Raw genomic sequence first — 54,011 nt, forward strand, 5'->3', positions numbered from 1 at the left:
CATCCCGAACTCAGAAGTGAAACGATGCATCGCCGATGGTAGTGTGGGGTTTCCCCATGTGAGAGTAGGTCATCGTCAAGATTAAATTCCGAAACCCCAATTGCGAAAGCAGTTGGGGTTTTGTTTTGCCCGCGGGAAAGTGGTTTGCTTGATTTCTATGCAATCGCCCGGCTCATGGCTATTATTCGGGCCTCATTGTGAGGCGAGACCTGCATGCTGACGTTGTTGAATCTCTTGAAGGATGGTCGATTCCATTCTGGCCAGGCTCTGGGGCTTGCCCTGGGTATCAGTCGAAGTGCTGTATGGAAGCAGCTTCAGCATCTTGAGGCTGAGCTCGGGTTGTCCATTAATAAGGTCCGGGGCCGAGGCTATCAACTGGCTGCGCCCTTGACGCTGCTAGATCCTCTCAGTATCGGCGCTCTGGCCTCGGTTTGGCCGATGACGGTCTTTGATTCCATTGACTCCACTAATGCAGAGGCGTTGCGCGCGATCAATCAGGGTCGAGCGGCACCGTTCCTGATATTGGCAGAGCGACAAATTTCCGGTCGAGGGCGCAGGGGGCGCAAGTGGGTAAGCCCCTTTGCAGAAAATCTCTACTACAGCCTGGTTCTGCGTATTGATGGTGGCATGCGCCAGCTTGAGGGGCTGAGTCTTGTGGTTGGTCTGGCGGTCATGCATGCCCTGCGAAAGCTGGGAGTGTCAGGCGCTGGATTGAAGTGGCCCAACGACGTATTGGTCGGAAACAAGAAAATTGCCGGTATTCTTCTGGAGCTCGTGGGGGATCCTGCTGATGTTTGTCACGTGGTGCTGGGTATAGGCGTTAACGTGAACATGCAGGTTGCTGACGAGGTCGATCAGCAATGGACTTCCATTCGGCTCGAGACGGGTAAAGGCTGCGATCGCAACGTATTGGTAGCGGAACTAAGCGAGCAGTTGCGCAGCTACATCCAGCGCCATCAGGTCGATGGCTTTTCGGCGCTCCAGGAGGAGTGGGAAAAGGATCATATGTGGCAAGGTCGGCCGGTTTCGTTGATTGCCGGCGCTAATCATATAGAGGGCGTAGTGCTCGGTATCGATGGACAGGGTGCGCTGCGCTTGAAGGTGGATGGCGTGGAGAAAGTATTTAGTGGCGGTGAGCTGAGCCTGAGGTTGCGTGATGATTCTTGAGCTCGACTGCGGGAACAGCTTTATCAAATGGCGGGTTTTGAACACGGCAGCCGGAGGGCTTTTCGCGGAGGGGGTTGTTGACTCTGATCAGTCTCTGGTGGATAGCCTTCTTGCGTTTGATGGTCTTTCGCTACGAAATTGCCGCTTGGTCAGTGTCAGGACTGGTGAAGAAACTGCGGCATTGACGCAAATTCTCGAACAGACGTTCGGCGTATCGGTGGTGTGTGCCAGGCCAGCAAGTGAAATGTCTGGCGTGCGGAATGGCTATGACGACTATGAGCGTTTAGGTCTTGATCGTTGGCTGGCAATGTTGGGTGGTTTTAACTTGGCCGCGGGCGCATGCCTGATTCTGGATTTCGGCACTGCCGTAACGGCGGACTTTATCGATGCCAATGGGGAGCACCTGGGAGGGTTCATCTGTCCGGGGCTGCCATTGATGCGTAATCAATTGCGTACGCACACTCGCAATATCCGATACGGAGATTTGGCGGCCGAGCGGGCTCTGACGAGTTATGCCCCGGGGCGCAGTACTGTTGAGGCAGTGGAGCGTGGGTGTTCGTTGATGTTGAGAGGTTTTGTCCTGACCCAGATGGAATTGGCTCGTTCCTATTGGGGAGAGGGCTTTACCGTGTTCATTACAGGCGGCGATTCCGGGTTGGTTGCAGATGTCGTTCCTGATGCCCGTATCGTCCCTGATCTGGTTTTTGTGGGTTTGGCCATGGCGTGTCCTTTATCTTGAGGTTTGTATGCGTTGGTTGTTCCTGCTGCTTGTTGTTCTCAATGTGTTCTATTACGTCTGGCATCAGCAGGAAGCGCCCTTGCGTGCAAAAGATGTCACGCCTCTCAGCATGTACCGTGGATCTCAGCAAGACATTCGCCTGCTGAGTGAGGCCAGTGGCGATCCTCGAGAAGGGCGGGGAGCTCAACGCCCGGGGCAGGATTGTCTGTTCTTGGGTGGTCTTACTCGAGAGGAGAGTGTTTCTGTGTTGCAGCAGCGGCTGTTGGCCATGAATGTGAGGGCTCAAGCACAGCAAAAGGATCTTCCAGAGTCCGGTTACTGGTTGCGCATTTCGCCCGAAAGCCAGCGTTTATTGGGGGATGTGCAGTTGCAGAACCTTTCCAACGAATTCAATGAGTTAAAACATAAAATAATGCTGTGTGAAGGGGTTGCACCGTTGGAATAGTTTGCATAGAATGGCGCCCGCTCCACAGCGAACACCTAAACAGGTTGTCAAAGCGGAGCGGTGTCAACGCAGCTAACCTCAGGTTTTTAATGAGAAAATGCTTGACAGAAGGTCGGCATAGTATAGAATGCCGGCTCGCTTAGGAGGGGTTCCCGAGCGGCCAAAGGGATCAGACTGTAAATCTGACGTCTACGACTTCGAAGGTTCGAATCCTTCCCCCTCCACCATTTTAGCGTGAGCTGCAAGCTCCGCGGGTATAGTTTAGTGGTAGAACCTCAGCCTTCCAAGCTGATGATGCGGGTTCGATTCCCGCTACCCGCTCCAAGTTCGCAGGTTGTGCAAAGTTTTACGCTCTTGTAGCTCAGTTGGTAGAGCACACCCTTGGTAAGGGTGAGGTCAGCGGTTCAAATCCGCTCAAGAGCTCCATATAACAAGGCAGATATGAAAATATCTGCCTTTGTTTTAATGGTAGATATTGTTCGTCTAATTCTTCTGTTGAGGGTGTTATCGATGGCTAAGGAAAAATTTGATCGTTCCCTGCCCCACGTCAACGTAGGGACCATTGGTCACGTTGACCACGGTAAAACCACTCTGACCGCTGCTCTGACTCGCGTCTGCTCCGAAGTTTTCGGTTCGGCCGTAGTTGAATTCGACAAGATCGACAGCGCTCCAGAAGAAAAAGCTCGCGGTATCACCATCAACACCGCTCACGTTGAGTACAACTCGACTATTCGTCACTACGCTCACGTTGACTGCCCAGGTCACGCTGACTATGTGAAGAACATGATCACCGGTGCTGCCCAGATGGACGGCGCGATCCTGGTTTGCTCGGCCGCTGATGGTCCGATGCCACAAACCCGTGAGCACATCCTGCTGTCCCGTCAGGTTGGCGTTCCGTACATCGTGGTTTTCCTGAACAAGGCTGACCTGGTAGACGACGCAGAGCTGCTGGAACTGGTTGAGATGGAAGTTCGCGACCTGCTGTCCACCTATGACTTCCCAGGCGACGACACTCCGATCATCATCGGTTCGGCTCGTATGGCGCTGGAAGGCAAAGACGACAACGAAATGGGCACCACTGCCGTTCGTAAACTGGTTGAGACTCTGGATACCTACATCCCAGAACCAGTTCGTATGATCGACAAGCCGTTCCTGATGCCAATCGAAGACGTATTCTCGATCTCGGGTCGCGGTACTGTTGTGACTGGTCGTATCGAGCGCGGTATCGTTCGCGTTCAAGATGCACTGGAAATCGTTGGTCTGCGCGACACCACTACCACCACCTGCACCGGTGTTGAAATGTTCCGCAAACTGCTCGACGAAGGTCGTGCTGGCGAGAACTGCGGCGTTCTGCTGCGTGGTACCAAGCGTGACGACGTTGAGCGTGGTCAGGTTCTGGTTAAGCCGGGTTCGGTTAAGCCGCACACCAAGTTCACCGCAGAAGTTTACGTTCTGAGCAAGGAAGAAGGCGGTCGTCACACTCCGTTCTTCAAAGGCTACCGTCCACAGTTCTACTTCCGTACTACTGACGTGACTGGTAACTGCGAGCTGCCAGAAGGCGTTGAAATGGTAATGCCAGGTGACAACATTCAGATGACTGTTACCCTGATCAAAACCATCGCGATGGAAGACGGTCTGCGTTTCGCTATCCGTGAAGGCGGTCGTACCGTCGGCGCTGGCGTCGTAGCCAAAATCATCGAATAATCGGTTGTAATGTATTTTTCAGGCCGGCATAATGGTCGGCCTGATTTTGTTTTAGGTCAGTAGCTCAATTGGCAGAGCGACGGTCTCCAAAACCGTAGGTTGGGGGTTCGATTCCCTCCTGACCTGCCAGATTCACTCGGTGTGTCTGGCTTTCTTTTCACAGGATCTTCATAGATGACTCCTAAAGCTGAAGCTCAAGGCTCTCGCTTCGATCTGCTCAAGTGGCTTGTAGTAGTCGCTTTGGTGGTTGTTGGCGTTGTTGGCAATCAGTATTACGCTGCTTCGCCGATCCTGTACCGTGTACTTGCTTTGCTTGTCATTGCTGCTGTAGCTGCCTTTGTAGGCCTGCAAACAGCGAAGGGCAAGTCTTTCTTTGTACTGGTTAAGGAAGCTCGCACCGAGATTCGTAAAGTCGTATGGCCAACTCGCCAAGAAACCACGCAGACCACGTTGATTGTTGTGGCTGTTGTTCTGGTTATGGCGTTGCTGTTGTGGGGTCTTGATTCCCTGCTCGGCTGGCTTGTTTCCTTGATTGTCGGCTAAGGGTGTCCCGTGGCTAAGCGTTGGTACGTTGTGCATGCTTACTCGGGTTACGAGAAGCATGTCATGCGCTCGCTGATTGAGCGCGTAAAGCTGGCTGGCATGGAAGATGGCTTCGGCGAAATTCTGGTTCCCACTGAAGAAGTGGTTGAAATGCGTAATGGCCAGAAACGCAAAAGCGAGCGCAAGTTCTTCCCAGGTTATGTGCTGGTACAGATGGATATGAACGAGGGTACTTGGCACTTGGTCAAGGATACTCCTCGGGTGATGGGCTTTATTGGCGGTACCGCCGACAAGCCTGCGCCAATCACCGATAAAGAGGCGGAAGCTATTCTGCGTCGTGTTGCTGATGGCAGCGACAAGCCGAAGCCGAAGACTCTGTTTGAGCCGGGTGAGATGGTTCGTGTTAATGACGGCCCATTCGCTGACTTTACCGGTACTGTCGAAGAAGTTAATTACGAAAAGAGTCGTGTCCAGGTGGCAGTTCTCATTTTCGGTCGCTCTACTCCGGTGGAGCTGGAGTTCAGTCAGGTCGAGAAGGTCTAACTGAGCAAGCATCCCAACCCCGCAGCCCTAGGCTGTGGGGTTTTGTCGTCACTGGGATAAACGCGCAAGTAACCGGGGAGCCTTTCGAGGCGTTCGAACCCGTAATTGGAGTGCCTCATGGCCAAGAAGATTACCGCTTACATCAAGCTGCAAGTGAAGGCCGCTCAGGCTAACCCAAGCCCACCTGTTGGTCCTGCTCTGGGTCAGCACGGCGTGAACATCATGGAATTCTGCAAGGCCTTCAACGCCCGTACTCAGGGTCTTGAAGCAGGTCTGCCGACTCCAGTGATCATCACTGTCTACAGCGACCGTAGCTTCACTTTCGAAACCAAATCCACCCCTGCTTCGGTTCTGCTGAAGAAGGCGGCCGGTCTGACCAGCGGTTCCGCTCGTCCGAACACCGTTAAGGTTGGCACTGTTACCCGTGCTCAGCTGGAAGAAATCGCGAAAACCAAAAACGCGGATCTGACTGCAGCTGATATGGATGCAGCCGTGCGTACTATCGCCGGTTCTGCTCGTAGCATGGGCCTTAACGTGGAGGGTGTGTAATGGCTAAGCTGACCAAGCGTCAAAAGGCTATCGCCGGCAAAATCGAAGCAGGCAAGGCCTACAACATTGTAGACGCCGCTGCTTTGCTGGCCGAGCTGTCGACTGTCAAGTTCAGCGAGTCGTTTGACGTTGCTGTAAACCTGGGCGTAGACCCGCGTAAATCCGACCAGGTCGTTCGTAGCGCTACTGTGCTGCCACACGGCACTGGCAAGACCGTTCGCGTTGCTGTCTTCACCCAGGGTCCAGCTGCTGAAGCCGCTCTGGCTGCCGGCGCTGACCGTGTAGGTATGGACGACCTGGCTGCCGAAATGAAAGGCGGCGACCTGAACTATGACGTAGTCATCGCATCCCCGGATGCCATGCGCGTTGTAGGTCAGCTGGGTCAGATCCTCGGTCCACGTGGCCTGATGCCTAACCCGAAAGTCGGCACCGTTACTCCAGACGTAGCCACCGCGGTTAAAAACGCCAAGGCTGGTCAGGTTCGTTATCGCACCGACAAAAATGGCATCATCCACACTTCCGTTGGCAAGATCGGCTTCGATGCCGTCAAGCTGAAGGAAAACGTTGAAGCCCTGATCGCTGATCTGAAGCGTATCAAGCCAGCTTCCTCGAAAGGTATCTACGTCAAGCGCGTTACCCTGAGCACCACTATGGGCCCAGGTCTGGTTATCGACCAGAGCTCGCTGGACGCGTAAGACAAAGGTTGGCGCGATTATTCGCGCCAATTGAAAGATTGGGGTCCCTGCCTGGCGGGGGCTATCCAAGACCGTAGGCGGCGCGAGCCTTAAACCACAAGCCTACGCAGATGGTGCTCCCGGTTCCTTACCGAATCAGACACCAAAACGACATTCGGTTTCGACCGAGTGAAACGGTAACAAGCAGGAGTTAAACCCGTGGCAATTAATCTCGAAGACAAGAAGGCCATCGTCGCTGAAGTCAACGAGGCTGCCAAAGTCGCTCTGTCCGCTGTCGTGGTTGATGCCCGTGGCGTAACAGTAGGCGCAATGACCGGACTCCGTAAAGAGGCTCGTGAAGCTGGCGTTTACGTACGTGTTGTACGTAACACCCTGCTCAAGCGCGCTGTTGCTGACACTGAATACAGTGTTCTCAACGACGTGTTCACCGGCCCGACCCTGATTGCATTCTCGAACGAACATCCGGGCGCTGCTGCCCGTATCTTCAAAGAGTTTGCCAAGGGTCAGGACAAGTTCGAGATCAAGGCAGCTGCGTTCGAGGGCAAGTTCCTCGCAGCTAATCAGATCGACGTACTGGCAACTCTGCCGACCCGTGACGAAGCAATTTCTCAGCTGATGAGCGTGATTCAAGGCGCTACCAGCAAATTGGCTCGTACTCTGGCGGCAATTCGCGACCAGAAAGAAGCTGCTGCAGCCTAAGGCTCGTCAACTTCTCGCGTTTTTTGTTTATTTCGATGGTCGCGTAGGCCGTCCCCCAATTCAGGAATTGAGTCATGTCTCTGACTAACGAACAAATCATCGAAGCAATCGGCCAGAAATCCGTAGTGGAAATCGTTGAGCTGATCAAAGCGATGGAAGAAACCTTCGGTGTTACCGCTGCTGCCGCTTCGGCTGGCCCAGCTGTAGCTGCTGCTGCTGTTGAAGAGCAAACCGAGTTCAACGTTGTTCTGCTGGAAGCTGGCGAGAAGAAGGTTAACGTGATCAAGGCAGTTCGTGAACTGACCGGTCTGGGCCTGAAAGAAGCCAAAGAGAAAGTAGACGGCGCTCCTCAGGTTGTAGCTGAAGGCGTTTCGAAAGAAGCTGCTGAAGACGCTAAGAAGAAGCTGGAAGAAGCAGGCGCTAAAGTCGAACTGAAATAAGTATCGACTTTGCTCCTCCAGCCCGAGCGTCAAGCGACAGGCTGATGGCTGGTGGCTCTTGCCACCGGCCTTTTTCCGTTATTGGCAGCCGACTGGGTCGGTGCTGATAAAGGCGCTGTAACCACCCGATGCGGTGGCGCAAACCATGGGGTTTGCACGATTTTCTGGCTGCTCCCGTCGGGAGGGGCCAAACAAGCAGGTGACCAAGCTGGGGAACGCTGATGGCTTACTCATATACTGAGAAAAAACGTATCCGCAAGGACTTTAGCAAGTTGCCGGACGTCATGGATGTGCCGTACCTCCTGGCCATCCAGCTGGATTCGTATCGTGAATTCTTGCAAGCGGGAGCGACTAAAGATCAGTTCCGCGACGTGGGCCTGCATGCGGCCTTCAAATCCGTTTTCCCGATCATCAGCTACTCCGGCAATGCTGCGCTGGAGTACGTCGGTTATCGCCTGGGCGAACCGGCATTTGATGTCAAAGAATGCGTATTGCGCGGTGTAACTTTCGCCGTACCTTTGCGGGTAAAAGTGCGCCTGATCATTTTCGACAAAGAATCGTCGAACAAAGCGATCAAGGACATCAAAGAGCAAGAAGTCTACATGGGCGAAATCCCATTGATGACTGAGAACGGTACCTTCGTAATCAACGGTACCGAGCGTGTAATCGTTTCCCAGCTGCACCGTTCCCCGGGCGTGTTCTTCGACCACGACCGCGGCAAGACGCATAGCTCCGGCAAACTGCTGTACTCCGCGCGCATCATTCCTTACCGCGGTTCGTGGCTGGACTTCGAGTTCGACCCGAAAGACTGCGTATTCGTGCGTATCGACCGTCGTCGCAAGCTGCCGGCCTCGGTACTGCTGCGCGCGCTCGGTTACACTACTGAAGAAGTGCTTGACGCGTTCTACACCACCAACGTTTTCCACCTGAGCGGCGAAACCCTCAGCCTGGAACTGGTGCCTTCGCGCCTGCGTGGTGAAATTGCAGTTCTGGATATCCAGGACGACAAAGGCAAGGTCATCGTTGAAGCTGGTCGCCGTATTACCGCGCGCCACATCAACCAGATCGAAAAAGCCGGTATCAAGACCCTGGAAGTGCCGCTGGACTACGTCCTGGGTCGCACCACCGCCAAGGTCATCGTGCATCCGGCCACCGGCGAAATCCTGGCAGAGTGCAACACCGAGCTGTCGACCGAAGTCCTGGCGAAAATCGCCAAGGCTGGCGTTGTTCGTATCGAAACCCTGTACACCAACGATATCGACTGCGGTCCGTTCGTCTCCGATACGCTGAAGATCGACTCCACCAGCAACCAATTGGAAGCGCTGGTCGAGATCTATCGCATGATGCGTCCAGGCGAGCCGCCAACCAAAGACGCTGCCGAAACCCTGTTCAACAACCTGTTCTTCAGCCCTGAGCGCTATGACCTGTCTGCGGTCGGCCGGATGAAGTTCAACCGTCGTATCGGTCGTACCGAGATCGAAGGTTCAGGCGTGCTGTGCAAGGAAGACATCGTCGCGGTACTGAAGACTCTGGTCGACATCCGTAATGGTAAAGGCATCGTCGATGACATCGACCACCTGGGTAACCGTCGTGTTCGCTGCGTAGGCGAGATGGCCGAGAACCAGTTCCGCGTTGGCCTGGTACGTGTTGAGCGTGCGGTCAAAGAGCGTCTGTCGATGGCTGAAAGCGAAGGCCTGATGCCGCAAGACCTGATCAACGCCAAGCCAGTGGCTGCGGCGGTGAAAGAGTTCTTCGGTTCCAGCCAGCTCTCGCAGTTCATGGACCAGAACAACCCGCTGTCCGAGATTACCCACAAGCGTCGTGTGTCTGCACTCGGCCCTGGTGGTCTGACTCGTGAGCGCGCAGGCTTTGAAGTCCGTGACGTACACCCGACTCACTACGGTCGTGTATGCCCGATTGAAACGCCGGAAGGTCCGAACATCGGTCTGATCAACTCCCTGGCTGCTTACGCTCGCACCAACCAGTACGGCTTCCTGGAAAGTCCGTACCGCGTTGTGAAAGAGGGTGTGGTCACCGACGAGATCGTGTTCCTGTCCGCCATTGAAGAAGCCGATCACGTGATCGCGCAGGCTTCGGCGACCATGAACGACCAGAAAGTCCTGATCGACGAACTGGTAGCCGTACGTCACCTGAACGAATTCACCGTCAAGGCGCCTGAAGAAGTCACCTTGATGGACGTTTCGCCGAAGCAGGTAGTTTCGGTTGCAGCGTCGCTGATTCCGTTCCTCGAGCACGACGACGCCAACCGTGCGTTGATGGGTTCGAACATGCAGCGTCAAGCTGTACCAACCCTGCGCGCTGACAAGCCGCTGGTAGGTACCGGCATGGAGCGTAACGTGGCTCGCGACTCCGGCGTTTGCGTCGTGGCTCGTCGTGGCGGCGTGATCGACTCCGTTGATGCCAGCCGTATCGTGGTTCGTGTTGCTGATGACGAAGTTGAACCCGGCGAAGCGGGTGTCGACATCTACAACCTGACCAAGTACACCCGCTCGAACCAGAACACCTGCATCAACCAGCGTCCGCTGGTGAGCAAGGGTGATCGCGTTCAGCGTAGCGACATCATGGCCGACGGCCCGTCCACCGACATGGGTGAACTGGCGCTGGGTCAGAACATGCGCATCGCGTTCATGGCATGGAACGGCTTCAACTTCGAAGACTCCATCTGCCTGTCCGAGCGTGTGGTTCAGGAAGACCGTTTCACTACGATCCACATTCAGGAACTGACCTGTGTGGCCCGTGACACCAAGCTTGGCCCAGAGGAAATCACTGCGGACATCCCTAACGTGGGTGAAGCTGCACTGAACAAGCTGGACGAAGCCGGTATCGTTTACGTAGGTGCTGAAGTAGGCGCAGGCGACATCCTGGTGGGTAAGGTCACTCCGAAAGGCGAGACCCAACTGACTCCGGAAGAAAAACTGCTGCGTGCGATCTTCGGTGAAAAAGCCAGCGACGTTAAAGACACCTCCCTGCGCGTGCCAACCGGCACCAAAGGTACTGTCATCGACGTACAGGTCTTCACCCGCGACGGCGTTGAGCGTGACGCTCGTGCTCTGTCGATCGAGAAGTCCCAGCTGGACGAGATCCGCAAGGATCTGAACGAAGAGTTCCGTATCGTTGAAGGCGCGACCTTCGAACGTCTGCGCTCCGCTCTGGTAGGCCACAAGGCTGAAGGCGGCGCCGGTCTGAAGAAAGGTCAGGACATCACCGACGAAGTTCTCGACGGTCTTGAGCATGGTCAGTGGTTCAAACTGCGCATGGCTGAAGATGCTCTGAACGAGCAGCTCGAGAAGGCTCAGGCTTACATCGTTGATCGTCGCCGTCTGCTGGACGACAAGTTCGAAGACAAGAAGCGCAAACTGCAGCAGGGCGATGACCTGGCTCCAGGCGTGCTGAAAATCGTCAAGGTTTACCTGGCAATCCGTCGTCGCATCCAGCCGGGCGACAAGATGGCCGGTCGTCACGGTAACAAAGGTGTGGTCTCCGTGATCATGCCGGTTGAAGACATGCCGCACGATGCCAATGGCACCCCGGTCGATGTTGTCCTCAACCCGCTGGGCGTACCTTCGCGTATGAACGTTGGTCAGATCCTTGAAACCCACCTGGGCCTCGCGGCCAAGGGTCTGGGCGAGAAGATCAACCGGATGGTCGAAGAGCAGCGTAAAGTCGCTGAACTGCGCACCTTCCTGGACGAGATCTACAACCAGATCGGCGGTCGTAACGAAGATCTGGACAGCTTCTCCGATCAGGAAATCCTGGATCTGGCGAAGAACCTGCGTGGCGGTGTTCCAATGGCCACCCCAGTGTTCGACGGTGCCAAGGAAAGCGAAATCAAGGCCATGCTGAAACTGGCAGACCTGCCGGAAAGCGGCCAGATGCAGCTGACTGACGGCCGTACCGGCAACAAGTTCGAGCGTCCAGTTACCGTTGGCTACATGTACATGCTGAAGCTGAACCACTTGGTAGACGACAAGATGCACGCGCGTTCTACCGGTTCGTACAGCCTGGTTACCCAGCAGCCGCTGGGTGGTAAGGCGCAGTTCGGTGGTCAGCGTTTCGGGGAGATGGAGGTCTGGGCACTGGAAGCATACGGTGCTGCTTACACTCTGCAAGAAATGCTCACAGTGAAGTCGGACGATGTGAACGGCCGTACCAAGATGTACAAAAACATCGTGGATGGCGATCACCGTATGGAGCCGGGCATGCCCGAGTCTTTCAACGTGTTGATCAAGGAAATTCGTTCCCTCGGCATCGATATCGATCTGGAAACCGAATAACACGTGACGCGATCGAGAGCGGGGCAGGATTGCCCGCTCTCTGCTCCGCCAGGAGGAAAGGCCTTGAAAGACCTACTGAATTTGCTGAAAAACCAGGGTCAAGTCGAAGAGTTCGACGCCATCCGTATCGGATTGGCCTCGCCTGAGATGATCCGCTCGTGGTCGTTCGGTGAAGTTAAAAAGCCGGAAACCATCAACTACCGTACGTTCAAACCTGAGCGTGACGGTCTGTTCTGCGCCAAGATCTTTGGCCCGGTAAAGGATTACGAGTGCCTGTGCGGTAAGTACAAGCGCTTGAAGCACCGTGGTGTGATCTGCGAGAAGTGCGGCGTTGAAGTTGCACTGGCCAAGGTTCGTCGTGAGCGCATGGCGCACATCGAACTGGCTTCGCCGGTTGCCCACATCTGGTTCCTGAAATCGCTGCCGTCCCGTATCGGCCTGCTGATGGACATGACCCTGCGTGATATCGAACGCGTTCTCTATTTCGAGAGCTATGTCGTTATCGATCCAGGCATGACCACCCTTGAAAAAGGTCAGCTGCTGAACGACGAGCAGTACTTCGAAGCACTGGAAGAGTTCGGTGACGACTTCGACGCCCGCATGGGTGCTGAAGCTGTCCGTGAACTGCTGCACGCTATCGACCTGGAGCACGAGATTGGCCGTCTGCGCGAAGAAATTCCGCAAACCAACTCCGAAACCAAGATCAAGAAGCTGTCCAAGCGTCTGAAGTTGATGGAAGCCTTCCAGGGCTCCGGCAACCTGCCAGAGTGGATGGTGCTGACCGTTCTGCCGGTTCTGCCGCCAGATCTGCGTCCACTGGTCCCGCTGGACGGCGGTCGTTTCGCGACTTCCGACCTCAACGATCTGTATCGTCGGGTGATCAACCGTAACAACCGTTTGAAGCGCCTGCTGGATCTGTCCGCTCCGGACATCATCGTGCGCAACGAAAAGCGTATGTTGCAGGAAGCGGTCGATGCACTGCTCGACAACGGTCGTCGTGGCCGCGCTATCACTGGTTCGAACAAGCGTCCTCTGAAATCCCTGGCTGACATGATCAAGGGTAAGCAGGGTCGTTTCCGTCAGAACTTGCTCGGTAAGCGTGTTGACTACTCCGGTCGTTCGGTAATTACCGTAGGCCCGACCCTGCGTCTGCATCAGTGCGGTCTGCCGAAAAAGATGGCTCTCGAGCTGTTCAAACCGTTCATTTTCGGCAAGCTGGAAATGCGTGGTCTGGCGACCACCATCAAAGCGGCCAAGAAAATGGTCGAGCGCGAACTGCCAGAGGTTTGGGACGTTCTCGCTGAAGTGATTCGCGAACACCCGGTTCTTCTCAACCGTGCACCGACCCTTCACCGTCTGGGTATCCAGGCGTTTGAACCGGTACTGATCGAAGGTAAGGCTATTCAGCTGCACCCGCTGGTCTGCGCCGCGTACAACGCCGACTTCGACGGCGACCAAATGGCCGTGCACGTACCGCTGACGCTGGAAGCCCAGCTCGAAGCGCGTGCGTTGATGATGTCGACCAACAACATTCTGTCGCCAGCCAACGGTGAGCCAATCATCGTTCCGTCGCAGGACGTTGTATTGGGTCTGTACTACATGACCCGTGAAGCGATCAACGCCAAAGGCGAAGGTCGTGTATTCGCGGATCTGCAGGAAGTTGACCGTGTGTTCCGTGCCGGCGAAGCCGCACTGCACGCCAAGGTTAAAGTACGTATCAACGAAACCGTCAACGACCGTGACGGCAACAGCGTGAGCGGTACCCGTATCGTCGACACCACCGTCGGCCGTGCGCTGCTGTTCCAGGTTGTGCCAAAGGGTCTGTCGTACGACGTCGTCAACCTGCCGATGAAGAAAAAGGCGATCTCCAAGCTGATCAACCAGTGCTACCGCGTGGTTGGTCTGAAAGAGACCGTGATCTTCGCTGACCAGTTGATGTACACCGGTTTCGCTTACTCGACCATCTCCGGCGTTTCCATCGGTGTTAACGACTTCGTTATCCCGGACGAAAAAGCCCGCATCATCGGTGCAGCCACCGACGAAGTGAAAGAGATCGAGAGCCAGTACGCCTCCGGCCTGGTAACCCAGGGCGAGAAGTACAACAAAGTGATCGACCTTTGGTCGAAAGCGAACGACGAAGTTTCCAAGGCGATGATGGCCAACCTCTCGAAAGAGAAAGTCATCGACCGTCACGGCAACGAAGTCGACCAAGAGTCTTTCAACTCGATGTACATGATGGCCGACTCGGGTGCGCGGGGTTCCGCAGCACAGATTCGTCAGCTGGCCGGTATGCGTGGTCTGATGGCCAAGCCGGACGGTTCCATCATTGAAACGCCGATTACTGCGAACTTCCGTGAAGGTCTGAGCGTACTCCAGTACTTCATCTCGACTCACGGTGCTCGTAAAGGTCTGGCGGATACCGCGTTGAAAACTGCGAACTCCGGTTACCTGACTCGTCGTCTGGTAGACGTGGCGCAGGATCTGGTTGTAACCGAGATCGATTGCGGCACCGAACACGGTCTGTTGATGACTCCGCACATTGAAGGCGGTGACGTTGTAGAGCCGTTGGGTGAGCGCGTATTGGGTCGTGTTATTGCCCGTGACGTATTCAAGCCAGGCACCGAGGACGTCATCGTTCCTGCAGGTACTCTGGTAGACGAGAAGTGGGTCGAGTTCATCGAGCTGAACAGCATCGACGAAGTGATCGTGCGTTCGCCGATCAGCTGCGAAACCCGCTACGGCATTTGCGCCAAGTGCTACGGCCGTGACTTGGCTCGTGGTCACCAGGTGAACATCGGTGAAGCGGTCGGCGTTATCGCTGCCCAGTCCATCGGTGAGCCGGGTACCCAGCTGACGATGCGTACGTTCCACATCGGTGGTGCGGCAAGCCGTACTTCCGCAGCCGACAGCGTTCAGGTGAAGAATGGCGGTACCGTCCGTCTGCACAACCTGAAGCACGTTGAGCGTGTGGATGGCCACCTGGTTGCTGTGTCCCGTTCCGGTGAGCTGGCAATCGCTGATGACTTCGGTCGTGAGCGTGAGCGTTACAAGCTGCCGTACGGTGCCGTGATTTCGGTTAAAGAAGGTGACAAGGTCGACGCTGGCGCAATCGTGGCCAAGTGGGATCCGCACACTCACCCGATCGTTACCGAAATGAAAGGTACCGTGACCTACGTGGGCATGGAAGAAGGCATCACGATCAAGCGTCAGACTGACGAATTGACCGGTATGACCAACATTGAAGTACTCGACGCGAAAGATCGTCCAGCTGCCGGCAAGGAAATTCGTCCTGCAGTGAAGATGGTCGACGACAACGGCAAGGATCTGTTGCTGCCAGGCACTGACGTTATCGCTCAGTACTTCCTGCCAGCCAACGCCCTGGTCGGTGTTGCGGACGGTGCGAAGATTGCGATCGGTGATGTTATCGCTCGTATCCCGCAAGAAACTTCGAAGACTCGTGACATCACCGGTGGTCTGCCGCGTGTTGCTGACTTGTTCGAAGCTCGTCGTCCGAAAGAAGCGTCGATTCTGGCTGAAGTCAGCGGCACCATCGCGTTCGGTAAAGAGACCAAGGGCAAGCGCCGTCTGGTTATCACCCCGAACGACGGTAGCGATCCGTACGAAGAGCTGATTCCGAAGTGGCGTCACCTGAACGTGTTCGAAGGCGAGCAGGTAAACCGCGGCGAAGTTATCTCCGACGGTCCAAGCGATCCGCACGACATCCTGCGTCTGCTGGGTGTGAGCGCGCTGGCCAAGTACATCGTGAACGAGATCCAGGACGTTTATCGTCTGCAAGGCGTGAAGATCAACGACAAGCACATCGAGACCATCCTGCGTCAGATGCTGCGTAAAGTTGAGATCTCCGAGTCCGGCGATTCCAGCTTCATCAAGGGCGACCAGATGGAACTGACTCACGTACTGGTAGAGAACGAGCGTCTGGGCGCGGAAGACAAGTTTGTCTCCAAGTTCACTCGCGTTCTGCTGGGTATCACCAAGGCGTCGTTGTCCACCGAATCGTTCATCTCGGCGGCTTCCTTCCAGGAAACCACCCGCGTACTGACCGAAGCGGCAGTCACCGGCAAGCGCGATTACCTGCGCGGCCTGAAAGAAAACGTGGTCGTGGGTCGTCTGATCCCGGCCGGTACCGGTCTGGCTTATCACAGCGAGCGCAAGCGTCGCCGTGATGCTGACAAACCGTTGCGCGTAAGCGCCAGTGAAGTGGAAGCTGCACTGACCGAAGCGCTGAACTCGAGCGGTAACTGAGTTCTGCGGTAAATGAGCTGAGGCCCTGATCGCTCCGTTCGTCGAATCGAGACAAATTGTCAAGGTTCGACGGGCGGGGAGGTCGGGGCCTTGCCTTGACTGGGGGCAAGATCCTCTTTAGACTCTTGATCCCCTAAATTTGGCGGGAATCCGTTCCTGCCATTTTGCTTTTCTTGCAAGACAATAGCGTCGCAAGACAACAGTGGAGCTAGTAGATGGCAACTATCAACCAGCTGGTACGTCAGCCGCGTAAGCGTATCGTCGAGAAATCCGACGTGCCTGCGCTGCAGAACTGCCCGCAACGTCGTGGCGTGTGCACCCGTGTGTACACCACCACGCCGAAAAAACCTAACTCGGCACTGCGTAAAGTATGCCGTGTGCGTCTGACCAACGGTTTCGAGGTTTCCTCGTACATCGGTGGTGAAGGCCACAACCTGCAAGAGCACAGCGTGGTACTGATCCGCGGCGGTCGTGTAAAAGACTTGCCAGGTGTTCGTTACCACACCGTTCGCGGCTCCTTGGATACTTCCGGCGTTAAAGGCCGTAACCAGGGTCGTTCGAAGTACGGTACCAAGCGTCCGAAGTAATCGGCCGTTTTGCAGATTTTCATTTTATTGAGTCGATAAGAGTAAGGTCGGGCACGCATCCACTGGATCTGTCCCGAGCTAACCTGAAGACCGCTTGAGGGCTTATCATGCCAAGACGTCGCGTAGCAGCAAAGCGTGAGATTCTGGACGATCCGAAATACGGAAGTCAGATCCTCGCCAAATTCATGAACCACGTTATGGAAAGCGGCAAGAAAGCCGTTGCCGAGCGTATCGTTTATGGTGCCCTGGAAACCGTGAAGGCTCGTAAGGCCGGCACCGATCCCCTGGAACTCTTCGAAAAAGCACTCGACGCCATCGCTCCGCTGGTCGAAGTGAAGTCGCGCCGCGTTGGTGGTGCTACTTACCAGGTTCCGGTCGAGGTTCGTCCTTCCCGCCGTAACGCTCTGGCAATGCGCTGGTTGGTAGACTTCGCCCGTAAGCGTGGCGAGAAGTCTATGGCTCTGCGCTTGGCTGGCGAGCTGCTGGATGCTGCTGAAGGTAAAGGTGCTGCTGTTAAGAAGCGTGAAGACGTGCACCGTATGGCCGAAGCTAACAAAGCTTTCTCGCACTACCGCTTCTAATTTTAGCTTCACTAATTTTGCGAGGGCTTTATGGCTCGTACTACTCCGATTAGCCGCTACCGTAACATCGGTATCGTCGCTCACGTGGATGCTGGTAAAACCACCACCACCGAGCGCGTCCTTTTTTACACCGGCAAAAGTCACAAAATGGGCGAGGTGCATGACGGCGCCGCGACCACAGACTGGATGGTGCAGGAGCAGGAGCGTGGTATTACCATTACTTCTGCTGCTATCACTGCCTTCTGGAAAGGTTCCGAGAAGCAGTACCCGCACGAACACCGCTTCAACGTCATCGATACCCCGGGCCACGTAGACTTCACCATTGAAGTTGAACGTTCCCTGCGCGTACTCGACGGCGCTGTCGTTGTGTTCTGTGGTACTTCGGGCGTTGAGCCGCAGTCGGAAACCGTATGGCGTCAAGCCAACAAATACGGCGTTCCACGTCTTGTTTACGTAAACAAGATGGACCGTGCTGGTGCCAACTTCCTGCGCGTGATCGGTCAGATCAAACAGCGTCTGGGTCACACTCCGGTGCCGATCCAGCTGGCTATCGGTTCGGAAGATAACTTCCAAGGCCAGATCGACCTGATCAACATGCAGGCTGTTTACTGGAACGACTCTGACAAAGGTATGGTCCCTGTTCGCAAGGACATTCCTGCTGAGCTCCAAGAGCTGGCTGAAGAGTGGCGCAACAACATGGTTGAAGCTGCTGCTGAAGCCAACGAAGAGCTGATGAACAAGTACCTGGAAGGCGAAGAGCTGTCGATCGAAGAGATCAAAGCTGCTTTGCGTCAGCGTACTATCGCCGGCGAAATCGTTCTGGCTGTTTGCGGCTCTTCGTTCAAGAACAAGGGCGTTCCCCTGGTTCTCGACGCCGTTATCGACTTCCTGCCTGCTCCTACCGATATTCCTGCGATCAAGGGTTCCAACCCTGATAACGAGGAAGAGGAAATGGAGCGTCACGCAAGTGATGACGAGCCGTTTGCTGCTCTGGCGTTCAAAATCGCTACCGACCCATTCGTGGGTACCTTGACCTTCGTCCGTGTTTACTCGGGCGTGTTGAACTCCGGCGACGGCGTGATCAACTCGGTTAAAGGCAAGAAAGAGCGCGTGGGTCGTATGGTGCAAATGCACGCAAACGCCCGCGAAGAGATCAAGGAAGTGCGCGCTGGCGACATCGCGGCCCTGATCGGCATGAAGGACGTCACCACTGGTGAAACCCTCTGCAACGCTGACAAGCCAATCATCCTGGTTCGTATGGACTTCCCGGAGCCGGTTATTTCGGTTGCCGTTGAGCCTAAGACCAAGGATGACCAGGAAAAAATGGGTATCGCTCTGGGCAAACTGGCTCAGGAAGACCCGTCTTTCCGCGTTAAGACTGATGAAGAGACTGGTCAAACGATCATCTCCGGCATGGGCGAGCTGCACCTGGACATCCTGGTTGACCGGATGCGCCGTGAGTTCAACGTCGAAGCCAACATCGGTAAGCCTCAGGTTTCCTATCGTGAGCGCATCACGAAGAACTGCGAAATCGAAGGCAAGTTCGTTCGCCAGTCCGGCGGTCGTGGCCAGTTCGGTCACTGCTGGATCCGTTTTGCTCCTGCTGACGAAGGTCAGGAAGGTCTGCAATTCGTGAACGAAGTCGTAGGTGGTGTGGTTCCTAAGGAATACATCCCGGCTATCCAGAAGGGTATCGAAGAGCAGATGAAGAACGGCGTTGTTGCCGGCTATCCGCTGATCGGCCTGAAGGCTACCGTGTTCGATGGTTCTTACCACGACGTCGACTCCAACGAGATGGCGTTCAAGGTGGCTGCTTCCATGGCGACCAAGCAACTGGCCCAGAAGGGCGGTGGTGAGTTGCTCGAGCCGATCATGGCGGTAGAGGTTGTTACGCCTGAAGACTATATGGGTGATGTAATGGGCGACCTTAACCGTCGTCGCGGCATGATCCAGGGTATGGAAGACACAGTGTCCGGCAAGGTTATCCGTGCCGAAGTTCCACTGGGTGAGATGTTCGGTTATGCGACCGACGTTCGTTCCATGTCTCAGGGTCGCGCAAGCTACTCTATGGAATTCAAAAAATACGATACGGCTCCGTCGCACATCGTCGAATCCGTAACCAAAAAACAAGGCTGATTCAGCCCCTTTAGGCTAGGAGTTAATTGTCGTGGCTAAAGAAAAATTTGATCGTTCCCTACCGCACGTCAACGTTGGCACTATCGGTCACGTTGACCACGGTAAAACCACTCTGACCGCTGCTCTGACTCGCGTCTGCTCCGAAGTTTTCGGTTCGGCCGTAGTTGAATTCGACAAGATCGACAGCGCTCCAGAAGAAAAAGCTCGCGGTATCACCATCAACACTGCTCACGTTGAGTACAACTCGACTATTCGTCACTACGCTCACGTTGACTGCCCAGGTCACGCTGACTATGTGAAGAACATGATCACTGGTGCTGCCCAGATGGACGGCGCGATCCTGGTTTGCTCGGCCGCTGATGGTCCGATGCCACAAACCCGTGAGCACATCCTGCTGTCCCGTCAGGTTGGCGTTCCGTACATCGTGGTTTTCCTGAACAAGGCTGACCTGGTAGACGACGCAGAGCTGCTGGAACTGGTTGAGATGGAAGTTCGCGACCTGCTGTCCACCTATGACTTCCCAGGCGACGACACTCCGATCATCATCGGTTCGGCTCGTATGGCGCTGGAAGGCAAAGACGACAACGAAATGGGCACCACTGCCGTTCGTAAACTGGTTGAGACTCTGGATACCTACATCCCAGAACCAGTTCGTATGATCGACAAGCCATTCCTGATGCCAATCGAAGACGTATTCTCGATCTCGGGTCGCGGTACTGTTGTGACTGGTCGTATCGAGCGCGGTATCGTTCGCGTTCAAGATGCACTGGAAATCGTTGGTCTGCGCGACACCACTACCACCACCTGCACCGGTGTTGAAATGTTCCGCAAGCTGCTCGACGAAGGTCGTGCTGGCGAGAACTGCGGCGTTCTGCTGCGTGGTACCAAGCGTGACGACGTTGAGCGTGGTCAGGTTCTGGTTAAGCCGGGTTCGGTTAAGCCGCACACCAAGTTCACCGCAGAAGTTTACGTTCTGAGCAAGGAAGAAGGCGGTCGTCACACTCCGTTCTTCAAAGGCTACCGTCCACAGTTCTACTTCCGTACTACTGACGTGACTGGTAACTGCGAGCTGCCAGAAGGCGTTGAAATGGTAATGCCAGGTGACAACATTCAGATGACTGTTACCCTGATCAAAACCATCGCGATGGAAGACGGTCTGCGTTTCGCTATCCGTGAAGGCGGTCGTACCGTCGGCGCTGGCGTCGTAGCCAAAATCATCGAGTAAGTCTCTTTTATAGAGTCAGCTTGATGGATTGAAAAAGCCCCCGCTCAGCGGGGGCTTTTTTATTGGGTTGACACCTATCTGGGGCGTCTATAGAATTGCGCCTCCTTTTAACGGGCGTATTGCGCCCGGTGGGAATAGCAGCCGGAGTCTGAAATCCAATGCAAAATCAGCAAATCCGTATCAGGTTGAAGGCTTTTGACCATCGCCTGATCGACCAATCAACCCAGGAAATCGTGGAAACCGCGAAACGTACTGGTGCTCAAGTGCGTGGTCCAATTCCACTGCCTACCCGTAAAGAGCGGTTCACCGTTCTGGTTTCCCCGCACGTCAACAAAGACGCGCGTGACCAGTACGAAATCCGCACTCATAAGCGCGTTCTGGACATCGTCCAGCCAACGGATAAAACCGTTGATGCTCTTATGAAGCTTGATCTTGCGGCCGGTGTGGAAGTGCAGATCAGCCTCGGCTAAGACTCGGTCTTAGTCGTGTAACGCTCTGAAATGGGCGGCCATAGCGGGTGAAAGCCCCGTACACTCATGAGGTTTACAACATGACTATTGGTGTAGTCGGTCGTAAATGCGGTATGACCCGTATTTTCACCGAAGAAGGTGTCTCCATTCCGGTCACGGTCATTGAGATCGAGCCGAATCGCGTCACCCAGTTCAAAACTGAAGAGACCGATGGCTATCGTGCAGTGCAAGTCACTGTCGGCGAGCGTCGTGCTTCGCGTGTAACAGCAGCTCAAGCTGGCCACTTCGCTAAAGCGAACGTTGCCGCTGGTCGCACCACCATGGAATTCCGTCTTGAAGAAGGCGAGTACCAGGCTGGCGATCTGATCAACGCTGAAATCTTCGCCGCTGGTCAACTGGTTGATGTAACCGGTCAGTCCAAGGGTAAAGGCTTCCAGGGTACGATCAAGCGTTGGAATTTCCGCGGGCAAGATAACACCCACGGTAACTCCGTATCCCACCGCGTCCCAGGCTCTATCGGCCAGTGCCAGACTCCTGGTCGTGTATTCAAGGGCAAAAAAATGTCCGGTCATATGGGCGCTGAGCGCGTGACCGTGCAGTCCCTGGAAGTAGTGCGCGTGGACGCTGAACGCAATCTGTTGTTGGTCAAGGGTGCTGTTCCTGGCGCTACTGGCGGCAACCTGGTTGTACGTCCAGCAGCCAAGGCTCGCGGTTAAGGGGAAGCTGACATGCAATTAAATGTAAATGACGCTCAAGCGATCGAAGTTTCCGAACTGACATTTGGCGGCGAGTTCAACGAGACGCTGGTTCACCAAGCAGTCGTGGCCTACATGGCCGGCGGCCGTCAAGGTAGCAAGCAGCAAAAGACCCGTTCCGACGTTCGTGGTGGCGGTAAGCGCCCATGGCGTCAGAAAGGTACTGGCCGTGCTCGTGCCGGTACTATCCGTAGCCCAATCTGGCGTGGCGGCGGTACCACTTTCGCAGCTCGTCCACAGGATCACTCCCAAAAGCTGAACAAGAAGATGTATCGCGCAGCAATGCGTTCCATCCTTGCTGAGCTGGTGCGTACTGATCGTCTGGTCGTGGTTCAGGATTTCGCTGTTGAAACTCCGAAAACCAAAGATCTGCTGGGCAAACTGAACAACATGAGCCTGACCGACGTTTTGATCGTGTCGGACGCTGTTGATCAGAACCTGTACCTGGCTGCTCGTAACCTGCCACACGTAGATGTACGTGACGTGCAAGGTTCCGATCCAGTTAGTCTGATCGCATACGACAAGGTGTTGATCACCGTGTCGGCCGTGAAGAAATTCGAGGAGCTGCTGGGATGAACCAGGAACGCGTATTTAAAGTTCTGCTTGGCCCGCACGTTTCCGAGAAGGCTACGGTTCTGGCAGACAAGAAAGGCCAGTTCGTTTTCAAGGTTGCTACTGATGCAACCAAGCTGGAAATCAAGAAGGCCGTCGAAAGCCTGTTCAGCGTGAAAGTAGAGCGCGTCACTACCCTGAACGTTCTGGGTAAGAGCAAGCGCACTGCTCGCGGTCTGGGCAAGCGTAATGACTGGAAGAAGGCAGTTATCTCCCTTCAGCCAGGCCAAGATCTCGATTTCAGCAGCAGTGCTGAGTAAGGAAGGGGTGCATCATGGCAATCGTTAAATGCAAACCGACTTCCCCTGGCCGCCGTTTTGTGGTCAAGGTGGTCAACCAGGAGCTGCATAAAGGCGCTCCTCACGCACCGCTGCTCGAGAAAAAATCGAAGACTGGTGGTCGTAACAACAATGGCCGTATTACCACTCGTCACATCGGTGGTGGTCATAAGCAGCATTATCGTATGGTCGATTTCCGTCGCAACGACAAAGATGGCATCGTCGCCACTGTCGAGCGTATCGAATACGATCCAAACCGTACTGCTCACATCGCACTGCTCTGCTACGCAGACGGCGAGCGCCGCTACATCATCGCCCCTAAAGGCGTGAGTGCTGGCGACCAGCTGATCGCAGGCGCTCTGGCTCCAATCAAGCCAGGCAACGCTCTGCAACTGCGCAACATTCCAGTCGGTTCTACCGTACACGGCATCGAACTGAAGCCAGGTAAAGGCGCACAGATCGCTCGCTCCGCTGGTGCTTCGGCTCAGCTGATCGCTCGTGAAGGCGTGTACGTTACCCTGCGTCTGCGTTCCGGTGAAATGCGTAAAGTCCTGGCTGAATGCCGTGCGACCCTGGGCGAAGTCTCGAACTCCGAGCACAGCCTGCGTTCGCTGGGTAAAGCTGGTGCCAAGCGCTGGCGTGGCGTTCGCCCAACCGTTCGTGGTGTTGCCATGAACCCGGTTGACCACCCACATGGTGGTGGTGAAGGTCGTACCTCTGGTGGTCGTCATCCGGTATCGCCATGGGGCTTCCCGACTAAGGGCGCGAAGACTCGTGGTAATAAGCGTACCGACAAAATGATCGTCCGTCGTCGCAAGTAAATAGAGGGATACGACAGTGCCACGTTCTCTGAAAAAAGGTCCTTTTATTGATCTTCACCTACTGAAGAAGATCGAAGTGGCGGCGGAAAAGAACGATCGCAAACCAATTAAGACTTGGTCGCGTCGTTCGATGATCCTGCCACAAATGGTCGGTCTGACCATCGCAGTACACAACGGCCGTCAGCACGTCCCAGTTCTCGTGAACGAAGACATGGTTGGCCATAAACTGGGCGAGTTCGCCGGTACCCGCACTTATCGTGGGCACGTGGCTGACAAGAAAGCCAAGCGTTAAGGGGTAAGGAAATGGAAGTAGCCGCTAAGTTGTCGGGCGCTCGAATCTCCGCCCAGAAAGCCCGCTTGGTCGCCGACCAGATCCGCGGGAAGAAGGTGGGCGAAGCGCTCAACCTGTTGGCTTTCAGCAGTAAGAAAGCCGCCGAGATCATGAAGAAAGTGCTGGAGTCGGCCGTAGCCAACGCCGAGCATAACGAAGGCGCAGACGTTGATGACCTGAAGGTTAGCACCGTTTTCGTCAACGAAGGGCGTTCGCTGAAGCGCATCATGCCACGTGCCAAAGGCCGTGCTGATCGCATCGTCAAGCGGTCTTGCCATATCACTGTCAAGGTTGCTGACAAGTAACGGAGTCGAAGAGATGGGTCAGAAAGTACATCCCATTGGCATTCGCCTGGGAATCGTCAAGGAGCACACCTCCGTCTGGTACGCAGACGGTCGGACTTATGCGGACTACTTGTTCGCAGATCTGAAAGTGCGTGAGTATCTCCAAGACAAACTAAAAAGCGCGTCCGTAAGCCGTATCGATATCCATCGTCCGGCCCAAACTGCACGCATCACCATCCACACCGCTCGTCCAGGTATCGTTATCGGGAAGAAAGGTGAAGATGTTGAGAAACTGCGTCAGGACCTGACCAAGCAAATGGGTGTGCCTGTGCACATCAATATCGAAGAGATCCGCAAGCCGGAGCTCGACGGTATGCTGGTTGCGCAGAGCGTAGCTCAGCAGCTGGAGCGTCGCGTAATGTTCCGTCGCGCTATGAAGCGCGCAGTACAGAACGCCATGCGCATTGGTGCCAAAGGCATCAAAATCCAAGTGAGCGGTCGTCTCGGCGGTGCTGAAATCGCACGTACTGAATGGTATCGCGAAGGTCGTGTGCCACTGCACACCCTGCGTGCCGACATCGACTATGCCAACTACGAAGCTCACACCACCTACGGTGTGATCGGTGTAAAGGTTTGGATCTTCAAAGGCGAAGTAATTGGTGGTCGCCAAGAAGAGCTGAAACCACAAGCACCAGCGCCTCGTAAAAAAGCTGCTAAGTAAGGGGTACGCCAAATGTTGCAACCAAAGCGTACGAAGTTCCGCAAGCAGATGACCGGCCACAACCGTGGTCTGGCACTGCGCGGTAGCAAAGTCAGCTTCGGCGAGTTCGCGCTGAAGTCTGTTGCTCGTGGTCGTCTCACCGCTCGTCAGATCGAGTCAGCGCGTCGTGCTCTGACCCGTCACGTAAAACGTGGCGGCAAGATCTGGATCCGTGTATTCCCGGACAAGCCGATCTCCAAAAAACCTCTCGAGGTTCGTATGGGTAAAGGTAAGGGTAACGTGGAGTACTGGGTTGCCCAGATTCAGCCAGGCAAAGTCCTGTATGAAATCGAGGGTGTTTCTGAAGAGCTGGCGCGTGAGGCTTTCGCCCTGGCTGCTGCAAAGCTGCCGCTCGCCACCTCCTTTGTTAAACGGACGGTGATGTGATGAAAGCGAATGAACTTCGTGAAAAATCCGCACAGCAGCTGAACGAGCAACTGCTCGGCTTGCTGCGCGACCAGTTCAATCTGCGCATGCAGAAAGCAACTGGCCAGTTGGGGCAGTCTCATCTGCTCTCGCAAGTTAAGCGTGACATCGCTCGCGTGAAGACTGTGCTCAACCAGCAGGCAGGTAAGTGATCATGGCTGAAGCCGAAAAAACTGTCCGTACGCTGACTGGCCGTGTTGTCAGCGACAAGATGGACAAAACCATCACCGTTCTGATCGAGCGTCGCGTTAAGCACCCGATCTACGGTAAATACGTTAAGCGTTCGACTAAGCTGCACGCGCACGACGAAACCAATCAGTGCCACATCGGCGACAAAGTCACTATTCGTGAAACTCGTCCGATGGCCAAGACCAAGTCTTGGGCGCTGGTTGATGTTCTCGAACGCGCTGTGGAAGTCTAAGGGCTAGGGGTCGGAGAAATTATATGATTCAGACTCAATCCATGCTCGATGTGGCCGATAACAGCGGCGCTCGCCGCGTTATGTGCATCAAGGTGCTGGGTGGCTCCCATCGTCGTTACGCTGGTATCGGTGACATCATCAAAGTTACCGTGAAGGAAGCAATTCCTCGCGGTAAAGTGAAAAAAGGCCAAGTGATGACTGCTGTTGTAGTCCGCACTCGTCACGGCGTACGTCGTGCTGATGGCTCCATTATCCGCTTTGATGGCAACGCTGCTGTTCTTCTGAACAACAAGCAAGAGCCGATCGGCACCCGTATCTTTGGGCCAGTGACCCGTGAACTTCGTACTGAGAAGTTCATGAAGATCGTCTCGCTCGCCCCAGAAGTGCTGTAAGGAGATCCGACATGCAAAAGATTCGTCGTGACGACGAGATCATCGTGATCGCCGGCAAAGACAAAGGTAAGCGCGGTAAGGTGCTGAAGGTTCTTGCTGACAACCGTCTGGTTGTTGGTGGTCTGAACCTGGTCAAGCGTCATACCAAGCCTAACCCGATGTCGGGCGTACAGGGCGGTATCGTCGAGAAAGAAGCGCCACTGCACGCTTCCAACGTCGCCATCTTCAACGGCGAAACCAACAAGGCTGACCGCGTTGGTTTCAAAGTAGAAGACGGTAAGAAAATTCGTGTCTTCAAGTCGACCCAAAAAGCGGTTGATGCTTGAACACTGCTAGGTAGAAGACCATGGCACGACTAAAAGAGATTTACCGGAAGGAAATCGCTCCGAAACTTAAGGAAGAACTTAAGCTTTCGAACGTGATGGAAGTTCCGCGCGTTACCAAAATCACCCTGAACATGGGTCTGGGCGAAGCGATCGGCGACAAAAAAGTCATCGAGCACGCTGTTGCTGACCTGGAAAAGATCACCGGCCAAAAAGTCGTTGTGACCTACGCTCGTAAATCCATCGCTGGCTTTAAAGTCCGTGAAGGATGGCCGATCGGCGTCAAAGTGACTCTGCGCCGTGAGCGTATGTACGAGTTCCTGGATCGTCTGCTGTCGATCTCCCTGCCTCGGGTTCGCGACTTCCGCGGCCTGAATGCCAAGTCCTTCGATGGTCGTGGCAACTACAGCATGGGCGTGAAAGAGCAGATCATTTTCCCGGAAATCGACTACGACAAGATCGATGCTCTCCGCGGTCTGGACATTACCCTGACCACCACTGCCAAGAACGATGATGAAGGCCGCGCTCTGCTGCGTGCTTTCAAATTCCCGTTCCGCAACTGATTGGAGTAGGAAAATGGCCAAGAAGAGCATGAAAAACCGTGAGCTGAAGCGTCAGCTCACTGTTGCCAAGTACGCCACCAAGCGTGCAGCGCTGAAAGCTATCATCGTTGATCTGAACGCAAGTCCAGAAGCGCGTTGGGAAGCTACCGTAGCTCTGCAGAAGCAACCACGTGACGCAAGCGCTTCGCGCATGCGTAACCGTTGCCGCCTGACTGGTCGTCCGCATGGCGTTTACCGCAAGTTCGGCCTCGGCCGTAACAAACTGCGTGAAGCGGCAATGCGTGGTGACGTTCCAGGTCTGGTTAAAGCCAGCTGGTAATCGCTGTCAAAGCCTCGATGATCGGGTTTGCAAGAACCTGACCATCGGTGGCCTTGAATCTGAATCAAGCCCCTTTTGGGGCTTGATTCATTTCTGGGGTGTGTCTAGAATGACCGGCTCGCCTGAGCCCGTGTTTTTCACGCCCGGAATTTCTCGGCGACAAGTAGTAGCCGCAAGGCTAATTTTTCTGTATTAGGAGCGTCTAGCCCATGAGTATGCAGGACCCGTTAGCGGACATGCTAACTCGAATCCGTAATGCCCAGATGGCTGAAAAGTCTGTCGTAAGCATGCCGTCTTCCACGTTGAAGGTGGCTGTAGCAAAAGTCCTGAAGGACGAAGGTTACATCGCGGATTTTCAGATCACCACCGACGCTAAGCCGTCGTTGTCCATCTCGCTGAAGTACTTCGAAGGCCGTCCGGTCATCGAGGAAGTGAAGCGCGTTAGTCGTCCAGGCCTGCGTCAGTACAAGTCCGTTGAAGATCTGCCAAAAGTTCGTGGCGGTCTCGGCGTGTCTATCGTCTCCACCAACAAAGGTGTGATGACGGATCGTGCTGCGCGCGCTGCCGGTGTCGGCGGCGAAGTTCTTTGCACTGTGTTCTAAGGGGGGATAAGCATGTCTCGCGTCGCTAAGAACCCCGTTAAGCTGCCAGCCGGTGTCGAAGTCAAATTCGCAGGCCAACAGCTTTCGGTGAAGGGTGCCAAGGGTACTCTTGAACTGAACATCCATTCGTCCGTTGAGATCGTTGAAGAAGCTGGTGAGCTGCGTTTCGCTGCTCGCAATGGCGATCAACAAACTCGCGCAATGGCCGGTACCACGCGTGCGTTGGTAAACAACATGGTCCAAGGCGTAAGCCAAGGCTTCGAGCGCAAGCTCCAGCTGGTCGGTGTTGGTTACAAGGCGCAAGCAAAAGGTCAGGTGCTGAACCTGGCTCTTGGCTTCTCGCACCCAGTGGATTACGAACTGCCGCAAGGCATCACCGCTGAGACTCCTAGCCAGACCGATATCCTGATCAAGGGCATCGACAAGCAGCTGGTAGGTCAAGTGGCCGCTGAGATCCGCGACTTCCGTCCACCAGAGCCGTACAAAGGCAAAGGTGTGCGCTACGCGGACGAAGTCGTCCGTCGTAAAGAAGCCAAGAAGAAGTAGGGCATAGCAAATGACCGACAAAAAAGTTACTCGACTGCGTCGCGCTCGCAAAGCACGCCTGAAAATGCACGAACTCGAAGTCGTGCGTCTCTGCGTGTTCCGCTCGTCGCAGCACATCTACGCCCAGGTCATCTCGGCCGACGGCAACAAAGTCCTGGCAAGCGCCTCGACTTTGGATAAAGAACTGCGTGATGGCGCCACTGGCAACATCGACGCGGCCACAAAGGTTGGCCAGCTGGTCGCTACGCGTGCTAAGGCCGCTGGCGTCTCGCAAGTGGCTTTCGACCGCTCTGGCTTCAAGTACCATGGCCGCGTTAAAGCGCTGGCTGATGCTGCTCGTGAAGCTGGGCTGGAGTTCTAAGTTATGTCAAATAACGACCAAAAGCGCGACGAAGGCTACATTGAGAAGCTGGTTCAAGTTAACCGCGTAGCCAAAACCGTTAAAGGCGGCCGTATCTTCACTTTCACCGCGTTGACCGTGGTTGGTGATGGTAAAGGGCGTGTTGGCTTCGGCCGTGGCAAGTCGCGTGAAGTGCCTGCTGCGATCCAGAAGGCAATGGAAGCTGCTCGCCGCAACATGATTCAAGTTGACCTGAACGGCACTACCCTGCAGTACGCAATGAAGTCCGCTCACGGCGCTTCGAAGGTGTACATGCAGCCTGCTTCTGAAGGTACCGGTATCATTGCTGGCGGCGCTATGCGTGCTGTCCTCGAAGTTGCTGGCGTTCAGAACGTTCTGGCCAAGTGCTACGGCTCGACTAACCCGGTAAACGTGGTTCACGCCACTTTCAAGGGTCTGAAAGCCATGCAATCTCCTGAGTCCATTGCTGCCAAGCGTGGCTTGACTGTCAAGGAGATCTTCTGATCATGGCTACCGTTAAAGTTACGCTGATCAAAAGCATGACCGGCCGCATCCCTAACCACAAACTGTGCGTTAAGGGTCTGGGTCTGCGTCGCATCGGTCACACTGTAGAAGTCCAGGATACTCCCGAGAATCGCGGGATGATCAACAAGGCTTACTACATGCTGCGTGTCGAGGGTTAATCGATGAAACTCAATGATCTGAGTCCAGCGCCGGGTTCCCGTCGCGAAAAGCATCGTCCGGGCCGTGGTATCGGTAGCGGTTTGGGTAAGACTGGTGGCCGTGGCCACAAAGGTCAAACCTCCCGCTCCGGTGGCACCATTGCTCCAGGCTTTGAAGGCGGTCAACAGCCGCTGCATCGTCGCCTGCCGAAGTTCGGTTTCGTTTCCCTGAAAGCCATGGACCGCGCAGAAGTGCGTCTGTCCGAGCTGGCCAAAGTGGAAGGCGACATCGTCACCGTGCAGTCCCTGAAAGATGCCAACGTGATCAACGTCAACGTACAGCGTGTGAAAATCATGCTGTCCGGTGAAGTGGCTCGCGCTGTCACTATCGGCAAGGGAATCGGCGCCACCAAAGGTGCGCGTGCGGCTATCGAAGCAGCTGGCGGCAAGTTCGAGGAATAAATGGCTAAGCAAGGTGCTCTCTCTGCGCTCGGCAAAGGCGGTATGTCTGAACTCTGGGCTCGTCTGCGTTTTCTGTTCCTGGCGATTATCGTCTACCGAATAGGCGCACACATCCCGGTTCCAGGTATCAACCCGGACCGACTCGCAGACCTGTTTCGACAGAATGAGGGGACCATTCTTAGCTTGTTCAACATGTTCTCCGGCGGCGCGCTGGAACGGATGAGCATCTTTGCACTGGGGATCATGCCGTACATTTCGGCATCGATCATCATGCAACTGATGACCGCCGTCAGCCCGCAGCTGGAGCAGTTGAAGAAGGAAGGTGAAGCTGGCCGTCGCAAGATCAGCCAGTACACCCGCTACGGCACCGTCGTCCTCGCTCTCGTTCAGGCTATTGGCATGTCCATTGGTCTGGCGGGGCAGGGCGTTGCGTTCACTGGTGACTTTGGCTTCCATTTCGTCGCGGTATCCACTTTTGTGGCCGGTGCGATGTTTATGATGTGGCTGGGTGAGCAGATTACTGAGCGTGGTGTAGGCAACGGTATCTCGATGTTGATTTTTTCGGGTATCGTCGCCGGTCTTCCGAGAGCGATCGGGCAGTCTTTCGAGTCTGCGCGTCAGGGTGATATCAATATCTTCGCCTTGGTTGCCATCGGTTTGCTGGCAGTAGCGATTATCGGTTTCGTGGTGTTCATTGAGCGTGGTCAGCGTCGTATTGCTGTTCACTACGCCAAGCGTCAGCAGGGCCGCAAGGTTTTTGCTGCGCAGACAAGCCACTTGCCGCTGAAGGTGAACATGGCCGGTGTTATTCCGGCTATTTTCGCGAGCAGCATTTTGCTGTTCCCGGCTTCGTTGGGTGCCTGGTTTGGTCAGTCTGAAGGTATGGGCTGGTTGCAGGACATCTCGCAGTCGATCGCTCCTGGTCAGCCGTTGAATATTCTGCTGTTTAGTGCAGGGATTATTTTCTTCTGCTTCTTCTATACGGCGTTGATGTTCAATCCGAAAGACGTAGCGGAAAACCTGAAGAAGTCCGGTGCCTTTATTCCGGGCATCCGTCCAGGTGAGCAGTCTGCGCGCTATATTGATGGCGTTCTGACTCGCTTGACCATGTTCGGTGCTCTTTACATGACGGCCGTGTGCCTGTTGCCCCAGTTCCTGGTGGTTGCAGCAAACGTTCCGTTCTACCTTGGCGGGACCTCGTTGCTGATCGTGGTCGTGGTTGTGATGGACTTCATGTCCCAAGTACAATCGCACCTCGTTTCGCACCAGTACGAATCCCTGATGAAGAAAGCCAACCTGAAGGGTTACGGCAGCGGCATGTTGCGCTGAGTACCCATAAGGTTCGAGGAGTTGGTGATGAAAGTTCGTGCATCGGTGAAAAAGCTGTGCCGTAACTGCAAGATTATTCGCCGCGAAGGTGTTGTTCGAGTAATTTGCAGCGCGGAACCGCGTCACAAACAGCGCCAAGGCTGAGTGTGATTGTGCTTCAAGCCCGGCAGCTAGTGCGCTGCCGGGTTGATTATTTGTTATTACAGCGATATTATCTCGCGCCCTATTTCTTGGCTTCCGGGGCGTAGGTAGCTGTCAATTGGAGTCCCACTGAATGGCCCGTATTGCAGGCGTTAACATTCCAGATAACAAGCATACTGTTATCTCGCTGACCTACATCTATGGTGTCGGTCGCACTACTGCACAGAAAATCTGTGCAGATACTGGGGTAAACCCAGCAGCAAAGATCAAAGATCTGAGCGACGAGCAAATTGAACAGCTGCGTGGCGAAGTGGCGAAGTTCACCACTGAAGGTGACCTGCGTCGCGAAATCAACATGAAAATCAAGCGCTTGATGGACCTCGGTTGCTATCGCGGTCTGCGTCATCGTCGCGGTCTTCCAGTACGCGGTCAGCGTACCAAGACCAACGCGCGTACCCGTAAAGGTCCGCGTAAGCCGATCCGCAAGTAATCGCCCCAGCGAATCGACAGGAATTTAATCATGGCAAAACCTGCTGCTCGTCCTCGTAAAAAAGTTAAAAAGACAGTGGTTGATGGCATCGCCCACATCCATGCTTCTTTTAACAACACCATCGTGACCATTACCGACCGTCAAGGTAACGCTCTTTCCTGGGCTACCTCCGGTGGTTCGGGTTTCCGCGGTTCCCGCAAGTCCACCCCGTTCGCTGCTCAAGTAGCTGCTGAGCGTGCTGGTCAAGCTGCGCTGGAATACGGCCTGAAAAACCTCGACGTTAACGTCAAGGGTCCAGGCCCAGGTCGTGAATCCGCAGTCCGCGCTTTGAACGGCTGTGGCTACAAGATCGCCAGCATCACCGACGTGACGCCAATCCCGCACAACGGGTGCCGTCCGCCGAAGAAGCGCCGCGTGTAATCCAGGAGATTGTAAAGAATGGCTCGTTACATTGGTCCAAAATGCAAACTCGCTCGTCGCGAAGGCACCGATCTCTTCCTGAAGAGCGGCGTGCGCGCGATCGAATCGAAGTGCAACATTGAAGCAGCACCTGGTATCCACGGCCAACGCCGCGGTCGCCAGTCCGACTACGGCACCCAACTGCGTGAAAAGCAGAAGGTCCGTCGTATTTATGGCGTTCTCGAGCGTCAGTTCAGCGGCTACTACAAAGAAGCTGCTGGCAAGAAAGGTGCAACCGGTGAAAACCTGCTGCAACTGCTCGAATGCCGTCTGGACAACGTTGTATACCGTATGGGCTTTGGTTCGACTCGTGCCGAATCCCGTCAGCTGGTATCGCACAAGTCGATCAGCGTTAACGGTCAGACCGTAAACGTTCCGTCGTATCAGGTTCGTGCTGGTGACGTGGTCGCAGTTCGCGAGAAAGCAAAAAACCAACTTCGCATTGTCCAAGCTCTCGATCTGTGTGCCCAACGTGGCCGCGTAGAATGGGTAGAAGTAGACACTGAGAAGAAGTCGGGCGTTTTCAAGAACGTTCCTGCTCGCAGTGATCTGTCCGCCGACATCAACGAAAGCCTGATTGTCGAGCTCTACTCCAAGTAAGGGCTAGAAAATAGGTGCATCCATGCAGATTTCGGTAAATGAGTTCCTGACACCCCGCCATATTGATGTGCAGGTTGTCAGTCCAACCCGCGCCAAGATCACTCTCGAGCCTCTCGAGCGTGGTTTTGGCCACACCCTGGGCAACGCGCTGCGCCGCATCCTGTTGTCCTCAATGCCCGGCTGCGCAGTAGTCGAGGCCGAGATTGACGGTGTGCTCCACGAGTACAGCGCCATCGAAGGTGTACAGGAAGACGTAATTGAAATCCTGTTGAACCTTAAAGGTCTGGCCATCAAGCTGCACGGTCGTGACGAAGTTACGCTGACCTTGTCGAAGAAGGGTTCGGGGGTGGTTACCGCTGCCGATATTCAGCTGGATCATGATGTCGAGATCGTTAATCCCGATCACGTAATCGCTAACCTGGCGTCTAACGGCGCCCTGAACATGAAGCTCACCGTAGCTCGTGGTCGTGGTTATGAACCAGCCGACTCGCGTCAGAGCGATGAAGACGAAAGCCGCAGCATCGGTCGCTTGCAGCTAGACTCTTCGTTCAGCCCGGTTCGCCGTATCGCATACGTGGTGGAAAACGCCCGTGTCGAGCAGCGTACCAACCTGGACAAGCTGGTTATTGATCTGGAAACCAACGGTACTCTGGATCCTGAAGAGGCTATCCGCCGCGCTGCAACCATCCTGCAACAGCAGTTGGCTGCGTTCGTCGACCTCAAAGGTGACAGTGAGCCAGTGGTTGTCGAGCAGGAAGACGAGATCGATCCGATCCTGCTTCGCCCGGTTGACGATCTGGAACTGACTGTACGTTCGGCTAACTGCCTTAAGGCGGAAAACATCTACTACATCGGCGACCTGATTCAGCGCACCGAAGTAGAGCTGTTGAAGACTCCGAACCTGGGCAAGAAATCCTTGACTGAAATCAAGGACGTTCTGGCCTCCCGCGGTCTGTCCCTCGGCATGCGCCTCGACAACTGGCCGCCTGCAAGTCTTAAGAAGGACGACAAGGCGACTGCCTGATCGTCGTAATCACCGAACGTAGTGTTTGGTAAGGAATGAACCATGCGTCATCGTAAAAGTGGGCGTCACCTGAGCCGCACCAGCTCGCACCGCAAGGCCATGTTCCAGAACATGGCGGTGTCGCTGTTCGAGCACGAGCTGATCAAAACTACTCTGCCAAAAGCCAAAGAACTGCGCCGCGTTGCCGAGCCGCTGATCACTCTGGCCAAGACAGACAGCCTGGCTAACCGCCGTCTGGCTTTCGACCGTACTCGTTCGAAAGCTATCGTTGGTAAGCTCTTCAACGACCTGGGCAAGCGTTACGCTACCCGTGAGGGTGGCTACCTGCGCATCCTCAAGTGCGGTTTCCGCGCTGGCGACAACGCGCCTATGGCGTACGTCGAGTTGGTTGATCGTGCTACTGCTGGCGAAGCTGTATCCGCCGAGTAAGACGTCAGTCTGAAACGAAAAACCGGGCCTAGTGCCCGGTTTTTTGTGCGCGTAAGAAAATGCGCTGTTCGTACAAGCTTCTGACATTGTTCTGTTGTCACTATGTGCCGGGGAACATAATTAGTAATTATCTATCGATGACTACAAGTTAATGAATTTGTAGGTGTCACATCGATGATCAATACTTCCCAGCAAGCCGATTAGCCGGCAGTTTCAAAGACTGACAGAGGAAGAAGACCGTATGAGCCAGATCAAAACGCTTACGACCGCCAGTGGCGCACCTGTCGCTGATAACCAGAATTCTCGCTCCGCCGGCCCTCGTGGCCCGCTGCTGCTCGACGATTTTCATCTGATCGAGAAGCTCGCCCACTTCAACCGTGAAAACATTCCTGAGCGCCGCGTGCACGCCAAGGGCTCGGGTGCTTACGGTACGTTCACCGTGACTCGTGACATCACCGAGTACACCAGCGCCAAGTTGTTTGAGTCTGTCGGCAAGCAAACCCCGACGTTCCTGCGCTTCTCCACCGTAGGTGGTGAGCGTGGTTCGGCTGACACCGAGCGTGATCCGCGCGGTTTCGCCCTGAAGTTCTACACCGAGGAAGGCAACTGGGACATCGTTGGCAACAACACTCCTGTGTTCTTCATTCGTGATCCGCTGAAGTTTCCCGACTTTATCCACACCCAGAAGCGTCTGCCGCAGAGCAACTTGAAAAGTGCCCAGATGATGTGGGACTTCTGGTCGCATTCGCCTGAAGCGTTGCACCAGGTGACCATTCTGTTTTCGGATCGCGGCATTCCCGATGGCTACCGTCACATGCACGGCTTCGGCAGCCACACCTACAGCCTGATCAATGCCAAGGGTGAGCGTCACTGGGTGAAATGGCACTACAAGACCCAGCAAGGGATCAAGAACCTGGCGCCGGCCGAAGCCGCGCGCTTGGCGGGCACCGATCCTGATTACGCCCAGCGCGATCTGTTCGAGGCGATCGAGCGTGGCGACTTCCCGAAATGGCGCGTATGCATCCAGATCATGACCGAGGCGCAAGCCGCAGCGCATTACGAGAATCCTTTCGACGTGACCAAGACCTGGTCGCAGAAGGAGTTTCCGCTGATCGAGGTCGGTGAGCTGGAGCTGAACCGTAACCCGCTCAACTATTTCGCCGAAGTCGAGCAAGCGGCATTCGGCCCGAGCAACATGGTGCCGGGTGTTGGTCTGTCGCCGGATCGCATGTTGCAAGGCCGCGTCTTCGCCTATGCGGATGCGCACCGCTACCGTGTCGGTACCAACCACCAGCAATTGCCGGTGAACGCCCCACGCAGCCCGGTGAACACTTACCAGCGCGATGGCTCGATGGCCTTCGGCAGCAACGGTGGCGCTGCGCCGAACTACGAGCCAAACAGCTACATTGAGTCGCCGAAGCAGGCGCCGCACTACGCCGAGCCTGCATTGGCCTTGAGCGGTGCTGCTGACCGTTACGATCATCGCGAAGACACCGACTACTACAGCCACGCCGGTGCGCTGTTCCGCTTGATGAGCGACGAGCAGAAAGCGTTGCTGGTCAGCAATATTGCCGGCGCCATGGGCGGTGTTTCGCCGGATGTGGTTGACCGTCAGTTGCAGCATTTCTACAAAGCCGATCCGGCGTATGGAGAAGCAATCGCGAAGCTGCTTAACGTACAGCTTAACGAAGTCTAAACGAGAAGCAGAACCGCCCTCATTGAGGGCGGTTTTTGCGTTATTTAGCCTGCTTTTCTCAGAATTTCTTCGCTTTTATTGCGCGCAAAGAGTGACCTTCCGGTCGGCTTGGTTCAAACTACAGACTTTCAAGCAGGGAGATGTAGGGCGATGCAAGGCCACCCAGACGTTATCGATTACCTCAACACGTTGCTGACCGGCGAACTGGCCGCGCGTGACCAATATTTTGTTCACTCGCGGATGTATGAGGACTGGGGTTTCACCAAGCTCTACGAACGAATCAACCACGAGATGGAAGAAGAGGCCGGTCACGCCGATGCTTTGATGCGCCGGATTCTGATGCTTGAAGGCACGCCGCGCATGCGCCCGGATGATCTGGACGTAGGCACCACCGTGCCGGAGATGCTCGAAGCCGATCTGCGTCTGGAGTACAAAGTCCGCGCCGCACTGTGCAAAGGCATTGAGCTGTGCGAACAGCACAAGGACTACGTCAGCCGCGAGATCCTGCGTGTTCAGCTCAACGACACCGAAGAAGATCACACCTACTGGCTGGAAAAGCAGTTGGGCCTGATCAAGCTCATCGGTCTCGAGAATTACCTGCAATCCCATACCTGATTGCCAGATACAAAAAAGCCCCTGTCACTTCTCCAGTGACAGGGGCTTTTTCATGCCCGGCGATCAGGCCCGGTCGCGAATCAACAACGGCTTGAGGTAATGCCCGGTGTGAGATTGTTTCATCTCGGCCACTTCCTCCGGCGTGCCGGTGGCGATGATCTGGCCACCCTTGGAGCCGCCCTCCGGCCCCAGATCCACCAGCCAGTCGGCAGTCTTGATCACGTCCAGGTTGTGCTCGATCACCACTACCGTGTTGCCGTGGTCGCGCAAGCGATGCAACACGTCGAGCAATTGCTGGATATCCGCGAAGTGCAGGCCGGTGGTCGGCTCATCGAGGATGTACAGGGTCTTCCCAGTGTCACGCTTGGACAGCTCCCGCGACAGCTTGACCCGCTGCGCCTCGCCGCCAGACAGCGTGGTCGCCGACTGGCCGAGCTTGATGTACGACAGGCCCACATCCATCAGCGTCTGCAGCTTGCGCGCCAGCGCCGGCACCGCGTCGAAGAACTCCCGGGCTTCCTCGATGGTCATCTCGAGGGTTTCGTGGATGCTCTTGCCCTTGTATTTGATCTCAAGGGTTTCGCGGTTGTAGCGTTTGCTCTTGCACACGTCGCACGGCACGTAGATGTCCGGCAGGAAGTGCATTTCGACTTTAATCAGGCCGTCACCCTGACACGCCTCGCAGCGGCCGCCCTTGACGTTGAACGAGAAACGCCCTGGGCCGTAACCCCGGGAGCGCGACTCGGGCACGCCGGCAAACAGTTCGCGGATCGGCGTGAACAGCCCGGTGTAAGTCGCCGGGTTGGAACGCGGCGTACGGCCGATCGGGCTCTGGTCGATATCGACAACTTTGTCGAGATGCTCCAGGCCCTTGATGCTGTCGTGCGCGGCGGCTTCCAGCGTGGTCGCACCATTGAGGGCAGTAGCGCTCAGCGGGAACAGCGTGTTGTTGATCAGCGTCGATTTGCCCGAGCCGGAAACCCCGGTCACGCAAGTCAGCAGGCCGATCGGAATCTCCAGATCGACATTGCGCAGGTTGTTGCCACGCGCGCCCTTGAGCGACAGCGTCAGCTTTTTATTGCGCGGTGTACGTTTGGCCGGCACTTCGATCTTCACCCGGCCCGACAGGTATTTGCCGGTCAGGGAGTCCGGGTGCGCCATGACTTCGGCCGGTGTGCCTTCGGCAACGATCTGACCGCCATGCACGCCAGCCCCTGGACCGATATCCACCACGTAGTCAGCCAGACGAATGGCGTCTTCGTCGTGCTCGACCACGATCACGGTATTGCCGATATCGCGCAGGTGCTTGAGGGTGCCAAGCAGCCGGTCGTTATCGCGCTGGTGCAGGCCGATGGACGGTTCGTCGAGGATGTACAGCACCCCGACCAGGCCGGCGCCGATCTGGCTGGCCAGGCGAATCCGCTGTGCCTCGCCGCCGGACAGGGTGTCAGCGCTGCGATCGAGGGATAAATAGTCCAGACCGACGTTGACCAGAAATTGCAGGCGCTCGCGGATTTCCTTGAGGATCTTGTCGGCGATCTCGCCACGCCGGCCGGTCATCTTCAGTTCGCCGAAGTATTCGCAGGCATCGCCGATCGGCAGGTTGGTCACTGCCGGCAGGGTTTTCTCACCCACCCACACGTGCCGCGCTTCACGACGCAGGCGAGTGCCGCGGCAATCCGGGCAGGCCTGGGTACTGAGGAATTTGGCCAGTTCTTCACGCACGCTGGCGGATTCGGTCTCGCGGTAGCGGCGCTCAAGGTTCGGCACGATGCCTTCGAACGGGTGCGAGCGTTTGACGATATCGCCACGGTCGTTCAGGTACTTGAAGTCGACGTTGTGCGAGCCGCTGCCATGCAGAATGTATTTCTGCTGGTCGGCGGGCAGTTCGTTGAACGGCTTCTCGAGGCTGAAACCGTAATGCGCGGCCAGTGAGCCGAGCATCTGGAAGTAGTAGACGTTGCGCCTGTCCCAGCCGCGAATCGCGCCTTCGGCCAGGGTCAGTTCACCGTTGACCAGGCGCTTGATGTCGAAGAACTGCTTCACGCCCAGGCCATCGCAGGTCGGACAGGCGCCGGCCGGGTTGTTGAAGGAGAACAGCTTCGGTTCCAGTTCGCTGATCGCGTGGCCGCAGATCGGGCAGGCGAAGCGCGCGGAGAAAATCATCTCTTCGCCCGGCTCGTCGTCCATCGGTGCCACCAGAGCAATGCCGTCCGCCAGTTTCAGCGCGGTTTCGAACGACTCGGCCAGACGCTGCTGCAGATCGGCGCGGACCTTGAAGCGGTCGACGATCACATCGATCGAGTGCTTCTTCTGTTTATCCAGTTTCGGCAGTTCATCGAGCTCGCAGATGCGCCCGTTGACCCGCGCGCGGACGAAGCCCTGGGCGCGCAGTTCTTCGAACACCGACAAGTGTTCGCCCTTGCGCTCGCGGATCACCGGCGCCAGCAGCATCAGTTTGCTGCCCTCCGGCTGAGCCAGCACCAGGTCGACCATCTGGCTGACGGTCTGCGCTTCCAGCGGGATGTCGTGATCCGGGCAGCGCGGCGTACCCACGCGAGCATAAAGCAGACGCAGATAGTCGTAGATTTCAGTGATGGTGCCGACCGTGGAGCGCGGGTTGTGCGAGGTCGACTTTTGTTCGATGGAGATCGCCGGCGACAAGCCTTCGATGGTGTCGACGTCGGGTTTTTCCATCATCGACAGGAATTGTCGGGCGTAGGCCGACAGGGATTCGACATAGCGGCGCTGACCTTCGGCGTACAGCGTATCGAAGGCCAGGGACGACTTGCCGGATCCGGACAGGCCGGTGATGACGATCAGTTTGTCCCGTGGCAGGGTCAGGTCGATGTTCTTCAGGTTGTGGGTACGGGCCCCACGTATCAGGATCTTGTCCAAAGTGGCCTCGCTCGGCGGGCGTCGAAAACATAGGAGTATACGGGCAAATACTGGATGGATGCACACTATCAAGCGAAGGGTTTTGACCTTACATGAAGAGAGTTTCATCTATACGCGTCATAGCGTCGCGATATACCCCGTCTTTCGATGGGACTGGTAGAATCGCCGCCGGTTCACACGAGGTTTTTCCATGCACGATCCCCACAGCGAACGCATGAGTGGCAGCGAGACCCGCGCGGCGAGCGGTCTGGCCCTGGTGTTCGCCTTCCGTATGCTTGGCATGTTCATGGTGTTGCCGGTATTGGCGACCTACGGCATGGATCTGGCGGGAGCGACTCCGGCCCTGATCGGCCTGGCCATCGGTGCCTACGGCCTGACCCAGGCGATTTTCCAGATTCCGTTCGGGATCATTTCCGACCGCATCGGCCGGCGTCCGGTGATCTATCTCGGCCTGATCGTGTTCGCCCTCGGCAGTGTCCTGGCCGCACAGGCCGATTCGATCTGGGGCGTGATCGCCGGCCGCATCCTGCAGGGCGCCGGGGCAATTTCCGCCGCAGTCATGGCATTGCTTTCCGACCTGACCCGTGAACAGCATCGCACCAAGGCCATGGCCATGATCGGCATGACCATCGGTCTGTCGTTCGCCGTGGCGATGGTGGTCGGTCCGCTGTTGACCCGTGCCTTCGGTTTGTCCGGGCTGTTTCTCGCCACCGGCGGCATGGCGCTGATTGGCATCCTGATCATCCTGTTCATGGTGCCGAAGTCCACCGGGCCGTTGCAGCATCGCGAATCCGGCGTGGCGCGTCAGGCCTTGCTGCCGACGCTCAAACATCCGGACCTGTTGCGCCTGGATCTGGGCATCTTCGTCTTGCATGCCATGTTGATGTCGAGCTTCGTCGCCTTGCCGCTGGCGCTGGTGGAAAAGGCCGGGCTGCCCAAAGAACAACACTGGTGGGTCTACCTGACCGCGCTGCTGATCTCCTTCTTCGCCATGATCCCGTTCATCATCTACGGCGAGAAGAAACGCAAAATGAAACGAATTTTGCTCGGCGCCGTCCTGACGTTGATGCTCACTGAGCTATTCTTCTGGCAGTTCGGTGACAGCTTGCGGGCCTTGGTGATTGGCACGGTGGTGTTCTTCACCGCGTTCAATCTGCTGGAAGCTTCGTTGCCGTCGCTGATCAGCAAGGTGTCACCGGCAGGCGGGAAGGGCACGGCGATGGGCGTGTATTCCACCAGCCAGTTCCTCGGTTCGGCACTCGGCGGGATACTCGGCGGCTGGCTGTTTCAGCATGGCGGTCTGTCGGTTGTGTTCCTTGGATGTGCCGGTCTGGCTGCCATCTGGCTGGCCTTTGCTGTTACCATGCGCGAACCTCCCTACGTGACGAGCCTGCGCTTGCCGTTGTCGCCCGAGGCGATCCGCGAAGCGGGTCTGGTCGAGCGCCTCAAGGCCCTCGTAGGGGTAACAGATGCAGTGATAGTTGCTGATGAAGCGGCTGTTTACATCAAACTGGACAAAGAATTAGTGGATCGCGACACCCTCGAACGCCTGGTGAACAACCCGGCCGAGGCTGCTTGCGAAGCCTAGGAGAACGTTATGGCCCGTGGGGTTAACAAAGTCATATTGGTCGGCACTTGCGGCCAGGATCCCGAAGTTCGCTACCTGCCTAACGGTAACGCCGTGACCAACCTGAGTCTGGCAACCAGCGAACAGTGGACCGACAAGCAAACCGGTCAGAAGGTCGAGAAGACCGAATGGCACCGTGTTTCGATGTTCGGCAAGGTTGCGGAAATCGCCGGCGAATACCTGCGTAAAGGTTCGCAGGTGTACATCGAAGGCAAGCTGCAGACCCGCGAGTGGGAAAAAGACGGTATCAAGCGTTACACCACCGAAATCGTGGTCGACATGCAAGGCACCATGCAACTGCTCGGCGGCCGTCCACAACAGGGTGACCAGCAAGGCGGTGGCAACAACTACCAGCAGCAGGCACCACGCCAGCAGGCTCCACGCCCGCAGCAGTCGGCTCCGCAACAGCGCCCGGCACCCGCTCCACAGCAAGCCGCGCCGCAACCGGCTCCGGATTTCGACAGCTTCGATGACGATATTCCGTTCTGATTCGATGCTGCATCGGCTCTGAATAAAAAAGGCCCGTCGCTGAACACGACGGGCCTTTTTTGTGGGCGCTGGTTTTTCAATCAAGGATCAGGTGCGGCAGAAACCGGCTCGAATCCTTGGTGATCAGACTGTTGTCTTCCCGCACACCAATTCCCGCCGCCTGATCGCCGATTACCCACGAACCGATCAGCGTGTAGCTGTCATCGAACTTAGGCAATGGCGCAAATTCCTGCAGGATGAAGGGTGCATCGGTGTAGGGCCCGTCTTCCTTGACGATCAGACCTTCCGCCGTTTGCAGCTCGATGTTCGCGCCTTCGCGGGAAAAGTACGGTTTGCGTACCCAGCCCTTGGGCACGGCACTGCCCGGTTTCGGATCGAGGTGCGCCGCGAGCAGGTTCGGATGGCCCTTGTGCAGTTCCCACAGCAGCGGCAGTGCGCCTTTGTTCGACAGAATCGATTTCCACGCCGGTTCGAAAAACTGCGTATCGCTTTCGGCGATTGCAGCGCCGAACGGTTCGTGGAAGATGAATTCCCAGGCATGCAGTTTGAACAGGTGCGGGATCCAGCGATCCTCAAGGTCGACGAAGCGTCCCTCGGCGGTCAGGCCGATGTCTTCGATGTCGATGTGCCGGGATTCAATGCCGACTTTTTCCGCGATCAGGCGCAGGTAGTCGGTGGTGCCTTTGTCTTCGACCGAGTCTTTCATCGAGGCAAAGTAGAACGGCCGCTTGAGCTGCAGTTCGGCGAACGCCTGATGCAGTTTGGTATCGATGCTGTTGAACTGGTCGGCATGGCGCGGCAGCATTCCGCGCTCGATGCATTGTTCCAGCCAGCCCCACTGAAACGCAGAAGCCTCATAGAGACTGGTCGGCGTGTCGTAGTTGAGCTCCAGCAGCTTGGCCGGGCCGTTGCCGCTATAGGAAAAGTCCATGCGCCCGTACAGATGCGGATGACCTTCGAGCCAGGACGTTCGGATCATGTCGTAGTACGGCGCCGGGATGCTCAGGCGATTCAGCAACGCTTCGCTGTGTACCACGCGGTCGACCAGATCCATGCACATCTCGTGCAGTTCAGTGGTCGGATCCTCCAGATCGTTTTCGATCTGTGCCAGCGTGAACTGGTAATAAGCGCTTTCGTCCCAGTACGGCTCGTCGTCGATGGTGTGGAACAGAAAGCCGAGGCTTTCGGCGGTCTGTTTCCAGTCGGGGCGCTCGGCGCAGTGGATCTTCTTCATGGTCAGCTGCTCGAGCGTCCGGAACTGCTGCCCCAGCCACCCCAACCGCTGCGGGCGGAGGACTGGCTGCCGAAGCCGCCACGGGAGGTCGACGAGGCGACGTTCACTGGTTTGCTTTTGCTGCTCTCGTAGTCCGGTTGACTGCGCGGTGCCGATTCGATTTTGCGGTACTGCGTCGAGGTGTTGTAGGTCTGACGCGTGTCGCGATCGCGGTAAACGGTGCGGTTGGCGTTGTTGCTCATCGCATTGCCGATCAGCCAGCCTGTGAGCCAGCCGTTGCCGCCGCCACCACCCGAGGAGTGGGAAGTGCTTTGCGCATTCTGCGCGGCGGCCGCTTCACCGGCAGGCATCTGCGCGTTGGCAATCGCATTCAGGTCCTGCGGCGCTTCGCCGTTCTGCGGCACCTTGAAACCGCCGAGCTTCGGCATGAAGCGGCCGTCGGAGTTTTTCTGGCACCAATCGGCGGCGAAGTCTGCGTCGCACTTGGCCTTGTCATCGTAGGCCGGCGCAATGCGTCGGTGCTCGGTCAGGGCCGCGACATAGGCGTTGGAGCAGACATCGGCAGCCACTTCGGCGCCGACGCACTCCTCGACTGATTGATAGCGTTGCTGCTCCTGCGCGGCAACTTCGCCGGAAATCGCCAGCGCCACCGAAGCGGCGAGCGACAGTTGAACGTACTTGCTGCGTTTCATCGAAGGCTTCCTGCCGATCAGTTGGACGGGGTCATGCACGCGGCATTGAGCATGCCGACGCTGATGGCCACCGCGGCCACGTAGATACCCGAAGCGATTTCACCGTTGGCGATGCGCTGGGAGGTGCCCTTGAGCACCAGACCCGTGGCGAGGAAGGCCAGCAGCTGGACCACGGCAGCAATCACTGCCCACAGAACAAAGTCGAGGACGTTGACCGAAAACGCGATGACATTGCTGGCCGGAATCGCGAAGCCGATGATCGCGCCGGACAGGGCGATGGCGGCGGCGCTGTTGCCAGAGCGGATCAGCTCGAACTCTTTGTGTGGCGTGATGCGGGTGTAGACGAACTGAAACAGCATGAACAGCAGCACGGCGCCGAACAGGTAAACGATGAAACCGACCAGCGCGGTCTTGTTCAGGGAAACGGCCAGCACTTCCAGCATGGAAAACTTCCTTTTTAAATGGTGCTCAGATCAGTCGTGTACAGCGAAATGCCCAGCGAGGTGCTCAGGCTGACGGTGCCTTCTTCGTCCTGCTCGACGGAGAACAGCAGCAATTCGCGGCGATCGGTCAGGCCGGTCTCGCGCGCGTAAAGCATGGAGTGGTGTTCGATGGTGTAGCTTTCGTCCGGGTTGACCACGTGTTCGGTCAGCGGCACCAGTTCGGTCTGGCCCTGTTCGGTGCCCCACTCGCGGGTGTATTCGACACCGTCGTGTTTGTAGCCGGGCAGGCCGATCTGGCTGTTGGGGCCGGCGAGGCGCTGCAGCTCGGCGTCACTGTTGACGGTCACGTAGCTGAGGTAGTTGAACAGGGTGACCGATTCGACCTGATCTTCACCGGTGACGTGGATCTGCAGCCAGAAATCCTCGTCGTTCATGTAATAGCGGTGCAGTTTGTTGGACTGGCCGAGGTCGACCCAGCCATGGCTCCAGATCGCCTGATCGAAGGGCACGCGCACGGTGGTCGAACCGTCAAGCAACAACGCCAGGGTCGAATCGAACCGCACGCCTTTGCCTTGTGCCATTCCAAGTGGGCCGCCGGCTACGGGAGCGGCAGTTTGCCAGTTGCTGGTGCCCAGCAAGTCTTTGAACCATCCCATGGGTACATTCCTTGAGGCGGGTGGAGGTGTTCGTCGTAAAAGCGCCGCTAGTGTACCGGGCCGAGCGCCGAACGAGCAGGCAAAATGCAAATGTTGTGGGTGCTGAAAACCATGTAGGAGCTGCCGAAGGCTGCGATTTTTTGATCTTGAATCCAGATCAAAAGATCGCAGCCTTCGGCAGCTCCTACATGGGCAACGGTGCTTACTGAGTCGATTTTTGCTTCAGACGCTCAAGAATCGCATTGGCGCTGCCTTCGTTCGGCGTGATGCCGGCGTCGCGCAGTTTGCGTTCCAGGTCGTTGCCGGTCGAAGCGTCGGCCAGCTCATCGGCGGCGCTCAGCTCGGCGGCACGTTGCTGCTGCTTGGCTTGCAGACGGTTCAGGGTGCCGACCGCGGTTTCCAGTTTGCCGTTGGCACCGCCGCTGGCGATCGACGCGCTGACCTGGGCCTTCTGCACGCTTTCACGGGCCTTGGCCATGTCCACCTGCTGGCGCAGGCTCTTGATCCGCGACTCGGCCTTGGTGATGTCCTTGCGCATGTTTTCGGCATAGGTGCCGAACTCGTCGCTCTGGGCTTTTTCGGCGGTCAGGTCGTTGGTCAGGGTCGAAATCGCTTCGGCCACTTCCATCGCCAGGTCTTCACGGCCGGCGTTCAGCGCGGAAACCGCCTTGGCTTCCAGGTCCTTGATCTTGGCGTCGTACTCGCTTACGCGGTCAGCAGCCAGTTTGTGCTTGGCCATGATGGTGACCAGCTCGCGACGGGCGTTGGACAGCGCGGTATCGGCGTCGCGGATTTCCTGGTCGAGGATGCGCAGGGCCTGCTGGTCGACGATCGCTTCGCCGACTTCATTGGCGCCGCCGCGCAGTGCGGTGAACAACTTGCTCCAGATGGACTGAGTCATTGGATATTCCCTGTTGATTACTTGAAGAAGTGTTCGAAGGCTTCACTCGCGCGCTGCACGTTGTCGACCAGGATTTTCACCTCGGTGACGACGTTGGTCAGGCTCGAGTCGGCGCTGAGGGCGCCAAACATGTTGTAGACGGTCTGGCCGTTGGGCATCGACTCGATACCGATCGACGACAGCGGGAACATTTCCCGGCTGCGCAGCACGGCATCGTTGAAGGCGCGCACGTCAGTGATCGAATCGATATCCACCAGAACGGTGTCGACGATGATCTGCTGACCGGCCACGGCGATGTGAATCGGCAGACCGCCGAATTCGTTCATTTCCAGCTTGATGCTGGGTTCGGAGCTCTGGATCAGAGACAGTGTGATCTCGTGCGAAGCCACCTCATCCAGTGCCTTGAGGGCGTTGAAGAGGCTATCGATGTTCCAGTTGTTGCCTGCGCTCATGTAATTCTCCGACATGAATGAGCCAGCCAGAATCGGTTGGCGTAGCTGTTGCTCCATTTGCTTGAGCAAGCTCCGGTTTTCCGGAAGCACCCAAGTTTCGTGTTTCACATAACCGGCGGCAGCCAGGCCCGCACGCATCTGCTTCATGTAGAAGCTCGATGGTTTTTTCGCGGACGGTTTCGAGCGCTCTCCCTTCGGGCTCTCTGACGCAACGGTGGGGGAGCGGCTTTTCATGGCGATGACTCCGTTATGAACATCTCACGCGTGAGCCACACTACAACCAATTCAAAGTGCCATCAATGGCTCACGCGTGAGATTTTTATGACAGACGAAAAAACGCCCGCTACGGCGCGGGCGCAAGTTTTGCGAAGTGTGTCCTGAGTGATCAGCGATGCAGGAATTCGTCGGTTGAGACCACGCTGGCGTAGGCGAAACCCAGCGCTGACATGAACGCCGCGTGAACCTGGGCGGCCGGCACCGTGAGGCCATTGAACTCAAGGTCGCGGCTGGCGCAGGCGTCGTGAATCACCGTGACGCCGTAGCCCAGATCCGCGGCGGCGCGGGTGATGCCGTCGATGCACATGTGGCTCATGCTGCCGACGATCACCAGATCCTTGATGCCTTGCTCGTCGAGGATCGATTGCAGCTCGGTCTCACGGAACGAATTGACGAAATGCTTGAGCACCACCGGTTCGTCCGGGCGATTGAGTACTTTGGGATGCAGTTTGGCGCCGTCCGAACCCGGGGCGAAGAACGGTGCGTCCGTCGAGGTGAATTCGTGGCGGATGTGCACCACCGGATCGCCCGCTTCGCGGAACACGGCGAGCAGCCGCGCGGCATTGTCGGCTGCAGCTTCAGCCCCCACTAGCGGCCACTTGCCTTGGGGGAAGTAGTCATTCTGGATATCGACTAGGATGAGCGCTTGCCTGGTCATGTGTGTGTCCTCGATGCATGGGCTGGAAGTGGATTCAGTATTGGCGCTGGCCGGCGGTTCGAGAATTGGCCGTACCGACAATAAGCAGGGGAAAACTGACATGGGCGCAGAAAGGGCCGCCACGGTGGAACTGGGCGTACTGATTTACCCGGGCGCACAACTGGCGGCGGTGCATGGTCTGACCGACCTGTTCGCGGTCGCCAACCGGATCGCTGCGGAGCATCAGACCGCGCAGTTGCCAATGCTGCGGGTCAGTCATTGGCAATGCGCTGCCGAGCAGGCGCCGCAGCGGATCTACGACAGTCACCCGGACGGCGACAGTGGTTTGCTGGCGGTGCTGATTCCACCGTCCATCGGCGGTTTTGCTGCGTCCCGCGTTCCACCCGCGTTGCTGCAATGGCTGCGCGACCAGCATGCCCGCGGCGCAACCCTCGGTGGTGTCTGCGTAGGTTCATTGCTGCTGGCCGAAAGCGGCCTGCTCGACGGTCGCAGCGCCACCACGCACTGGACCTCGGCGAAGGCGTTTGCCGAGCGTTATCCGAACATCCGGCTCAACGCCGATACCCCGATTGTCGATGACGGCGACCTGATCACCACCGCTGGCTTGATGGCCTGGTCGGAGCTGGGTTTGCGCCTGGTCGACCGGCTGCTCGGGCCGAGCATCGCCAGCGGCACCGCGCGGTTTCTGGTGATGGAACACAGCGACAGCGCCAGTGCCTGCGGCAGCAATTTTGCGCCGATCCTGAATCATGGTGATGCGTCGATTCTCAAGGTTCAGCATTGGCTGCAAGGGACCGGCGCGACCGACGTTTCGCTGACCTCGATGGCCGAGCGGGCGGGGCTGGAAGAGCGCACGTTTCTGCGTCGTTTCCGTGCGGCGACCGGGTTGAAACCCACCGAATATTGCCAGCATCTGCGGGTTGGCAAGGCGCGAGAACTGCTCGAATTCACCAATGGCACCATCGACCACATTGCATGGACGGTGGGTTATCAGGACCCGGGAGCGTTTCGCGCGATCTTCAAGAAAATCACCGGGCTGACGCCGAGTGATTATCGGGCGCGGTTTGGCATCACTCCGCCCGTGAAAGCACCGATCACCTGATATATGAACCTCGCAAAATCGTGCAAATTACCGGGGTTTGACGCCCGGTCGTGCAGATTGAAACGGGCGTGATGCCATCACCGTTATGGCAAACCTCTGATTCGCCGAAGTTTTCCACAGGTTTGCGGTTGGCCTGATCTCTGCACCGTTCATCACTCCATTCACCGAAACGCTGCAGGGGGACGCATGACCCCGACGCCGAGCAGGAAAGTGGTCGTGGCCCACTCGGTGCGCACCGGCGCACCGCAACACGAAGTGCAGACCAACAAGGCGCTGGCCCGGTGGCTGGCGCAGATTCTCGGGTTCAAGTTTGGTGGCAGCTACGACCCGGAAAAACACCGCGGTCGCGATCTGTACTGGTTGCCGACGCAAACCATCGTCGGCGCCAGCCAGGCGCAGCAATTGGGCATCAACGGTGCGGATGACTTGTGGGGTGGATACGTCGAACACGATTTCATCTGCACCAAAGCCATCAGCCACGGCCTGCGCAGCCATCTGGCCCACGCCCCCCAAGGCTGGTCGCCGCTGTTCGCTGAGCGCGTGCGCGACGTGGTGCTCGATGGCCTGACGGTGTTTGCCCTGGAAGATGCGCGGCCCGCTGCCGAGCACTTGTTGTACAGCGGACCGATCCGTCTCAAACCGATTCACGCCTGTGCCGGTCGCGGCCAGGAAGTTATCAACAGCCTTGCCGCGTTCGATGAGGTTCTCGCCCGTGCGGAGGCCGCCGAGCTGTTTCGTGAAGGCGTGGTGCTGGAGCAGGACTTGAGCAAGGTCTTCACCCACAGCGTCGGCCAGTCATTCATCGGCGGCAAGGTGCTGAGCTACTGCGGTGATCAATACTTGACCCAGGATGCTCACGGCGAAGACGTCTACGGTGGCTCGAACTTGCTGGTGGTGCCGGGCGGTTACGCGGAGTTGCTGGCGCTGCAGCTGCCGGACGAGGTGCGGCTGGCCATCGAACAGGCGCAGATTTTCGACCGGGCGGCGGATGAGGCCTATCCGGATTTCTACGCCTCGCGCCGCAACTACGACATTGCCCAGGGCCTGGACAGTCATGGCAAACCCCGCAGCGGTGTACTCGAACAATCCTGGCGCATGGGCGGTGCCAGCAGCGCTGAACTGGCCGCGCTGCAATGCTTCGTCAACGATCCCCACATGCCAGCGATCCGCGTGTCGACGGTGGAAACCTACAGCGAGCAGACCCTGCCGGCAGACGCCATCGAAATCTATCGCGGGCCGGCCGAGAACAGCGACTTTCTTCTTAAATACGTAACGGTCAAATCCTATGACGGCTAGAAGCGAAAGCATTCAAATCGACATTGATGACGAACAGATGAGCGGGACGTTTCTCAGCCCCAAATCGAAAGTCCCCGGCGTGTTGTTTGTGCACGGCTGGGGCGGTAGCCAGGAGCGCGACCTCGAACGCGCCAAGGGCATCGCCGGACTTGGCTGCGTCTGTCTGACTTTCGACCTGCGCGGCCACACCGGTGGCACCGGCATTCCGCTGACCCGGGTGACGCGCGAAGACAACCTGCGCGACCTGCTCGCTGCCTATGACCGCCTGCTCGCGCACCCGGCGCTCGACACCTCGGCGATTGCGGTGGTCGGTACCAGTTATGGCGGTTATCTGGCCTCGATCCTCACCTCATTGCGTCCAGTGCGCTGGCTGGCGCTGCGGGTGCCGGCGCTGTATCGCGACGAGCAATGGCACACGCCCAAGCGTGATCTCGACAAGGCGGATTTGCGTGACTACCGGAGCACGCTGGTGCGCGCCGATACCAATCGCGCGCTGCATGCCTGTTCGCAATTCACGGGGGATGTCTTGCTGGTGGAATCGGAAACCGACGAGTACGTGCCTCACGCGGCAATCATGAGTTACCGCGCGGCGTGTCAGCAGACGCATTCGCTGACGCACCGGATCATCGACGGCGCCGACCATGCCTTGAGCGAGCCGGTTTCGCAGCAGGCCTACACCTCGATTCTGGTGGACTGGATTACCGAGATGGTGGTCGGGGAGCGGTTGAGCATCATCCAGTCCACATGATCTGTGGTGTCCTTCCGGACGCCTTCGCGAGCAGGCTCGCTCCCACTTTTGGAATGCGTACAACCTGTGGGAGCGAGCCTGCTCGCGAAGGGGGCATCAGCCTCGACTACAGAATCAAGAAGGTTTCTTCTCGATCCGCAACGCCTTCGCCTTGGCCTCCACCAACAGATACATCACCACCGTGATCAACAACGGCAGCAGAAAATAAATCGCCCGGTACGCCAGCAAACCCGCCACCAGACTCCCGCGTGAAGCCTCGTGTTGAAGCAGCGCGACGAACACCGCTTCCAGCACCCCGAGCCCCGCCGGAATGTGGGTGATGACCCCGGCAATCGCGCTGATCAACAACACGCCGAGCACCAACGGATAGTCCAGCTTGCCCGGCAGCAGAGTGAATATCACCGCCGCCATCAGCGACCAGTTCAGCGCACCGAGCAGCAATTGCAGCACGGCCATGCGCAAGGACGGCAGGTTGATTTCCACCCCGCGAATCGACCACTCGCGGCGCCTTGAGAACTGGCACGCGGCGAGGTAACCGGCACTCACCAGCAACAGCAGCACGCCGATGCCCTGCAATGCACCACTGCTGACTTTCCAGCCCGGCGGCATGCTCACCAGGCCACTGCTGAACACCGCACCGGCAATCGTCATGTAGCCGAACCAGTTGGTCGCCAGGCTCAGGCCGAGGATTTTGGCGATGTTGCCTTTGCTTACGCCCAGACGCGAATAGAGTCGATAGCGCATGGCGATGCCGCCGACCCAGGCGCTGAGATTAAGGTTGAAGGCGTAGCTGATGATCCCCACCGGCAGGATCTGTTTCCAGGTCAGGTCCTGGCGGATGTAGGTGCGGCCGATCAGGTCAAAACTGGCGTAGGTCAGAAAGCTCAGCAGGGTCAGGCCGGCCGCGATGATCAGCGTGCGCACCTTGAAGTCGGCGAGGGTTTGCAGCACTTCGGCCCATTCGATGCGCATGGCGAACAGCGTCAGCAAGACAATCAACGCGAGGAAAAACAACAGCGTCAGTGGACGTTTCCAGCGGCTCCACTTTGAGTGCGTCGCTGGCGCGGCATGCCTTGCCGAGTGCGCTTCGGAATGACTCATGGCCTGGCACCTCGAAACGGCTTGAGCCGCGGTTTATGCGCCGGCAACCAACCGGCCATCGCCGGAAAGTGCCGCAGGAAGTGGAACACCAGAAACCCCATGGTCATATGCCAGATTCGCCCGCGCGGGGACATGTCGGCATCCATGGCCTTGCAGTGGTTCTGGCTCAGGTCTTCGAGGCGTTCGAACAAATGCTGATTGAACGCGCGATCGCGGATCAGCACGTTGGCTTCCAGATTCAGCGACAGGCTCAGCGGATCGAGATTGCTCGAGCCGACGGTGCTCCATTCCTCGTCCACCAGCGCGACTTTTCCGTGCAGCGGCCGTTGGCAATATTCGTGGATCTGCACGCCGGCCTTGAGCAGGTAGTCGTAGGTCATGCGCGCCGCCAGCTTCGCCACCAACATGTCCGGCTGGCCTTGCAGGATCAGCCGTACGTCGACGCCACGGCGCGCCGCATTGCGGATCTCGCGCAGCAGGCGGTAGCCGGGAAAGAAGTAGGCATTGGCGATGACCACCCGACGTTTGGCCCGGCGCAGTGCCTGCAAGTACACGTCTTCGATATCGGTGTGATGCTGATCGTTATCGCGAAACACCAGGCGCACCTGACCGTCATGCTCGTTGAAGGCCATGTCGGCGCGACGCTGGCGCCGACGCTGCCACCAGAACCGCGCGCGCCCCGGCCGACCGCTTTGCAGCAGGGCAAAGTGATGGATGTCAGTGACCACCGGCCCCTGAATCTGCACCGCATAATCCTGTTTCGCCTCGGGGCCGAAGTCGGCCAGGTGATCGCCGGAAAAGTTGATCCCGCCAATGAACGCGATCAGTCCGTCGACCACCACGATCTTGCGGTGCAGGCGGCGGAACCAGTTGGTGCGAAAGCCCAGATGTTTGGGCGCCGGATCAAATATCTGCAGGTGCACGCCCGCGTCGCTCAGTGCCGCGAGATAACCGGTGCTCAACTCGCCACAACCGAAGCCGTCGAGGCTGACGGTGGTGCGTACGCCGCGCCGGGCGGCGTCGATCAGGATCTGCTGCAATTCTGCGCCGACCTTGTCTTCGAAAACGATGAAGGTCTCCAGCAGGATTTCACTTTTCGCCGCACGCATGGCGTCGAACACCCGGGGGAAATATTCCTCGCCGTTTTCCAGCAACTCGATGCGGTTGTTGCCCTGCCAACTGTACTCGACGTCGACCTGGCCGGGTTCGCGCACGGGCGGGTTGATGCTGATCGGTTCCACGGCGGATTTCTCCAGCGGTGCGCTGCTCATAATTCAATCTCCACCGATAAAGGGGCGTGGTCGGACAGGTGAGACCAGGGCCGGTTTGCCAGGACTTTGGGTTGGCTGGCCTTGAGGTTGCGTACGTAGATGCGGTCCAGGCGCAGGGTCGGCAGGCGCGCGGGAAAGCTGCGCGCCGGTTTGCCATGATGCTCGGCGAACACCTCGCGCAGGCCGCAAGGCTTGAGTAGCGCATCGGCGCGCTGGCGCCAGTCATTGAAGTCACCGGCAACGATCACCGGCGCATCCTCCGGCAGCTCCGCGAGACGCTGACCGAGCAACTGCAGTTGCGCGTTGCGATGGCTTTCGCGCAGGCCCAGGTGCACGCAGATGGCATGCACTTCGACGCCATCGCCGGGCAGGCGTAGCACGCAGTGCAACAGGCCGCGGTTCTCATGGCCGCTGATCGACACGTCGAGGTTGTCGTGGCGGATGATCTGGAATTTCGACAGCAACGCATTGCCGTGATCACCCTCCGGGTACACCGCGTTGCGCCCATAGGCGAATTGCGGCCAAAGGCTGTCGGCGAGGAACTCGTATTGCGGCATTGTCGGCCAATTGCTGTAGCGCTTGGGATGGTGCTCGTGGGTGCCGTGGACTTCCTGCAGAAACACCACGTCGGCCGCCACGCTCCGCACTGCTTCGCGCAGCTCCGGGAGGATGAAGCGTCGATTGAGGGCAGTGAAACCCTTGTGCGTGTTGACCGTCAGCACGGTGAAACGGCGCACTGAGGGGGTTACCACCGAACCCTCATCGGTGAAGCCCACCGGTTCTGGAATACTCATGTCAGCACCCCTTCGGCAGCAGGCTCGCCGGGGCTGGTCGGCAAGTGTTTGTCGAGGTCAAAGCGCTGTAAAAGATTACGTGCGTCGTAAGGCGCGCGGACTTTGATGTCGTTATCGAAATAGCAGAACACTTCGCGGGATTTGCGCGCCCGGGGCTTGAGGCGTGGGGCGATCAGGTGCGCATCGCCGGGCTGGCGCCCATGGTGCCAGGCGTCGATGCGTTCGGCCCAGTTCTGCAGCGCGGAGTCGGTGTAGCCGCTGGCGTACAGTTCTTCGGCGCCGTGCAGACGCAGGTAGACGAAATCGCTGGTGAGGTCTTCGCGGTACGGCCACTTGCCGGCGGTGTCGGCGATCACCAGCGCCGTGTTGTAGCGTTTCAACAAGCGAATGAAGTCAGGGTCGATGAAGGTGTCGTTGCGCACTTCCACGGCATGGCGCAGCGGCTTTTTGCGCCAGGCTTTGAGGCTGGCGTGGCCGTGCAGATGAGCGTCGTGCTGGCGGGCGAGGGCGGCTGCGGCCTGCGTGTCGTGGGGCAGCAATGAGAGGAAGTGTTCGAAGCGCTCGGGGTCGAATTTGAAGTTCGGCGGAAAC

63 protein-coding genes, 4 tRNA genes and 1 rRNA gene (1 of these 68 running past the window's edge) are annotated in these 54,011 nt (G+C 57.1%); 56 read left to right on the forward strand and 12 right to left on the reverse strand.

The genetic code is table 11. The annotated features are described in order from the left end of the window. From rrf to bfr, 51 genes are all read left to right on the forward strand, one after another. Nucleotides 1-81: ribosomal RNA gene (gene rrf / locus HBN98_RS28420) — 5S ribosomal RNA — on the forward strand; the annotation flags it as partial. 132 nt (nt 82-213) lie between these two features. Further along, on the forward strand, nt 214-1,167 hold the full coding sequence (birA, locus tag HBN98_RS25410) for a bifunctional biotin--[acetyl-CoA-carboxylase] ligase/biotin operon repressor BirA (RefSeq protein ID WP_064589468.1): 954 nt from the start codon (nt 214-216) through the stop codon (nt 1,165-1,167). Further along, entirely contained in the window at nt 1,157-1,906 is a 750-nt protein-coding gene (locus HBN98_RS25415; protein WP_083367773.1) for a pantothenate kinase, read from the forward strand. Before birA ends, HBN98_RS25415 begins: the two co-directional genes overlap by 11 nt. A gap of 7 nt (nt 1,907-1,913) precedes the next feature. Continuing rightward, entirely contained in the window at nt 1,914-2,351 is a 438-nt protein-coding gene (locus tag HBN98_RS25420; RefSeq protein ID WP_083367774.1) for a hypothetical protein, read from the forward strand. Nucleotides 2,352-2,493: 142 nt separating this feature from the next. Further along, nucleotides 2,494-2,578 (forward strand) — tRNA-Tyr (locus tag HBN98_RS25425). Nucleotides 2,579-2,601: 23 nt separating this feature from the next. After that, nucleotides 2,602-2,675: transfer RNA gene (locus HBN98_RS25430), tRNA-Gly, on the forward strand. Between the two features lie 26 nt (nt 2,676-2,701). Then, nucleotides 2,702-2,777: transfer RNA gene (locus HBN98_RS25435), tRNA-Thr, on the forward strand. 84 nt (nt 2,778-2,861) lie between these two features. Beyond that, nucleotides 2,862-4,055, forward strand: a complete 1,194-nt coding sequence (tuf, locus tag HBN98_RS25440) for an elongation factor Tu (protein ID WP_024014521.1) — start codon at nt 2,862-2,864, stop codon at nt 4,053-4,055. A 53-nt stretch (nt 4,056-4,108) separates the two neighbouring features. Next, nucleotides 4,109-4,184: transfer RNA gene (locus tag HBN98_RS25445), tRNA-Trp, on the forward strand. A 45-nt stretch (nt 4,185-4,229) separates the two neighbouring features. Beyond that, nucleotides 4,230-4,598, forward strand: a complete 369-nt coding sequence (secE, locus tag HBN98_RS25450) for a preprotein translocase subunit SecE (protein ID WP_064589465.1) — start codon at nt 4,230-4,232, stop codon at nt 4,596-4,598. 9 nt (nt 4,599-4,607) lie between these two features. Then, nucleotides 4,608-5,141 (forward strand): transcription termination/antitermination protein NusG, encoded by a 534-nt coding sequence (gene nusG, locus HBN98_RS25455; protein ID WP_064589464.1) that lies wholly within the window; start codon nt 4,608-4,610, stop codon nt 5,139-5,141. 117 nt (nt 5,142-5,258) lie between these two features. Beyond that, nucleotides 5,259-5,690: a 50S ribosomal protein L11 gene (gene rplK / locus HBN98_RS25460; protein WP_003228756.1), complete on the forward strand. Its 432-nt coding sequence runs from the start codon at nt 5,259-5,261 to the stop codon at nt 5,688-5,690. Then, on the forward strand, nt 5,690-6,385 hold the full coding sequence (rplA, locus tag HBN98_RS25465) for a 50S ribosomal protein L1 (RefSeq protein ID WP_003228754.1): 696 nt from the start codon (nt 5,690-5,692) through the stop codon (nt 6,383-6,385). Before rplK ends, rplA begins: the two co-directional genes overlap by 1 nt. Nucleotides 6,386-6,583: 198 nt before the next feature. Next, nucleotides 6,584-7,084, forward strand: a complete 501-nt coding sequence (gene rplJ, locus HBN98_RS25470) for a 50S ribosomal protein L10 (protein WP_003228752.1) — start codon at nt 6,584-6,586, stop codon at nt 7,082-7,084. A 74-nt stretch (nt 7,085-7,158) separates the two neighbouring features. Further along, nucleotides 7,159-7,524, forward strand: coding sequence for a 50S ribosomal protein L7/L12 (rplL, locus tag HBN98_RS25475; protein WP_007962228.1), 366 nt, complete (start codon nt 7,159-7,161; stop codon nt 7,522-7,524). Nucleotides 7,525-7,745: 221 nt separating this feature from the next. Continuing rightward, nucleotides 7,746-11,819: a DNA-directed RNA polymerase subunit beta gene (gene rpoB / locus HBN98_RS25480; RefSeq protein ID WP_064589463.1), complete on the forward strand. Its 4,074-nt coding sequence runs from the start codon at nt 7,746-7,748 to the stop codon at nt 11,817-11,819. 63 nt (nt 11,820-11,882) lie between these two features. Beyond that, nucleotides 11,883-16,082: a DNA-directed RNA polymerase subunit beta' gene (gene rpoC / locus HBN98_RS25485; protein ID WP_083367775.1), complete on the forward strand. Its 4,200-nt coding sequence runs from the start codon at nt 11,883-11,885 to the stop codon at nt 16,080-16,082. A gap of 215 nt (nt 16,083-16,297) precedes the next feature. Next, entirely contained in the window at nt 16,298-16,669 is a 372-nt protein-coding gene (gene rpsL, locus HBN98_RS25490; protein ID WP_003186084.1) for a 30S ribosomal protein S12, read from the forward strand. A gap of 107 nt (nt 16,670-16,776) precedes the next feature. Continuing rightward, nucleotides 16,777-17,250, forward strand: a complete 474-nt coding sequence (gene rpsG / locus HBN98_RS25495) for a 30S ribosomal protein S7 (protein WP_003228745.1) — start codon at nt 16,777-16,779, stop codon at nt 17,248-17,250. A 30-nt stretch (nt 17,251-17,280) separates the two neighbouring features. Next, on the forward strand, nt 17,281-19,386 hold the full coding sequence (fusA, locus tag HBN98_RS25500; RefSeq protein ID WP_064589462.1) for an elongation factor G: 2,106 nt from the start codon (nt 17,281-17,283) through the stop codon (nt 19,384-19,386). Between the two features lie 31 nt (nt 19,387-19,417). After that, nucleotides 19,418-20,611 carry an elongation factor Tu gene (gene tuf / locus HBN98_RS25505; protein ID WP_024014521.1) on the forward strand — a complete coding sequence of 398 codons (1,194 nt, stop codon included), beginning with the start codon at nt 19,418-19,420 and terminating at the stop codon, nt 20,609-20,611. Nucleotides 20,612-20,769: 158 nt separating this feature from the next. Continuing rightward, complete coding sequence (gene rpsJ, locus HBN98_RS25510; RefSeq protein ID WP_003186070.1) at nt 20,770-21,081, forward strand: 30S ribosomal protein S10; 312 nt, start codon at nt 20,770-20,772, stop codon at nt 21,079-21,081. An 80-nt stretch (nt 21,082-21,161) separates the two neighbouring features. Continuing rightward, on the forward strand, nt 21,162-21,797 hold the full coding sequence (gene rplC, locus HBN98_RS25515) for a 50S ribosomal protein L3 (protein WP_003228738.1): 636 nt from the start codon (nt 21,162-21,164) through the stop codon (nt 21,795-21,797). Between the two features lie 12 nt (nt 21,798-21,809). Beyond that, nucleotides 21,810-22,412: a 50S ribosomal protein L4 gene (gene rplD, locus HBN98_RS25520; RefSeq protein WP_003228735.1), complete on the forward strand. Its 603-nt coding sequence runs from the start codon at nt 21,810-21,812 to the stop codon at nt 22,410-22,412. Then, the gene (gene rplW, locus HBN98_RS25525; protein ID WP_002555488.1) at nt 22,409-22,708 is read left to right on the forward strand and encodes a 50S ribosomal protein L23; all 300 of its coding nucleotides are present in this window, start codon (nt 22,409-22,411) and stop codon (nt 22,706-22,708) included. The genes rplD and rplW overlap by 4 nt, the downstream gene beginning before the upstream one ends. Nucleotides 22,709-22,722: 14 nt before the next feature. Next, nucleotides 22,723-23,547 (forward strand): 50S ribosomal protein L2, encoded by an 825-nt coding sequence (rplB, locus tag HBN98_RS25530; RefSeq protein WP_003228734.1) that lies wholly within the window; start codon nt 22,723-22,725, stop codon nt 23,545-23,547. Nucleotides 23,548-23,563: 16 nt separating this feature from the next. Further along, the gene (gene rpsS / locus HBN98_RS25535; RefSeq protein WP_003228731.1) at nt 23,564-23,839 is read left to right on the forward strand and encodes a 30S ribosomal protein S19; all 276 of its coding nucleotides are present in this window, start codon (nt 23,564-23,566) and stop codon (nt 23,837-23,839) included. Between the two features lie 11 nt (nt 23,840-23,850). After that, entirely contained in the window at nt 23,851-24,183 is a 333-nt protein-coding gene (rplV, locus tag HBN98_RS25540; protein ID WP_003103908.1) for a 50S ribosomal protein L22, read from the forward strand. Between the two features lie 13 nt (nt 24,184-24,196). Continuing rightward, nucleotides 24,197-24,883, forward strand: a complete 687-nt coding sequence (gene rpsC / locus HBN98_RS25545; protein WP_003176422.1) for a 30S ribosomal protein S3 — start codon at nt 24,197-24,199, stop codon at nt 24,881-24,883. Nucleotides 24,884-24,895: 12 nt separating this feature from the next. Further along, nucleotides 24,896-25,309, forward strand: coding sequence for a 50S ribosomal protein L16 (gene rplP / locus HBN98_RS25550; RefSeq protein ID WP_003228729.1), 414 nt, complete (start codon nt 24,896-24,898; stop codon nt 25,307-25,309). Further along, the gene (gene rpmC / locus HBN98_RS25555; protein ID WP_002555481.1) at nt 25,309-25,500 is read left to right on the forward strand and encodes a 50S ribosomal protein L29; all 192 of its coding nucleotides are present in this window, start codon (nt 25,309-25,311) and stop codon (nt 25,498-25,500) included. The genes rplP and rpmC overlap by 1 nt, the downstream gene beginning before the upstream one ends. Nucleotides 25,501-25,502: 2 nt before the next feature. After that, nucleotides 25,503-25,769, forward strand: coding sequence for a 30S ribosomal protein S17 (gene rpsQ / locus HBN98_RS25560; protein ID WP_003194644.1), 267 nt, complete (start codon nt 25,503-25,505; stop codon nt 25,767-25,769). Nucleotides 25,770-25,792: 23 nt separating this feature from the next. Continuing rightward, nucleotides 25,793-26,161, forward strand: a complete 369-nt coding sequence (gene rplN / locus HBN98_RS25565; RefSeq protein WP_002555479.1) for a 50S ribosomal protein L14 — start codon at nt 25,793-25,795, stop codon at nt 26,159-26,161. An 11-nt stretch (nt 26,162-26,172) separates the two neighbouring features. Beyond that, nucleotides 26,173-26,487, forward strand: a complete 315-nt coding sequence (gene rplX / locus HBN98_RS25570) for a 50S ribosomal protein L24 (RefSeq protein ID WP_003186046.1) — start codon at nt 26,173-26,175, stop codon at nt 26,485-26,487. A gap of 20 nt (nt 26,488-26,507) precedes the next feature. Continuing rightward, nucleotides 26,508-27,047, forward strand: coding sequence for a 50S ribosomal protein L5 (gene rplE, locus HBN98_RS25575; protein WP_003210069.1), 540 nt, complete (start codon nt 26,508-26,510; stop codon nt 27,045-27,047). A gap of 13 nt (nt 27,048-27,060) precedes the next feature. Beyond that, complete coding sequence (gene rpsN, locus HBN98_RS25580; protein WP_003228726.1) at nt 27,061-27,366, forward strand: 30S ribosomal protein S14; 306 nt, start codon at nt 27,061-27,063, stop codon at nt 27,364-27,366. Nucleotides 27,367-27,575: 209 nt separating this feature from the next. Beyond that, on the forward strand, nt 27,576-27,968 hold the full coding sequence (rpsH, locus tag HBN98_RS25585) for a 30S ribosomal protein S8 (RefSeq protein WP_007966178.1): 393 nt from the start codon (nt 27,576-27,578) through the stop codon (nt 27,966-27,968). A 12-nt stretch (nt 27,969-27,980) separates the two neighbouring features. After that, on the forward strand, nt 27,981-28,514 hold the full coding sequence (rplF, locus tag HBN98_RS25590; RefSeq protein ID WP_007966176.1) for a 50S ribosomal protein L6: 534 nt from the start codon (nt 27,981-27,983) through the stop codon (nt 28,512-28,514). A 10-nt stretch (nt 28,515-28,524) separates the two neighbouring features. Beyond that, nucleotides 28,525-28,875, forward strand: a complete 351-nt coding sequence (gene rplR / locus HBN98_RS25595) for a 50S ribosomal protein L18 (protein ID WP_003186037.1) — start codon at nt 28,525-28,527, stop codon at nt 28,873-28,875. Nucleotides 28,876-28,878: 3 nt separating this feature from the next. After that, nucleotides 28,879-29,379 carry a 30S ribosomal protein S5 gene (gene rpsE, locus HBN98_RS25600; RefSeq protein WP_003176409.1) on the forward strand — a complete coding sequence of 167 codons (501 nt, stop codon included), beginning with the start codon at nt 28,879-28,881 and terminating at the stop codon, nt 29,377-29,379. Between the two features lie 2 nt (nt 29,380-29,381). Beyond that, entirely contained in the window at nt 29,382-29,558 is a 177-nt protein-coding gene (rpmD, locus tag HBN98_RS25605) for a 50S ribosomal protein L30 (RefSeq protein WP_003176408.1), read from the forward strand. Nucleotides 29,559-29,561: 3 nt separating this feature from the next. Then, entirely contained in the window at nt 29,562-29,999 is a 438-nt protein-coding gene (gene rplO / locus HBN98_RS25610) for a 50S ribosomal protein L15 (RefSeq protein ID WP_011336169.1), read from the forward strand. Continuing rightward, a complete protein-coding gene (secY, locus tag HBN98_RS25615) occupies nt 30,000-31,328 on the forward strand; it encodes a preprotein translocase subunit SecY (RefSeq protein WP_003228718.1) in 1,329 nt (442 codons plus the stop codon). A gap of 27 nt (nt 31,329-31,355) precedes the next feature. Then, nucleotides 31,356-31,472, forward strand: coding sequence for a 50S ribosomal protein L36 (rpmJ, locus tag HBN98_RS25620; protein WP_002555468.1), 117 nt, complete (start codon nt 31,356-31,358; stop codon nt 31,470-31,472). A 130-nt stretch (nt 31,473-31,602) separates the two neighbouring features. Then, complete coding sequence (gene rpsM, locus HBN98_RS25625) at nt 31,603-31,959, forward strand: 30S ribosomal protein S13 (protein WP_008374135.1); 357 nt, start codon at nt 31,603-31,605, stop codon at nt 31,957-31,959. Between the two features lie 30 nt (nt 31,960-31,989). Further along, complete coding sequence (gene rpsK / locus HBN98_RS25630) at nt 31,990-32,379, forward strand: 30S ribosomal protein S11 (RefSeq protein WP_002555466.1); 390 nt, start codon at nt 31,990-31,992, stop codon at nt 32,377-32,379. Between the two features lie 18 nt (nt 32,380-32,397). Beyond that, nucleotides 32,398-33,018, forward strand: a complete 621-nt coding sequence (gene rpsD, locus HBN98_RS25635) for a 30S ribosomal protein S4 (protein WP_003176404.1) — start codon at nt 32,398-32,400, stop codon at nt 33,016-33,018. Nucleotides 33,019-33,040: 22 nt separating this feature from the next. Beyond that, a complete protein-coding gene (locus HBN98_RS25640; protein WP_003186012.1) occupies nt 33,041-34,042 on the forward strand; it encodes a DNA-directed RNA polymerase subunit alpha in 1,002 nt (333 codons plus the stop codon). Between the two features lie 42 nt (nt 34,043-34,084). Then, the gene (gene rplQ / locus HBN98_RS25645) at nt 34,085-34,471 is read left to right on the forward strand and encodes a 50S ribosomal protein L17 (protein WP_003176402.1); all 387 of its coding nucleotides are present in this window, start codon (nt 34,085-34,087) and stop codon (nt 34,469-34,471) included. Nucleotides 34,472-34,712: 241 nt separating this feature from the next. After that, entirely contained in the window at nt 34,713-36,167 is a 1,455-nt protein-coding gene (locus tag HBN98_RS25650; protein WP_064589461.1) for a catalase, read from the forward strand. A 150-nt stretch (nt 36,168-36,317) separates the two neighbouring features. Continuing rightward, nucleotides 36,318-36,782: a bacterioferritin gene (gene bfr / locus HBN98_RS25655; RefSeq protein WP_003228714.1), complete on the forward strand. Its 465-nt coding sequence runs from the start codon at nt 36,318-36,320 to the stop codon at nt 36,780-36,782. 63 nt (nt 36,783-36,845) lie between these two features. Here bfr and uvrA read toward each other — a convergent pair whose 3' ends face one another. Next, nucleotides 36,846-39,680, reverse strand: coding sequence for an excinuclease ABC subunit UvrA (uvrA, locus tag HBN98_RS25660; protein WP_064589460.1), 2,835 nt, complete (start codon nt 39,678-39,680; stop codon nt 36,846-36,848). Between the two features lie 190 nt (nt 39,681-39,870). Here uvrA and HBN98_RS25665 point away from each other — a divergent pair, with 190 nt between their 5' ends. Both HBN98_RS25665 and HBN98_RS25670 read left to right on the forward strand, forming a co-directional pair. Continuing rightward, nucleotides 39,871-41,268, forward strand: coding sequence for an MFS transporter (locus HBN98_RS25665; protein ID WP_083367776.1), 1,398 nt, complete (start codon nt 39,871-39,873; stop codon nt 41,266-41,268). Nucleotides 41,269-41,277: 9 nt separating this feature from the next. Further along, nucleotides 41,278-41,796: a single-stranded DNA-binding protein gene (locus HBN98_RS25670; protein ID WP_007966163.1), complete on the forward strand. Its 519-nt coding sequence runs from the start codon at nt 41,278-41,280 to the stop codon at nt 41,794-41,796. A gap of 76 nt (nt 41,797-41,872) precedes the next feature. Here HBN98_RS25670 and HBN98_RS25675 read toward each other — a convergent pair whose 3' ends face one another. The 7 genes from HBN98_RS25675 to HBN98_RS25705 all read right to left on the reverse strand — a co-directional run bounded on the left by HBN98_RS25675 (nt 41,873) and on the right by HBN98_RS25705 (nt 47,108). Further along, nucleotides 41,873-43,030 (reverse strand): glutathionylspermidine synthase family protein, encoded by a 1,158-nt coding sequence (locus HBN98_RS25675; RefSeq protein ID WP_083367777.1) that lies wholly within the window; start codon nt 43,028-43,030, stop codon nt 41,873-41,875. A gap of 2 nt (nt 43,031-43,032) precedes the next feature. Continuing rightward, entirely contained in the window at nt 43,033-43,722 is a 690-nt protein-coding gene (locus HBN98_RS25680) for a DUF1190 domain-containing protein (protein WP_083367778.1), read from the reverse strand. Between the two features lie 17 nt (nt 43,723-43,739). Further along, the gene (locus tag HBN98_RS25685; RefSeq protein WP_064589456.1) at nt 43,740-44,165 is read right to left on the reverse strand and encodes a DUF350 domain-containing protein; all 426 of its coding nucleotides are present in this window, start codon (nt 44,163-44,165) and stop codon (nt 43,740-43,742) included. A 14-nt stretch (nt 44,166-44,179) separates the two neighbouring features. After that, entirely contained in the window at nt 44,180-44,821 is a 642-nt protein-coding gene (locus HBN98_RS25690; RefSeq protein WP_083367779.1) for a DUF2491 family protein, read from the reverse strand. A gap of 202 nt (nt 44,822-45,023) precedes the next feature. Further along, nucleotides 45,024-45,722 carry a PspA/IM30 family protein gene (locus tag HBN98_RS25695; protein WP_003228700.1) on the reverse strand — a complete coding sequence of 233 codons (699 nt, stop codon included), beginning with the start codon at nt 45,720-45,722 and terminating at the stop codon, nt 45,024-45,026. Nucleotides 45,723-45,739: 17 nt separating this feature from the next. Then, a complete protein-coding gene (locus HBN98_RS25700) occupies nt 45,740-46,408 on the reverse strand; it encodes a YjfI family protein (RefSeq protein WP_083367780.1) in 669 nt (222 codons plus the stop codon). Between the two features lie 151 nt (nt 46,409-46,559). Continuing rightward, complete coding sequence (locus HBN98_RS25705) at nt 46,560-47,108, reverse strand: cysteine hydrolase family protein (protein ID WP_083367781.1); 549 nt, start codon at nt 47,106-47,108, stop codon at nt 46,560-46,562. A gap of 100 nt (nt 47,109-47,208) precedes the next feature. Here HBN98_RS25705 and HBN98_RS25710 point away from each other — a divergent pair, with 100 nt between their 5' ends. The 3 genes from HBN98_RS25710 (at nt 47,209) to HBN98_RS25720 (ending at nt 50,254) form a co-directional block, all read left to right on the forward strand. Next, entirely contained in the window at nt 47,209-48,210 is a 1,002-nt protein-coding gene (locus HBN98_RS25710) for a GlxA family transcriptional regulator (RefSeq protein WP_083369395.1), read from the forward strand. A 186-nt stretch (nt 48,211-48,396) separates the two neighbouring features. Beyond that, on the forward strand, nt 48,397-49,506 hold the full coding sequence (locus HBN98_RS25715) for a DUF3182 family protein (RefSeq protein WP_083367782.1): 1,110 nt from the start codon (nt 48,397-48,399) through the stop codon (nt 49,504-49,506). Then, a complete protein-coding gene (locus tag HBN98_RS25720) occupies nt 49,496-50,254 on the forward strand; it encodes an alpha/beta hydrolase family protein (RefSeq protein WP_064589451.1) in 759 nt (252 codons plus the stop codon). Before HBN98_RS25715 ends, HBN98_RS25720 begins: the two co-directional genes overlap by 11 nt. Before the next feature lie 114 nt (nt 50,255-50,368). Here HBN98_RS25720 and HBN98_RS25725 read toward each other — a convergent pair whose 3' ends face one another. The 4 genes in view from HBN98_RS25725 to HBN98_RS25740 are tightly spaced (each overlapping or abutting the next) and all read right to left on the reverse strand, a layout consistent with a single transcriptional unit that may run on beyond the window. Further along, nucleotides 50,369-51,355, reverse strand: a complete 987-nt coding sequence (locus HBN98_RS25725) for a lysylphosphatidylglycerol synthase domain-containing protein (protein ID WP_083367783.1) — start codon at nt 51,353-51,355, stop codon at nt 50,369-50,371. Further along, nucleotides 51,352-52,626, reverse strand: coding sequence for a cardiolipin synthase ClsB (clsB, locus tag HBN98_RS25730; protein ID WP_083367784.1), 1,275 nt, complete (start codon nt 52,624-52,626; stop codon nt 51,352-51,354). The genes HBN98_RS25725 and clsB overlap by 4 nt, the downstream gene beginning before the upstream one ends. Next, nucleotides 52,623-53,420 (reverse strand): endonuclease/exonuclease/phosphatase family protein, encoded by a 798-nt coding sequence (locus HBN98_RS25735; RefSeq protein WP_064589448.1) that lies wholly within the window; start codon nt 53,418-53,420, stop codon nt 52,623-52,625. The genes clsB and HBN98_RS25735 overlap by 4 nt, the downstream gene beginning before the upstream one ends. Further along, nucleotides 53,417-54,011, reverse strand: the 3' portion of a protein-coding gene (locus HBN98_RS25740) for a DUF72 domain-containing protein (protein ID WP_083367785.1). 332 nt of this gene lie beyond the right edge of the window; only the last 595 of its 927 coding nucleotides appear in the window; the start codon falls outside the window, past its right edge; it ends in the stop codon at nt 53,417-53,419. The genes HBN98_RS25735 and HBN98_RS25740 overlap by 4 nt, the downstream gene beginning before the upstream one ends.

The organism is Pseudomonas koreensis (assembly GCF_012986595.1).
In the GTDB taxonomy this organism is placed as follows: domain Bacteria; phylum Pseudomonadota; class Gammaproteobacteria; order Pseudomonadales; family Pseudomonadaceae; genus Aquipseudomonas; species Aquipseudomonas koreensis.

What these genes read in the sequence shown, in the direction of transcription:
- birA (WP_064589468.1), top strand. Translation starts at nt 214, where the DNA reads ATGCTGACGTTGTTGAATCTCTTGAAGGATGGTCGATTCCATTCTGGC.
- HBN98_RS25415 (WP_083367773.1), top strand. Translation starts at nt 1,157, where the DNA reads ATGATTCTTGAGCTCGACTGCGGGAACAGCTTTATCAAATGGCGGGTT.
- HBN98_RS25420 (WP_083367774.1), top strand. Translation starts at nt 1,914, where the DNA reads ATGCGTTGGTTGTTCCTGCTGCTTGTTGTTCTCAATGTGTTCTATTAC.
- tuf (WP_024014521.1), top strand. Translation starts at nt 2,862, where the DNA reads ATGGCTAAGGAAAAATTTGATCGTTCCCTGCCCCACGTCAACGTAGGG.
- secE (WP_064589465.1), top strand. Translation starts at nt 4,230, where the DNA reads ATGACTCCTAAAGCTGAAGCTCAAGGCTCTCGCTTCGATCTGCTCAAG.
- rplK (WP_003228756.1), top strand. Translation starts at nt 5,259, where the DNA reads ATGGCCAAGAAGATTACCGCTTACATCAAGCTGCAAGTGAAGGCCGCT.
- rplA (WP_003228754.1), top strand. Translation starts at nt 5,690, where the DNA reads ATGGCTAAGCTGACCAAGCGTCAAAAGGCTATCGCCGGCAAAATCGAA.
- rplL (WP_007962228.1), top strand. Translation starts at nt 7,159, where the DNA reads ATGTCTCTGACTAACGAACAAATCATCGAAGCAATCGGCCAGAAATCC.
- rpoB (WP_064589463.1), top strand. Translation starts at nt 7,746, where the DNA reads ATGGCTTACTCATATACTGAGAAAAAACGTATCCGCAAGGACTTTAGC.
- rpsL (WP_003186084.1), top strand. Translation starts at nt 16,298, where the DNA reads ATGGCAACTATCAACCAGCTGGTACGTCAGCCGCGTAAGCGTATCGTC.
- rpsG (WP_003228745.1), top strand. Translation starts at nt 16,777, where the DNA reads ATGCCAAGACGTCGCGTAGCAGCAAAGCGTGAGATTCTGGACGATCCG.
- fusA (WP_064589462.1), top strand. Translation starts at nt 17,281, where the DNA reads ATGGCTCGTACTACTCCGATTAGCCGCTACCGTAACATCGGTATCGTC.
- rpsJ (WP_003186070.1), top strand. Translation starts at nt 20,770, where the DNA reads ATGCAAAATCAGCAAATCCGTATCAGGTTGAAGGCTTTTGACCATCGC.
- rplC (WP_003228738.1), top strand. Translation starts at nt 21,162, where the DNA reads ATGACTATTGGTGTAGTCGGTCGTAAATGCGGTATGACCCGTATTTTC.
- rplD (WP_003228735.1), top strand. Translation starts at nt 21,810, where the DNA reads ATGCAATTAAATGTAAATGACGCTCAAGCGATCGAAGTTTCCGAACTG.
- rplW (WP_002555488.1), top strand. Translation starts at nt 22,409, where the DNA reads ATGAACCAGGAACGCGTATTTAAAGTTCTGCTTGGCCCGCACGTTTCC.
- rplB (WP_003228734.1), top strand. Translation starts at nt 22,723, where the DNA reads ATGGCAATCGTTAAATGCAAACCGACTTCCCCTGGCCGCCGTTTTGTG.
- rplV (WP_003103908.1), top strand. Translation starts at nt 23,851, where the DNA reads ATGGAAGTAGCCGCTAAGTTGTCGGGCGCTCGAATCTCCGCCCAGAAA.
- rpsC (WP_003176422.1), top strand. Translation starts at nt 24,197, where the DNA reads ATGGGTCAGAAAGTACATCCCATTGGCATTCGCCTGGGAATCGTCAAG.
- rplP (WP_003228729.1), top strand. Translation starts at nt 24,896, where the DNA reads ATGTTGCAACCAAAGCGTACGAAGTTCCGCAAGCAGATGACCGGCCAC.
- rpmC (WP_002555481.1), top strand. Translation starts at nt 25,309, where the DNA reads ATGAAAGCGAATGAACTTCGTGAAAAATCCGCACAGCAGCTGAACGAG.
- rpsQ (WP_003194644.1), top strand. Translation starts at nt 25,503, where the DNA reads ATGGCTGAAGCCGAAAAAACTGTCCGTACGCTGACTGGCCGTGTTGTC.
- rplN (WP_002555479.1), top strand. Translation starts at nt 25,793, where the DNA reads ATGATTCAGACTCAATCCATGCTCGATGTGGCCGATAACAGCGGCGCT.
- rplX (WP_003186046.1), top strand. Translation starts at nt 26,173, where the DNA reads ATGCAAAAGATTCGTCGTGACGACGAGATCATCGTGATCGCCGGCAAA.
- rplE (WP_003210069.1), top strand. Translation starts at nt 26,508, where the DNA reads ATGGCACGACTAAAAGAGATTTACCGGAAGGAAATCGCTCCGAAACTT.
- rpsN (WP_003228726.1), top strand. Translation starts at nt 27,061, where the DNA reads ATGGCCAAGAAGAGCATGAAAAACCGTGAGCTGAAGCGTCAGCTCACT.
- rpsH (WP_007966178.1), top strand. Translation starts at nt 27,576, where the DNA reads ATGAGTATGCAGGACCCGTTAGCGGACATGCTAACTCGAATCCGTAAT.
- rplF (WP_007966176.1), top strand. Translation starts at nt 27,981, where the DNA reads ATGTCTCGCGTCGCTAAGAACCCCGTTAAGCTGCCAGCCGGTGTCGAA.
- rplR (WP_003186037.1), top strand. Translation starts at nt 28,525, where the DNA reads ATGACCGACAAAAAAGTTACTCGACTGCGTCGCGCTCGCAAAGCACGC.
- rpsE (WP_003176409.1), top strand. Translation starts at nt 28,879, where the DNA reads ATGTCAAATAACGACCAAAAGCGCGACGAAGGCTACATTGAGAAGCTG.
- rpmD (WP_003176408.1), top strand. Translation starts at nt 29,382, where the DNA reads ATGGCTACCGTTAAAGTTACGCTGATCAAAAGCATGACCGGCCGCATC.
- rplO (WP_011336169.1), top strand. Translation starts at nt 29,562, where the DNA reads ATGAAACTCAATGATCTGAGTCCAGCGCCGGGTTCCCGTCGCGAAAAG.
- secY (WP_003228718.1), top strand. Translation starts at nt 30,000, where the DNA reads ATGGCTAAGCAAGGTGCTCTCTCTGCGCTCGGCAAAGGCGGTATGTCT.
- rpmJ (WP_002555468.1), top strand. Translation starts at nt 31,356, where the DNA reads ATGAAAGTTCGTGCATCGGTGAAAAAGCTGTGCCGTAACTGCAAGATT.
- rpsM (WP_008374135.1), top strand. Translation starts at nt 31,603, where the DNA reads ATGGCCCGTATTGCAGGCGTTAACATTCCAGATAACAAGCATACTGTT.
- rpsK (WP_002555466.1), top strand. Translation starts at nt 31,990, where the DNA reads ATGGCAAAACCTGCTGCTCGTCCTCGTAAAAAAGTTAAAAAGACAGTG.
- rpsD (WP_003176404.1), top strand. Translation starts at nt 32,398, where the DNA reads ATGGCTCGTTACATTGGTCCAAAATGCAAACTCGCTCGTCGCGAAGGC.
- HBN98_RS25640 (WP_003186012.1), top strand. Translation starts at nt 33,041, where the DNA reads ATGCAGATTTCGGTAAATGAGTTCCTGACACCCCGCCATATTGATGTG.
- rplQ (WP_003176402.1), top strand. Translation starts at nt 34,085, where the DNA reads ATGCGTCATCGTAAAAGTGGGCGTCACCTGAGCCGCACCAGCTCGCAC.
- HBN98_RS25650 (WP_064589461.1), top strand. Translation starts at nt 34,713, where the DNA reads ATGAGCCAGATCAAAACGCTTACGACCGCCAGTGGCGCACCTGTCGCT.
- bfr (WP_003228714.1), top strand. Translation starts at nt 36,318, where the DNA reads ATGCAAGGCCACCCAGACGTTATCGATTACCTCAACACGTTGCTGACC.
- HBN98_RS25665 (WP_083367776.1), top strand. Translation starts at nt 39,871, where the DNA reads ATGCACGATCCCCACAGCGAACGCATGAGTGGCAGCGAGACCCGCGCG.
- HBN98_RS25670 (WP_007966163.1), top strand. Translation starts at nt 41,278, where the DNA reads ATGGCCCGTGGGGTTAACAAAGTCATATTGGTCGGCACTTGCGGCCAG.
- HBN98_RS25675 (WP_083367777.1), bottom strand. Translation starts at nt 43,030, where the DNA reads ATGAAGAAGATCCACTGCGCCGAGCGCCCCGACTGGAAACAGACCGCC.
- HBN98_RS25680 (WP_083367778.1), bottom strand. Translation starts at nt 43,722, where the DNA reads ATGAAACGCAGCAAGTACGTTCAACTGTCGCTCGCCGCTTCGGTGGCG.
- HBN98_RS25685 (WP_064589456.1), bottom strand. Translation starts at nt 44,165, where the DNA reads ATGCTGGAAGTGCTGGCCGTTTCCCTGAACAAGACCGCGCTGGTCGGT.
- HBN98_RS25690 (WP_083367779.1), bottom strand. Translation starts at nt 44,821, where the DNA reads ATGGGATGGTTCAAAGACTTGCTGGGCACCAGCAACTGGCAAACTGCC.
- HBN98_RS25695 (WP_003228700.1), bottom strand. Translation starts at nt 45,722, where the DNA reads ATGACTCAGTCCATCTGGAGCAAGTTGTTCACCGCACTGCGCGGCGGC.
- HBN98_RS25700 (WP_083367780.1), bottom strand. Translation starts at nt 46,408, where the DNA reads ATGAAAAGCCGCTCCCCCACCGTTGCGTCAGAGAGCCCGAAGGGAGAG.
- HBN98_RS25705 (WP_083367781.1), bottom strand. Translation starts at nt 47,108, where the DNA reads ATGACCAGGCAAGCGCTCATCCTAGTCGATATCCAGAATGACTACTTC.
- HBN98_RS25710 (WP_083369395.1), top strand. Translation starts at nt 47,209, where the DNA reads ATGGGCGCAGAAAGGGCCGCCACGGTGGAACTGGGCGTACTGATTTAC.
- HBN98_RS25715 (WP_083367782.1), top strand. Translation starts at nt 48,397, where the DNA reads ATGACCCCGACGCCGAGCAGGAAAGTGGTCGTGGCCCACTCGGTGCGC.
- HBN98_RS25720 (WP_064589451.1), top strand. Translation starts at nt 49,496, where the DNA reads ATGACGGCTAGAAGCGAAAGCATTCAAATCGACATTGATGACGAACAG.
- HBN98_RS25725 (WP_083367783.1), bottom strand. Translation starts at nt 51,355, where the DNA reads ATGAGTCATTCCGAAGCGCACTCGGCAAGGCATGCCGCGCCAGCGACG.
- clsB (WP_083367784.1), bottom strand. Translation starts at nt 52,626, where the DNA reads ATGAGCAGCGCACCGCTGGAGAAATCCGCCGTGGAACCGATCAGCATC.
- HBN98_RS25735 (WP_064589448.1), bottom strand. Translation starts at nt 53,420, where the DNA reads ATGAGTATTCCAGAACCGGTGGGCTTCACCGATGAGGGTTCGGTGGTA.